This is a genomic window from Streptomyces sp. NPDC028289 (assembly GCF_055565975.1).
Genome location: NZ_JBVHTI010000005.1, coordinates 47,246 through 102,812, shown reverse-complemented (window position 1 = coordinate 102,812; position 55,567 = coordinate 47,246). Strand labels below are relative to the sequence as shown.

At 71.1% G+C, this 55,567-nt stretch carries 51 protein-coding genes, 4 tRNA genes, 1 other RNA gene and 2 pseudogenes; 29 read left to right on the top strand and 29 right to left on the bottom strand.

Translation table 11 applies throughout. The features are described from left to right. Window positions 1–286 precede the first annotated feature (286 nt). On the bottom strand, window positions 287–955 hold the full coding sequence (locus ACZ4UV_RS25210) for a LytR C-terminal domain-containing protein (protein WP_451022065.1): 669 nt from the start codon (window positions 953–955) through the stop codon (window positions 287–289). Window positions 956–1,067: 112 nt separating this feature from the next. Continuing rightward, window positions 1,068–1,364, bottom strand: coding sequence for a type II toxin-antitoxin system VapB family antitoxin (locus ACZ4UV_RS25205; RefSeq protein ID WP_003999914.1), 297 nt, complete (start codon window positions 1,362–1,364; stop codon window positions 1,068–1,070). A gap of 115 nt (window positions 1,365–1,479) precedes the next feature. Here ACZ4UV_RS25205 and ACZ4UV_RS25200 point away from each other — a divergent pair. Next, window positions 1,480–2,553 (top strand): annotated as a pseudogene (locus ACZ4UV_RS25200) (helicase HerA-like domain-containing protein); the annotation flags it as partial. An 8-nt stretch (window positions 2,554–2,561) separates the two neighbouring features. After that, on the top strand, window positions 2,562–4,304 hold the full coding sequence (locus ACZ4UV_RS25195) for a recombinase family protein (protein WP_467840862.1): 1,743 nt from the start codon (window positions 2,562–2,564) through the stop codon (window positions 4,302–4,304). A gap of 80 nt (window positions 4,305–4,384) precedes the next feature. Here ACZ4UV_RS25195 and ACZ4UV_RS25190 read toward each other — a convergent pair whose 3' ends face one another. The 5 genes from ACZ4UV_RS25190 to ACZ4UV_RS25170 all read right to left on the bottom strand — a co-directional run bounded on the left by ACZ4UV_RS25190 (window position 4,385) and on the right by ACZ4UV_RS25170 (window position 9,396). Next, window positions 4,385–5,011, bottom strand: coding sequence for a recombination directionality factor (locus ACZ4UV_RS25190; protein WP_467840859.1), 627 nt, complete (start codon window positions 5,009–5,011; stop codon window positions 4,385–4,387). Next, window positions 5,004–6,491 (bottom strand): replication initiator, encoded by a 1,488-nt coding sequence (locus tag ACZ4UV_RS25185; protein WP_467840856.1) that lies wholly within the window; start codon window positions 6,489–6,491, stop codon window positions 5,004–5,006. Before ACZ4UV_RS25185 ends, ACZ4UV_RS25190 begins: the two co-directional genes overlap by 8 nt. Before the next feature lie 1,169 nt (window positions 6,492–7,660). Continuing rightward, the gene (locus tag ACZ4UV_RS25180) at window positions 7,661–7,897 is read right to left on the bottom strand and encodes a DUF7848 domain-containing protein (RefSeq protein WP_467840853.1); all 237 of its coding nucleotides are present in this window, start codon (window positions 7,895–7,897) and stop codon (window positions 7,661–7,663) included. Continuing rightward, window positions 7,894–8,136, bottom strand: a complete 243-nt coding sequence (locus tag ACZ4UV_RS25175) for a hypothetical protein (RefSeq protein WP_467840850.1) — start codon at window positions 8,134–8,136, stop codon at window positions 7,894–7,896. The genes ACZ4UV_RS25180 and ACZ4UV_RS25175 overlap by 4 nt, the downstream gene beginning before the upstream one ends. 78 nt (window positions 8,137–8,214) lie before the next feature. Continuing rightward, window positions 8,215–9,396, bottom strand: a complete 1,182-nt coding sequence (locus ACZ4UV_RS25170) for a helix-turn-helix domain-containing protein (protein ID WP_467840848.1) — start codon at window positions 9,394–9,396, stop codon at window positions 8,215–8,217. Window positions 9,397–9,536: 140 nt separating this feature from the next. Between ACZ4UV_RS25170 and ACZ4UV_RS25165 the strand changes: the two are divergent. Further along, window positions 9,537–10,085: pseudogene (locus ACZ4UV_RS25165) on the top strand (helicase HerA-like domain-containing protein); the annotation flags it as partial. Between the two features lie 41 nt (window positions 10,086–10,126). On the opposite strand, the gene ACZ4UV_RS25160 reads toward ACZ4UV_RS25165, so the two are convergent. The 4 genes from ACZ4UV_RS25160 to ACZ4UV_RS25145 all read right to left on the bottom strand — a co-directional run bounded on the left by ACZ4UV_RS25160 (window position 10,127) and on the right by ACZ4UV_RS25145 (window position 12,244). Next, window positions 10,127–10,255 (bottom strand): hypothetical protein, encoded by a 129-nt coding sequence (locus ACZ4UV_RS25160; protein ID WP_351485580.1) that lies wholly within the window; start codon window positions 10,253–10,255, stop codon window positions 10,127–10,129. 58 nt (window positions 10,256–10,313) lie between these two features. Beyond that, window positions 10,314–10,658, bottom strand: coding sequence for a hypothetical protein (locus ACZ4UV_RS25155; protein ID WP_451022064.1), 345 nt, complete (start codon window positions 10,656–10,658; stop codon window positions 10,314–10,316). A 232-nt stretch (window positions 10,659–10,890) separates the two neighbouring features. Then, the gene (locus ACZ4UV_RS25150) at window positions 10,891–11,541 is read right to left on the bottom strand and encodes an HdeD family acid-resistance protein (RefSeq protein ID WP_451022063.1); all 651 of its coding nucleotides are present in this window, start codon (window positions 11,539–11,541) and stop codon (window positions 10,891–10,893) included. A 94-nt stretch (window positions 11,542–11,635) separates the two neighbouring features. Then, window positions 11,636–12,244 (bottom strand): HhH-GPD-type base excision DNA repair protein, encoded by a 609-nt coding sequence (locus ACZ4UV_RS25145; protein WP_451022062.1) that lies wholly within the window; start codon window positions 12,242–12,244, stop codon window positions 11,636–11,638. 145 nt (window positions 12,245–12,389) lie between these two features. Here ACZ4UV_RS25145 and ACZ4UV_RS25140 point away from each other — a divergent pair, with 145 nt between their 5' ends. From ACZ4UV_RS25140 to ACZ4UV_RS25120, 5 genes are all read left to right on the top strand, one after another. Further along, window positions 12,390–14,579 carry a penicillin acylase family protein gene (locus ACZ4UV_RS25140; RefSeq protein ID WP_467840842.1) on the top strand — a complete coding sequence of 730 codons (2,190 nt, stop codon included), beginning with the start codon at window positions 12,390–12,392 and terminating at the stop codon, window positions 14,577–14,579. Beyond that, a complete protein-coding gene (locus ACZ4UV_RS25135; protein WP_451022061.1) occupies window positions 14,572–15,210 on the top strand; it encodes a GNAT family N-acetyltransferase in 639 nt (212 codons plus the stop codon). Before ACZ4UV_RS25140 ends, ACZ4UV_RS25135 begins: the two co-directional genes overlap by 8 nt. After that, window positions 15,194–15,670, top strand: a complete 477-nt coding sequence (locus ACZ4UV_RS25130) for a cupin domain-containing protein (protein ID WP_390043650.1) — start codon at window positions 15,194–15,196, stop codon at window positions 15,668–15,670. Before ACZ4UV_RS25135 ends, ACZ4UV_RS25130 begins: the two co-directional genes overlap by 17 nt. Next, entirely contained in the window at window positions 15,667–16,437 is a 771-nt protein-coding gene (locus ACZ4UV_RS25125; protein WP_467840838.1) for an SDR family NAD(P)-dependent oxidoreductase, read from the top strand. Before ACZ4UV_RS25130 ends, ACZ4UV_RS25125 begins: the two co-directional genes overlap by 4 nt. Before the next feature lie 211 nt (window positions 16,438–16,648). Further along, a complete protein-coding gene (locus tag ACZ4UV_RS25120) occupies window positions 16,649–18,499 on the top strand; it encodes a copper resistance CopC/CopD family protein (RefSeq protein ID WP_467841788.1) in 1,851 nt (616 codons plus the stop codon). Between the two features lie 84 nt (window positions 18,500–18,583). On the opposite strand, the gene ACZ4UV_RS25115 is transcribed toward ACZ4UV_RS25120, so the two are convergent. The 3 genes from ACZ4UV_RS25115 to ACZ4UV_RS25105 all read right to left on the bottom strand — a co-directional run bounded on the left by ACZ4UV_RS25115 (window position 18,584) and on the right by ACZ4UV_RS25105 (window position 20,707). After that, window positions 18,584–19,093 (bottom strand): DinB family protein, encoded by a 510-nt coding sequence (locus ACZ4UV_RS25115; protein ID WP_390043646.1) that lies wholly within the window; start codon window positions 19,091–19,093, stop codon window positions 18,584–18,586. A 106-nt stretch (window positions 19,094–19,199) separates the two neighbouring features. Then, the gene (locus ACZ4UV_RS25110; RefSeq protein ID WP_451021590.1) at window positions 19,200–19,985 is read right to left on the bottom strand and encodes a hypothetical protein; all 786 of its coding nucleotides are present in this window, start codon (window positions 19,983–19,985) and stop codon (window positions 19,200–19,202) included. A gap of 89 nt (window positions 19,986–20,074) precedes the next feature. Then, window positions 20,075–20,707, bottom strand: a complete 633-nt coding sequence (locus ACZ4UV_RS25105) for an RNA polymerase sigma factor (protein WP_351485567.1) — start codon at window positions 20,705–20,707, stop codon at window positions 20,075–20,077. Between the two features lie 179 nt (window positions 20,708–20,886). On the opposite strand from ACZ4UV_RS25105, the gene ACZ4UV_RS25100 reads away from it, so the two are divergent. The 4 genes from ACZ4UV_RS25100 (at window position 20,887) to ACZ4UV_RS25085 (ending at window position 25,076) form a co-directional block, all read left to right on the top strand. Beyond that, entirely contained in the window at window positions 20,887–21,366 is a 480-nt protein-coding gene (locus ACZ4UV_RS25100) for a DUF1877 family protein (RefSeq protein WP_451021591.1), read from the top strand. Between the two features lie 122 nt (window positions 21,367–21,488). Next, on the top strand, window positions 21,489–22,199 hold the full coding sequence (locus tag ACZ4UV_RS25095) for a hypothetical protein (protein ID WP_451021592.1): 711 nt from the start codon (window positions 21,489–21,491) through the stop codon (window positions 22,197–22,199). A 14-nt stretch (window positions 22,200–22,213) separates the two neighbouring features. Then, window positions 22,214–24,469 carry a bifunctional polysaccharide deacetylase/glycosyltransferase family 2 protein gene (locus ACZ4UV_RS25090; RefSeq protein ID WP_467840832.1) on the top strand — a complete coding sequence of 752 codons (2,256 nt, stop codon included), beginning with the start codon at window positions 22,214–22,216 and terminating at the stop codon, window positions 24,467–24,469. A 166-nt stretch (window positions 24,470–24,635) separates the two neighbouring features. Continuing rightward, window positions 24,636–25,076 carry a VOC family protein gene (locus ACZ4UV_RS25085; protein WP_390043634.1) on the top strand — a complete coding sequence of 147 codons (441 nt, stop codon included), beginning with the start codon at window positions 24,636–24,638 and terminating at the stop codon, window positions 25,074–25,076. A gap of 107 nt (window positions 25,077–25,183) precedes the next feature. Here ACZ4UV_RS25085 and ACZ4UV_RS25080 read toward each other — a convergent pair. Beyond that, window positions 25,184–25,271, bottom strand: a tRNA-Ser gene (locus tag ACZ4UV_RS25080). Between the two features lie 72 nt (window positions 25,272–25,343). On the opposite strand from ACZ4UV_RS25080, the gene ffs reads away from it, so the two are divergent. From ffs to ACZ4UV_RS25050, 6 genes are all read left to right on the top strand, one after another. Continuing rightward, window positions 25,344–25,442, top strand: an RNA gene (ffs, locus tag ACZ4UV_RS25075) — signal recognition particle sRNA small type. A gap of 45 nt (window positions 25,443–25,487) precedes the next feature. After that, complete coding sequence (locus ACZ4UV_RS25070) at window positions 25,488–27,665, top strand: DNA polymerase III subunit gamma and tau (RefSeq protein ID WP_467840828.1); 2,178 nt, start codon at window positions 25,488–25,490, stop codon at window positions 27,663–27,665. 434 nt (window positions 27,666–28,099) lie between these two features. Next, window positions 28,100–29,353 carry a phosphoribosylamine--glycine ligase gene (gene purD, locus ACZ4UV_RS25065; protein ID WP_451018058.1) on the top strand — a complete coding sequence of 418 codons (1,254 nt, stop codon included), beginning with the start codon at window positions 28,100–28,102 and terminating at the stop codon, window positions 29,351–29,353. Window positions 29,354–29,630: 277 nt separating this feature from the next. Next, window positions 29,631–31,517 carry a M48 family metalloprotease gene (locus ACZ4UV_RS25060; RefSeq protein WP_467840825.1) on the top strand — a complete coding sequence of 629 codons (1,887 nt, stop codon included), beginning with the start codon at window positions 29,631–29,633 and terminating at the stop codon, window positions 31,515–31,517. Window positions 31,518–31,855: 338 nt separating this feature from the next. Further along, entirely contained in the window at window positions 31,856–33,352 is a 1,497-nt protein-coding gene (locus ACZ4UV_RS25055; protein ID WP_451018060.1) for a N,N-dimethylformamidase beta subunit family domain-containing protein, read from the top strand. A gap of 194 nt (window positions 33,353–33,546) precedes the next feature. Further along, a complete protein-coding gene (locus ACZ4UV_RS25050) occupies window positions 33,547–34,446 on the top strand; it encodes a phosphoribosylaminoimidazolesuccinocarboxamide synthase (RefSeq protein WP_467840822.1) in 900 nt (299 codons plus the stop codon). A gap of 122 nt (window positions 34,447–34,568) precedes the next feature. Here the strand turns inward: ACZ4UV_RS25050 and ACZ4UV_RS25045 are convergent. The 8 genes from ACZ4UV_RS25045 to ACZ4UV_RS25010 all read right to left on the bottom strand — a co-directional run bounded on the left by ACZ4UV_RS25045 (window position 34,569) and on the right by ACZ4UV_RS25010 (window position 39,055). Then, window positions 34,569–34,641, bottom strand: a tRNA-Gly gene (locus tag ACZ4UV_RS25045). Between the two features lie 22 nt (window positions 34,642–34,663). Beyond that, window positions 34,664–35,278, bottom strand: a complete 615-nt coding sequence (locus ACZ4UV_RS25040) for a response regulator (RefSeq protein WP_467840819.1) — start codon at window positions 35,276–35,278, stop codon at window positions 34,664–34,666. After that, window positions 35,275–36,522 (bottom strand): sensor histidine kinase, encoded by a 1,248-nt coding sequence (locus ACZ4UV_RS25035; RefSeq protein WP_451018063.1) that lies wholly within the window; start codon window positions 36,520–36,522, stop codon window positions 35,275–35,277. Before ACZ4UV_RS25035 ends, ACZ4UV_RS25040 begins: the two co-directional genes overlap by 4 nt. Window positions 36,523–36,547: 25 nt before the next feature. Next, complete coding sequence (locus ACZ4UV_RS25030; RefSeq protein WP_451018064.1) at window positions 36,548–37,309, bottom strand: ABC transporter permease; 762 nt, start codon at window positions 37,307–37,309, stop codon at window positions 36,548–36,550. Then, a complete protein-coding gene (locus ACZ4UV_RS25025) occupies window positions 37,306–38,229 on the bottom strand; it encodes an ABC transporter ATP-binding protein (RefSeq protein ID WP_467840814.1) in 924 nt (307 codons plus the stop codon). Before ACZ4UV_RS25025 ends, ACZ4UV_RS25030 begins: the two co-directional genes overlap by 4 nt. Before the next feature lie 143 nt (window positions 38,230–38,372). Beyond that, window positions 38,373–38,448: transfer RNA gene (locus ACZ4UV_RS25020), tRNA-Gly, on the bottom strand. An 81-nt stretch (window positions 38,449–38,529) separates the two neighbouring features. Next, window positions 38,530–38,601 (bottom strand) — tRNA-Gly (locus tag ACZ4UV_RS25015). A gap of 136 nt (window positions 38,602–38,737) precedes the next feature. Then, complete coding sequence (locus ACZ4UV_RS25010; RefSeq protein ID WP_351485536.1) at window positions 38,738–39,055, bottom strand: histone-like nucleoid-structuring protein Lsr2; 318 nt, start codon at window positions 39,053–39,055, stop codon at window positions 38,738–38,740. A gap of 342 nt (window positions 39,056–39,397) precedes the next feature. Here ACZ4UV_RS25010 and purS point away from each other — a divergent pair, with 342 nt between their 5' ends. From purS to purL, 3 genes are read left to right on the top strand one after another with little or no spacing between them, the layout of a single operon-like run. Then, entirely contained in the window at window positions 39,398–39,661 is a 264-nt protein-coding gene (purS, locus tag ACZ4UV_RS25005; RefSeq protein ID WP_093501106.1) for a phosphoribosylformylglycinamidine synthase subunit PurS, read from the top strand. Beyond that, window positions 39,658–40,338, top strand: coding sequence for a phosphoribosylformylglycinamidine synthase subunit PurQ (purQ, locus tag ACZ4UV_RS25000; RefSeq protein WP_390043605.1), 681 nt, complete (start codon window positions 39,658–39,660; stop codon window positions 40,336–40,338). The genes purS and purQ overlap by 4 nt, the downstream gene beginning before the upstream one ends. Beyond that, window positions 40,335–42,593, top strand: a complete 2,259-nt coding sequence (gene purL, locus ACZ4UV_RS24995; protein WP_451018066.1) for a phosphoribosylformylglycinamidine synthase subunit PurL — start codon at window positions 40,335–40,337, stop codon at window positions 42,591–42,593. Before purQ ends, purL begins: the two co-directional genes overlap by 4 nt. A gap of 57 nt (window positions 42,594–42,650) precedes the next feature. Here the strand turns inward: purL and ACZ4UV_RS24990 are convergent, their stop codons facing one another. The 3 genes from ACZ4UV_RS24990 to ACZ4UV_RS24980 all read right to left on the bottom strand — a co-directional run bounded on the left by ACZ4UV_RS24990 (window position 42,651) and on the right by ACZ4UV_RS24980 (window position 44,037). Beyond that, window positions 42,651–43,235: a Uma2 family endonuclease gene (locus ACZ4UV_RS24990; protein WP_451018067.1), complete on the bottom strand. Its 585-nt coding sequence runs from the start codon at window positions 43,233–43,235 to the stop codon at window positions 42,651–42,653. Window positions 43,236–43,361: 126 nt separating this feature from the next. Then, window positions 43,362–43,826 (bottom strand): Clp protease N-terminal domain-containing protein, encoded by a 465-nt coding sequence (locus ACZ4UV_RS24985; RefSeq protein WP_451018068.1) that lies wholly within the window; start codon window positions 43,824–43,826, stop codon window positions 43,362–43,364. Window positions 43,827–43,833: 7 nt separating this feature from the next. Beyond that, a complete protein-coding gene (locus ACZ4UV_RS24980) occupies window positions 43,834–44,037 on the bottom strand; it encodes a helix-turn-helix domain-containing protein (RefSeq protein ID WP_351485525.1) in 204 nt (67 codons plus the stop codon). 205 nt (window positions 44,038–44,242) lie between these two features. Between ACZ4UV_RS24980 and ACZ4UV_RS24975 the strand changes: the two genes are divergently transcribed. The 6 genes from ACZ4UV_RS24975 to purM all read left to right on the top strand — a co-directional run bounded on the left by ACZ4UV_RS24975 (window position 44,243) and on the right by purM (window position 50,795). Then, on the top strand, window positions 44,243–44,587 hold the full coding sequence (locus ACZ4UV_RS24975; protein WP_390043597.1) for an effector-associated constant component EACC1: 345 nt from the start codon (window positions 44,243–44,245) through the stop codon (window positions 44,585–44,587). Continuing rightward, window positions 44,584–46,602, top strand: a complete 2,019-nt coding sequence (locus ACZ4UV_RS24970) for a caspase, EACC1-associated type (RefSeq protein WP_467840805.1) — start codon at window positions 44,584–44,586, stop codon at window positions 46,600–46,602. The genes ACZ4UV_RS24975 and ACZ4UV_RS24970 overlap by 4 nt, the downstream gene beginning before the upstream one ends. Before the next feature lie 24 nt (window positions 46,603–46,626). Beyond that, window positions 46,627–47,424, top strand: coding sequence for a maleylpyruvate isomerase family mycothiol-dependent enzyme (locus tag ACZ4UV_RS24965; protein WP_467840802.1), 798 nt, complete (start codon window positions 46,627–46,629; stop codon window positions 47,422–47,424). Window positions 47,425–47,487: 63 nt separating this feature from the next. After that, a complete protein-coding gene (locus ACZ4UV_RS24960) occupies window positions 47,488–47,922 on the top strand; it encodes an META domain-containing protein (RefSeq protein ID WP_390043591.1) in 435 nt (144 codons plus the stop codon). Between the two features lie 232 nt (window positions 47,923–48,154). Then, window positions 48,155–49,684: an amidophosphoribosyltransferase gene (purF, locus tag ACZ4UV_RS24955; RefSeq protein WP_390043589.1), complete on the top strand. Its 1,530-nt coding sequence runs from the start codon at window positions 48,155–48,157 to the stop codon at window positions 49,682–49,684. A 34-nt stretch (window positions 49,685–49,718) separates the two neighbouring features. Then, a complete protein-coding gene (purM, locus tag ACZ4UV_RS24950; RefSeq protein WP_451018071.1) occupies window positions 49,719–50,795 on the top strand; it encodes a phosphoribosylformylglycinamidine cyclo-ligase in 1,077 nt (358 codons plus the stop codon). 117 nt (window positions 50,796–50,912) lie between these two features. Here the strand turns inward: purM and ACZ4UV_RS24945 are convergent, their stop codons facing one another. Beyond that, window positions 50,913–51,176 (bottom strand): DUF3073 domain-containing protein, encoded by a 264-nt coding sequence (locus ACZ4UV_RS24945; RefSeq protein WP_046733692.1) that lies wholly within the window; start codon window positions 51,174–51,176, stop codon window positions 50,913–50,915. A 300-nt stretch (window positions 51,177–51,476) separates the two neighbouring features. Then, window positions 51,477–52,568 carry a Leu/Phe/Val dehydrogenase gene (locus tag ACZ4UV_RS24940; RefSeq protein ID WP_451018072.1) on the bottom strand — a complete coding sequence of 364 codons (1,092 nt, stop codon included), beginning with the start codon at window positions 52,566–52,568 and terminating at the stop codon, window positions 51,477–51,479. 254 nt (window positions 52,569–52,822) lie between these two features. On the opposite strand from ACZ4UV_RS24940, the gene ACZ4UV_RS24935 reads away from it, so the two are divergent. Together ACZ4UV_RS24935 and bldC are read left to right on the top strand one after the other, a co-directional pair. After that, the gene (locus tag ACZ4UV_RS24935; RefSeq protein WP_467840796.1) at window positions 52,823–53,665 is read left to right on the top strand and encodes a DUF8083 family protein; all 843 of its coding nucleotides are present in this window, start codon (window positions 52,823–52,825) and stop codon (window positions 53,663–53,665) included. 619 nt (window positions 53,666–54,284) lie between these two features. Beyond that, window positions 54,285–54,491 carry a developmental transcriptional regulator BldC gene (gene bldC / locus ACZ4UV_RS24930; RefSeq protein ID WP_003949541.1) on the top strand — a complete coding sequence of 69 codons (207 nt, stop codon included), beginning with the start codon at window positions 54,285–54,287 and terminating at the stop codon, window positions 54,489–54,491. Window positions 54,492–54,981: 490 nt separating this feature from the next. Here the strand turns inward: bldC and ACZ4UV_RS24925 are convergent, their stop codons facing one another. Continuing rightward, window positions 54,982–55,173, bottom strand: a complete 192-nt coding sequence (locus ACZ4UV_RS24925; RefSeq protein WP_351485509.1) for a DUF6274 family protein — start codon at window positions 55,171–55,173, stop codon at window positions 54,982–54,984. Window positions 55,174–55,567: the final 394 nt, after the last annotated feature.

The following is a 55,567-nucleotide window of genomic DNA, read 5'->3' as shown; positions in this document are numbered from 1 at the left end:
GCGCTTGCCTGGTCCTGCCTCTTTGAGTGCCGCGAGCCCTGGCGGGGCGTTCGCGTGGGTGCCGCAGGGGTGCGGGTGTGTCGGCGGCTGCGGGTTCGTTGCGGCTGGTCGCGCAGTTCCCCGCGCCCCTTCGGGGCGCTTGCCTGGTCCTGCCTCTTTGAGTGCCGCGAGCCCTGGCGGGGCGTTCGCGTGGGTGCCGCAGGGGTGCGGGTGTGTCGGCGGCTGCGGGTTCGTCGTGGCTGGTCGCGCAGTTCCCCGCGCCCCTTCGGGGCGCTTGCCGCTGGTCTCAGCAGCTCTTCTTTGAAGTCGAGGCTGTCGGGGTGGGGTTCGACAGGGCTGTGATGGCCTTTGCGGCTGTTGTCTGGGGGGTGAGGGTTTTGAAGGCGTTGCCGATGATCAGGTCGACGGCGGTGCCCTTGCGGCCCGCTTCCGTGCGCTGGTCGGCTGCCGTCACCTGCGTGGCGAGGACCGGGAGCGAGGTCTTCAGGGCCGTGGGCGGGCCGAGCAGTATCGCCGTGCCCTTGACCTTCTGGTCGAACTTCGCCGGCGCGTTGCCGACGTCGCCGATCTTGAAGCCGCGCTTCTTCAGTTCGTCCGCGGTGTCCTTGGCCAGGCCGGTGCGGGTCGTGGCGTTGTAGACGTTCACCGTGATCTGGGCCGGCTTCGGCAGCGCCGCGGCCGACGTACCGGCCGACGCGCCGGCCGCGGGGCTGGCGCTGGCGGCGGCCTGCTTGACGCAGTCTCCCGCTGAGCCGGCCGCCGAGGCCGTCCCGCCGCCGCCCGTGAAGACGTCGATGAGCTGCAGGGTGCCCCAGCCGACCAGGCCGAGCGCGGTGACGGAGGCGACCACGGAGAGGACGAGCCGGGCACGCCGTCGGCGCGGGCGCATGCGAGGGTATTTGTCCCCTGTGATCCGGTACTGGCCGCCCATGCCGGGGGGAGTCAGCATGCTCATGTGCGCAGCGTAGTGCGCCACGGGTGCGTTGACTAATAGATGATCATCCGATGGTGCGCGGTCCAACCCGAAAGGGCCAACCGGCGGCAAATGCCCGGTGGCTGGCGGGTGATCAGTCGAGTTCGAGCACGCGTGCGTGCAGCACCTGGCGCTGCTGGAGGGCGGCGCGGACCGCGCGGTGCAGCCCGTCCTCCAGGTACAGGTCGCCCTGCCACTTCACGACGTGCGCGAAGAGGTCGCCGTAGAACGTCGAGTCCTCGGCGAGGAGGGTCTCCAGGTCGAGCTGCCCCTTGGTCGTCACGAGCTGATCGAGGCGGACCGGGCGCGGTGCGACGTCCGCCCACTGCCGGGTGCTCTCCCGGCCGTGGTCGGGGTACGGCCGGCCGTTTCCGATGCGCTTGAAGATCACACGGAAAGCCTACCGGTCCAGACGTTCCGGGCGCAGCCATGGCGACCGAGTGCGACGCTGGAAAAGACACCGTAAAGGTCATCAACTGGGCTAAAAGGGAACAGGGGGTCCGATGATGAGTGCCGGTGCGGCCGACGAAGCCGGTGCCGTGGCCCCGGCCCCGGCCCCAGGCGGCACGGATCCCGCGAGCGTCGGCGATCCCGTGGTCGCCGGGATCGCCGCCGGGTACGCCTTCGCCGGTCAGGCGCTGGATCTCGGCGCCGTTCTCCGGGACGGCCGGTGCTTTCCCGGCGCGCCGGTCCGCATCCCGCTCCCCATGCTCAACCGCCACGGCCTGGTCGCCGGCGCCACCGGCACCGGCAAGACCAAGACGCTCCAGCTGATCGCCGAGCAGCTCTCGGCGCATGGCGTCCCGGTGTTCCTGGCGGACGTCAAGGGCGACCTGTCCGGTGTCGCGCGGCCCGGGCAGGCGAACGACAGGGTCAGGGGCCGGGCGGCCGAGGTCGGACAGCAGTGGACGGCGGCCGGCTTCCCCGCCGAGTTCCTCGCGCTCGGCGCCGAGTTCCTCGCGCTCGGCGGCCTCGGCCACGGCATCCCCGTCCGCGCGACGATCACCAGCTTCGGCCCGCTGCTGCTCGCCAAGGTGCTCCAGCTCAACCGGACCCAGGAACAGTCCCTCGGCCTGATCTTCCACTACGCCGACACCAAGGGCCTGGAGCTGATCGACCTCAAGGACCTCAGGGCGGTGGTCGCCTTCCTCACCTCCGTCGAGGGCAAGGCGGAACTGAAGGACATCGGCGGGCTGTCGACGGCCACGGCCGGGGTGATCCTGCGCTCGCTCACCGCCTTCGAGGCCCAGGGCATGGCGGACTTCTTCGGCGAGCCGGAGTTCGACACGGCCGACCTCCTGCGCACGGCACCGGACGGCCGCGGCGTCGTCTCGGTCCTCGAACTCCCCGCCGTCCAGGACAAGCCCCTTCTCTTCTCCACCTTCCTGATGTGGCTGCTCGCCGACCTGTTCCACGACCTCCCCGAGATCGGCGACGCCGACCGGCCCAGGCTGGTCTTCTTCTTCGACGAGGCACACCTGCTGTTCGACGACGCCTCGAAGGCGTTCCTGGACTCGATCACGCAGACCGTGCGCCTCATTCGCTCGAAAGGGGTCGGCGTCTTCTTTGCTTCCGATACTTTACCCATATGAAAGAGAAGCGGGAGCGGGCCGGGGGGTACATCCGGCAGAGCCAGGAACGGCAGGACAGGTCGGAGGGGTCACCGCGCGCACAGCGTGAGGCGTGTCGGGCGGAGGCGGCCAGGCGTGGCTACGAGTACGTCGGGGACTACGAGGACAAGGACCTGTCCGGTTACAAGGTCGGAGTCGTACGGCCGGAGTTCGAGCGCATGCTCGGCGACGCTCGCGCCGGACGGTTAGACGTGATCGTTGTCCACTACGTCAGCCGGTTCTCACGCCAGCGCCCCGAAGACGCGATTCCCGTCGTGATGGAACTGCACCGGCTCGGAGTCACGATCGTCTCGGTCAACGAGGGTGACTTCCCGCCTGGCGACACGATGAAGCTGATCATGCTCATCATGCGGCTGGATGCCGCCCACACGGAGAGCGCCAACAAGTCCAAGCACATCAAGGGGACCAAGAAGATCCTGCGAGATGCCGGTTCGTGGGTCGGGGGACTTCCGCCGTACGGGTATGCGACGGAGGAGGTTAGGGAAGCCGGGTTGACGCTCCGGAAACTCGTGATCGTGGACGACGAAGCGGAGGTGATCCGCGACATCGTGCGCGTGATCCTGGAGAACACCGGCCGTCCGGCAGAGGCGGGACGCCGGAACCCCGGCTCACTGGCTGGCATCTGCGCCGACCTGAACGAGCGAGGTGTGCCGACGAAGACCGCCCGCCTGAACGGCAAGTGGCGGGGCGCGGTGACCATCAGCACTCCGGGCCGGAGCAAGCCCCCTCAGTGGGAGGTGACCACCCTCAAGCGGATCTTGCAGGACCCGCGCATGATCGGGCATGCGGTCGAGCCGGTCTACGAGCGCAAGGAGACCAAGGACGGAGCGATCCGCGAGCAGATCACGGGGTACCGGACCATCCGCGACCCCAAGACTCAGGAGCCTGTGACCAGCCACGAGGCCATCCTTGAGCCCGCCGACTGGCATGCGGTACAGGAGTGGCTCAAGACCCGGGGGCGGGGACAGGGACTCAACCGGGGAACCTCACTTCTCAGCGGACTCACCATGCTGTTCTGCGAGTGCGGCTTCACGATGTCCAGCAACGGCAACCAGAGCGCCACGGCGTCCTACCGGTGCTCCCGACCCAAGGGGGCCGTCACCGAGGGGCACACGGGCGGCAACAGCATCAAGCGCGAGCACGTCGAGGACCACGTTGCGCGTGCTGTTCTCGCGAAGGTGTCCAGCGCGGACGAGGACGACCCCGAGACGCTCGAACTGATTGAGGAGGCGACCCGTCGCTTCGCGGCCACGATCGCGAGCCCTGAACTGGTCACGGAGCGCGCCGAACTGGTGATGAGGAAGAAGGACCGCGAAGCGGCGCTCAACGAGCTGTACGACGACCTCGACAACGGCGTCTACAGCGGTCCGATCGGGCGGGAGCGCTTCAAGGGGAAGAAGGCCGGACTGGAGCAAGAGATCAAGGCATTGGAGTCCCGTATCTCGGAGTTGTCCAGCGCCGAAATGCCGGTCCTCCCCATTGAGCAGTGGGTCGGCGGGGACGAGCCGGACGGAGACCCGATCGGCCCCGGGTCGTGGTGGCACTCCGCCGGTCACGAGGAGAAGCGCTCTTTCCTGCGGCTCTTCTTGGACCGGATCGTTGTCGCGAAGGCCGAGTCGCGCGGGAACAGGTGGGAGGCGTACGACGCGAGCAAGCGCGTAGCGGTTGAGTGGGCCAAGAAGCCTGCCCCTACCCCGTAACCCCTATCTGAGCGCCGATCAGCCCCGTCCAGGTACCCCAGATGCCTGGACGGGGCTGTTTGCTGCACGCTTTCGGTCGCCTATACGGCCTTAACCACTCCTTCGGCGGAAAGGATCGGCTGTCTATATGTGCCCGTGCGTCCAGCCGCCGTTTCAAATTCGACGACCGTAAGCGAGAGGTCACATACCAACTTGCTCTGCGCCGAGTTCAAGAGGGCGTGGATTGCCGCTACAGATTCGGCGAACTTCCAGGAGATGGAATGAACTCGGAAGTGGCCGAGTCCCGGCGCCTTGTCGATTTGAAAGGTGATCTCAGAATTCGGCTGCGGTCCGAGCCGGCTCCGGGCCCTCGCTTTTCGTTCCATGGTCGATTCCGGACAGCCGCAAGGCTCGCCTTTCAATTGATTTGGAGACAGGAACTGTTGACCGTTGCAGTGATGAACCAGGCCTCTGCCGCCCCACTTTCTCATGTCGTTCGTGATGTAATGTGGGCCGTCGAGGACTATCCGCACTTTTGAAGCGTTCGTCAGTACCTCGAATCGATCGGCGCTGCTTGTCTGCCACTGTTCCGGAATACCGCCGAGGAGACGAGCGACAGCAGCCGCAGCCTCTCGGGTATCGGTTGTGACGCGCCAACTCGAAAGCGCCTGCGGACGGTTCTCCACCAGACGCCCGAATCGGAACCACCCGGCGAACTGGTCAAACACTCGACCACCGCCGCTCGTCCTCCATTGCCTCCCTGGCCAGTTGGAGACTCTGCGCGTGGCTCTCGGCGATGCTGAACGCATAGTCAGCCTCGCCGGAGGTGTAGCCGGATCCGGCGTAGCGCCAGGCCGACTCCGTGACCGTGTCCGGGCCGTCCGCAGGCTTGGCACCTCGACGGTGGTCGGCTCGTTCCTCGCGCAGGGCGCCGTACGTGGTGGAGTAGCAGCGGGATTTGGTGAGGATGTGGCCCCGGTAGCCGACGCTGTGAGCCCAGGCGCGCAGCCGAAGATGCTCCAGCTCGGCGAGGCCGCCCAGGCGCCAGCAGGCGCCCATCAGGCCACGTATGTGGCTGTTGACGACCGCCGCGCGGATGTCCTCCGGGCCGGTGATCCGGTAGTCGAGTCCGGCACCTGTCTCGGCCGCCCCCTTGGTCACGTACTTGGCCACGTACCCGGCGACGGCCGCATCCGACGGATTGTCACCATCGGAGAAGGGGCGGATCGGGTGGGCGTCGAACTGCCCTCCCCAGTAGACCCGTTCGGTCCCGTAGGCGTCGGAGTACGGCACCGTGACGAAGGTGGACGCGGCAGCGTGTTCCACCGCATCCAAGAGCAGTCTCTCTGCCGCCCATGGCGGAGGGGATGAGCCGGCGCCGTCCGGACCGTCCAGGCGCACGACGGCATGGAAGTGGATGGCCGCGCGCCGCTGGAACTCGGCGATCTTGGCGAATGACACCACCAGGTGATCACCGAGTCGCGAACGCGGTATCCCGCCCGCCGAGGCCAGATAGCGCCGCACGGCGGTCGTGAACCGATCCCACAGCTTCCCGGCATGCGCGTGCCACAGCACATGGCCTGTGTGGTCGTAGCAGTCCGGGCACAGCGGCAGGCCGACCAGAGAGTCATCCTCGTGGTGCACCAGGCCGCAGCCGAGTCGCCGTCCATGCTCGCAGCGCGGATCATCCCGGCGGGGACGGCAGCGTCCCCCGTCGAGCACGCGATGCACCGGCCCGAACGACGGGGCGGTCAGGGTGACGAACAGCCGGGGGCGATCCTTCACCGCATCGGGTACACCCTTGCCGCCGGACAGGCCCGAGCGAACGAGCTGGAACGTGTCTCCGGCATGCAGCCGAGAGCACGGCTCACACACCGAGGCACGCCGGTTGCGGCAGCGTACGGCCAGACGCTCACCGGGCTCCCCGGCGGTCGAGTAGGACGAGATCACCTCACCCGTGACGGCATCGCGGGTGACGGTGGAGCCGGACAGATAAATCGGATTGGCACAGCCGCCGATAGCTTTGATCTGCTCCTGCCATCGCGAAAAGAGCGGATCATTGACGAGCCGTATGAGATCACGGTCCGCCTCTGAGAGGGCTTGCAGACGTTGTTCGCGTGCCAGCACGCCGGAACGTTCGGCCGGAGCGGGTAACGCGGCGGACGGGCGGGTTTTGCGTGTGATGCTGTTGCCGGATTCGGCAGACATGGCGCGGCCTCCAGAGCCTCAAATCGGGAAGTAGGTAGCGGGTATTCATGGCTTCTCTCCTTTGCGCTTACAGGGCGCTTATCCTGCATACGCCCTGATCAGGCGCAGTCAACTTTCCTTCGAATTATAGGAGTTGCCGCCGATGGAAGCCTGTGTTTTTCCGTGACACACAGCTCGCCGCATCATCTCGGGCCATGGGAAATCCGTACCGGAATCGGCTGGGATGGGAACCGCATCAGCAGGCGCCTGACCCAGAGTGATGACGAGATGTCAACCGAATTACCGCCGGGGACAGGGCATCTGTGGGCACGTCCGGAGAACGGGAGTCGTGCAGCTCCGGTAGCAGTGGACTGAGCGTGTCTGTCCGGCCGGTTGTGCCACGTGTCATGCGCCCATCGGGAGACGGGAGCGGTCGGCGGTTCGGAGCGTGGCGGAATCTGGCTTTACTTTGTCCAGGCGCGCCTTCGGCGCGCCGCCGGATGCAGCTTGCCGCACCCCGGCCCGGCATGCGGCCTTCGGCCGGTCCGGTCCGGGGCGCCGCCGCCCCGGCGTACACCAGGCGACCTGAGAGCGTGCGCCAGATCCACCACGGCGCACCTGCCCGCCCCGATCCCGAGGGCTCTGGCCCGAGGCTTACAGCCTCCAGCAGCTCAGCCACCCCCCCCAGCGCCGACACCCCTACCGGCCAGCCCAAGAGCCCGCCCCGCCCCGCGTCGGCGGCTCAACGCCCGCCGGAGTGGCTGGAGCCGCGGTTCAACCTTCTTGGGCCGGGGGCCGACGGCCTACGAGGCTTTTAGGCAGCCACCATGGGGCGAGCCTCGAAGAACAGGGGGCCGATCGGGCTATTGCGGGCAGGCTCCAAGAGACTGCCCGATCCGCTGGCGAGCGTATGGCCCCCTGTTCACTCGCCCCATGGCAGCTCCCGCCCAAAAGCCTCTACGGCCGGCGGCGTGCCCCAACCGCGCCACTACCAGGGCAAGGACCCGCCCCCGCCGGGGCTTCTCTGAGTCGGGGGAACCTCGATCAGCTACGACCGGCGGGGACGGGGATCTAGGGAAGCACCGGGGCGGACGCGGCAGCCACACCGATGACGAAGCCGCACGAGCCCGAGACCATGATGATCATCAGCGGACCCGTGAAACGGGCTAACCAGCCGATGGCGCGCCACATCACGCGTGCCGCCAGGTGCGCCACGGGCGAGTGATGAGCTCCCGGAAGGTGTGGTGCGACGGGTTCCGGCCGCAGTGGCCCAACACCCAGCTCTGCCCGTCCGCGAAGTCCTCACTGCCGTCCGAGGACTCCCCGCACACCGCGCACTCCATCGCGTACATGGTCGGTTCCGCATCCGGCTCGCGGTCCGGTGTGAGTGTCCATGTCTCGTGGCGGATCACGGATCGCGCGCTCACAGCCTTCGCCCCGCTTGCTCGTTGGCGACCTTCACGCCCGCGCTCAGCCGCTCCGAATCGGTGGCCGGACGGATCTGCTGCGGGTTCGCCTCCCATTCACGACCGCCACCCACCGGGCGCAACATCGCGTACGGACCAGCCATCGCCTGGAACTCCCCGACCTTGCGCGTTCCGGGGTCGTACATCACCTCTCCGCGCTCAGGGGTTGCCGTCTTTGGTGCTCTGCCTTGAGTCGCCATGTCAATGACGCTACGTAGCGGGGGGAACACACCTCAATGGCACTTTGGCGAGGTGGCAGCGCGAAGTGCCACACCGTGTCACAGCGGTACGCCGATCGCGTCTGCCAGCTCCCGCATCTCCGGCGTGAGGGTACGCCGACGTGTGATCACTCGGTTGAAGATGTCTCGCGCGTAACGTTGGTTGGGCAGCCATTGAGGGGCGTCCGCGCGGATGCCCTGCAAGACCTCGACCGTCCTGGCGTAGTCGTGTGAGCGGGCGTGCGCCTCCGCCACGTCCAGGAGGTGACGGTTGCGGTTGTTGGACGTGGGCCGCATGCCGCCCGTCGGGATGCGCGCCGAGAGCTTGAGCACCAGGTCCGGCTTGTCAACGATCATGGCGTTCTCGGCCCGCTTCAATGCCACGGTGACCGGTCCGAACGCCTGCAAGAAGTCGTCGCGCGGGGCGAACTCCCGCCCCATCGCGACCGCCGCCGAGTTGGCGTAGCGCAAGGCGTCCTCGGCCTCCCCCGGCCGGTTGTCACGGATTGCCGCAGCGGAGGCCCGCAGCAGCAGCCAGCCCCACGCGCTCAGCTCGGCTGGAGTCGCCCGCGAGATGCGAGGCTCCACCTCGTCGGCCCACCGAGTCGCCAGCTCCCGTGCCTCAGCCAGCCGACCGCGCCGCAGCAGGAGCCAGCACTGTGTGTTCACCGTCGCGGCCGCCTGGAGCCGGTCTGAAGACTCCTCCAGGGACCGGGACAGTGCGACGTCCGCTGCCTCGAACTGTCGTGTCTGGGTGAGCAACCAGCCTGTGAGCTGTGAGAGCCGGACGCGTACTGCTCGCCCCTCCGGGCCACTCTCGGCGATGAGATCGGCGTCCCGCAGCAACGGCGGGAGGATCACGCTCAGCTCTGCGAACCGATCGCCGGAGAAGAGGGGGAGGGCCGATTCCACGGCGTCCTGTACGCCGTTCACGGTCGGCTCTTCGGTCACCCCGTCCGCCCGGACAGGAGCCACGAGCGCGCGCCGGACGGCTTCCCACCGGTCATCGGCTCCCGGTGCCGCTTCCGGCTTGTCCTCGTGCTCGGAAAGGAGGTAGGTCGTCGGTACCCGTAGTGCTTGTGCCAGTTGGCGGGCGGTCTCCAGGCGCGTGTCAGCGCGTTCGCCTTGCTCCAGCTTCCTGATCAAGGACAGGGACAGGCCGGACTCGTTCGCAAGCTGACGCTGTGTCATACCGCGTCGCTTGCGTACCTCCTGAAGCCGCTTGCCGATGTCGGCGCTCATGATTCGAGCGTACGGCCACTGTCGACCATCCGGGCGGCCTTGCCGTACCTGCCGACCTTCGGGGGAGCCGTAGGCTTCACTTCAGGGGAAGAGGCCAGGAACCCGCTGGTCGAAAACATAGGGTGGAAGTGACAGAAGCGTTCGTCACGCAGACCCCGAAGGACGTACCGTCCGACGTCCTCGCCCAGCTCGGCAACCGCGTCCAGCACGCGCTCAGGGCCTTCACCCCGGAGGACCAGAAGGCGTTGCGGGCCACCGTGCAGACCTTCCCGAAGTCGTCGTACGACCTCGAGGAACTGCTCACCGGGCTCGGCATCGGCGAGGCCGTGGTGACCGTGCTCGGCGAGACGGGCGCCCCGACACCGGTGGCGGCGACCCGGCTGCGGGCCCCCGAGTCCCTGATGGGTCCGGTGGACGCGGCGGAACTGGACGCGACGGTGCGGGGGTCCGCGCTCCACGGACGTTATGCACAGGCTGTGGACCGGGAGTCGGCGTACGAGAAGCTGCAGCGGGCGCCGGCCGCCGAACCGAGGGCACCGAAAGCCGCGAAGGCCGGCACGGAAGAACCGTCGCTGGTCGAACAGGTCGTCGCCAGCGGGATGTTCAGGTCCCTCGCCCGGTCGGTGGGTACGCAACTCGGCCGCGAGATCACCAGGTCGCTGTTCGGTACGGCCCGCAGACGCAGGTGAGCCGGGCGCCCGCACGGGACACCCGGCTCGGCTCCGCGGGATCAACCGCGTTTCTGCTCCTGCGGCCGCGGCCTCGGCGGTTCGGCCGTCTTCGTCTCGGGCTTCGGCGTGCTGCGCACGGCTTCCGCGCGCAGCAGGGCGCGCAGGACCGCGTACGGGTCTGAGGACATGACTGTGTTCCTTGCGTAGAGCTGACTGACCTGGACGTGTGCGGGAGCGGCCGGTCGGTCAGCAGCGCAGGACCACGGTGCGCAGGAGGGGCGTGGCGTACGGCGGACGCGGTGCCGTCGGGCAGGGACGGTGGCGGTCCGCCGGGCCGGCGGGCGCCGGGTCGGGGAGCGGCGCGGGCCGCTGGGGTACGTCGGCGCGGTGGACGGTGCGGGCGGGTGGCCGCAGCGGGATGTCGAGGACGTCGTGCTCGACGGTCTCCGCCGAGACGGCCGGGGCGGCCGCGGCGAGGGCCTCGGCAGCCGTCGGGACGCCGGCCAGCAGCAGGACGAGCAGCAGCACGAGCGCCCGCGGCCAGGCGGGGCCTGACCGCGGGCGACGTCCGGTCGGGACACCGCTGCTCATGCCGGTCATCTCCCCGCGGAGTGGGCGGTGTTCATCGTGCGGGGCCCGAGATCCGCTCGCTCGGCGTACCTACGGGGCGCGAGGTTGACGAAGAAGACGAAGGGGACAGGGTGATGCCGACGGGGCCTGCGCCTGCCGGGCAGCCGGGGCCCGCGCCCGTGAGGCCCGCGCCCGTGAGGCCCGTGCCCCGTGAGGCCCGCGCCCGTGAGGCCCGCGCCCGCGAGGCCCGCGTTCACAGGGTCTGCGGGATCTGCTTGGCGCGGCCGCGGATGCCGAACGCCGTGACGATCTCGACGATGCCGACGACGACCAGCCAGATACCGGCGACGAGGGTGAGCACCGCGACCGACTTGAACGGCGAGACGATCAGCACGACGCCGGCGACGAACGTGACGATCCCGAGGAAGATCTGCCAGCCCCGCGCCGGCATCCGGGAGTCGGAGACCGCGGCCATGGTCTGGGTGATCCCGCGGATCAGCCAGCCGATGCCGATCCACAGGGCGAGCAGCAGGATCGACTCCAGGGGGCCGCGGAAGCAGAAGAGGCCCAGCACGATCATCAGCGCGCCGCTGATGAAGGCCAGCACGCGCAGTGAGGTGGCCCGGTGCGTGCCGAACGCCGCGATCAGCTGGAAGACACCGGCGATCAGCAGGTAGATGCCGAAGAGCACGCCGGCGGCGAGCAGCGAGGCGCCGGGCCAGACGAGGACCAGGACGCCGAGGACGAGGGAGGCGATCCCGGTGAGCAGGACGATCTGCCAGGCGGCCCGGGAGAGGGCGTGCAGCGGTCCCTCGAAGGGCGGTTCGGGCTCATGCCGAGCGGTGCCGGTGGCGTGCGCCTTCCGGTCGTCGTCGGCGGGGCCGGTGCTGGGGGGCTCGGTCATGGTTCCAGCTGAGACCGAGGGCGGCGGACGTGCCAGCAGGGAGGGGCTGATCGGATGATCCACCGGGAACCACGGCCGCCCTGCTCACCACGTGCTACTTGGCGCCGCCCTTCGCGGCCTTCGCCGCCGCCTTCATCTCCTGCTTGTGGGCCCGCACCTTCGCCAGGGAGTCGGGCCCGGTGATGTCGGCCACCGACCGGTACGCCGCCGCCTCCCCGTACGCCCCGGCCGCCTCCCGCCACCCCGTCGGCGTCACCCCCAGCTGCTTCCCCAGCAGCGCCAGGAAGATCTGCGCCTTCTGCTTCCCGAACCCGGGCAGTTCCTGGAGCCGCCTGAGCAGTTCGGCCCCGCTGTCGACGTCACGCCAGATGCCCTCGGCGTCACCGTCGTAGTGCTCGACGAGGTACTGGCACAGCTGCTGGATCCTCTTCGCCATGGAGCCGGGGTACCGGTGCACGGCCGGCTTCTCGGAGAGCAGCGCGGCGAACGCCTCCGGGTCCTGGGCGGCGATCTCGTGGGCGTCCAGGTCGTCCGCGCCCATGCGCCGTGCGATGGTCGCGGGCCCCTTGAACGCCCACTCCATCGGCACCTGCTGGTCGAGCAGCATGCCGGTGAGCGCGGCGAGCCTGCTGCGGCTGAGGAGTCGGTCGGCCTCGGGGTCCTGGGCCAGATGCAGGGCGGGGGAGTCGGCGTCGGCGTCCATGGCTCGATGATCCCGCGCCCGGACCGGCGCCGCGCGCTCGCCGCGGCCCGCCCGCCCCCGGCCTCCTCGGCTCTCTCACCCTTCACGTACGATTCCCCCGCGATTCAGCTTAGGTAAGGCTAACCTCACGCAAGGAGGTCACGGGGTGACCATCGAGACGTACCGCGATGCCTGGGGCATCCCGCATCTGCGGGCCGCCGACGCCCTCGAACTCGCCCGTGCGCAGGGCCGGGTCACCGCCCGGGACCGGGCCTGGCAGCTGGAGGTGGAGCGGCACCGCACGCAGGGCACGTCGGCGTCCTTCCTCGGCGCACCGGCCCTCGCCTGGGACGTCTTCGCCCGCCGGGCCCGCCTGGCGGACACGGCGAGACGCTGCTTCGAGGCGCTGGAGAGACGGGACCCGGAGACGGCGGAGTGGGTACGGGCGTACGTGGCCGGTGTCAACGAGGGCCTGCCGGCCGGCGCCGCCCGCACGCCCGAGTTCGCCCGCACCGGTCTGACCCCCGGCACCTGGGAGCCCTGGCATCCCCTGGGCGTCTGGCTGGCCACCCACATCCTGTTCGCCGGCTTCCCGGCCAAGCTGTGGCGCGAGGAAGCGGTACGGCACCTGGGCGAGGAGGCGGTCCCGTTGTTCGCCACGGACGGCCCGGGTACCTCCGGCAGCAACGGCTGGCTCCTCGCCGGCTCCCGCACCACCACCGGCCACGCCCTCCTCGCCGGCGATCCCCACCGCTTCATCGAAGCGCCGGGGGTCTACCAGCAGATCCGCCTCTCCTGCCCGGAGTTCGACGTCATCGGCCTGGCGGTCCCGGGCGTCCCCGGCATCGCCCACTTCGCCCACACGGGCACGGTGGCCTGGTCCATCACCAACGCGATGGCCGACTACCAGGACCTCTACCGGGAGCGCCTGCGGCGCACCGCGACCGGCGTGGAGGCCCTGGCGCCCGACGGCACCTGGACCCGAGCCGACCACCACACGGAAACCATCGAGGTCTCCGGCAACCCCCCGGTACAGATCGAGCTGCTCGAAACACCCCGGGGCCCGCTCATCACCGACTGGCCGACAGCGGAGACCGCACCGGCCCCGACGGCCGCCGACGGTGTTCAGCCCCCGCAGGGGCCACCCGCACCCGACGACGAAACGCGCACGGGTGGTTCGGGTGGGAGAACGTCCGTCGAGGGCGAAGCCGAGGCGTTGGCGCTCAGGTACCCGCCACGGGTCACCGGAGACCTCGGCTTCAGCGCGCTCCTCCCTCTCCTCCGCGCCCGCGACGTCGCCGACGTCGACCGTGCCTTCGACGCCTGGGCCGAGCCCGTCAACGTGGTGCACGCCGCGGACACCGAGGGCGGCCTCCTCCACCGCGTCGCCGGCCGCGTCCCCGTCCGCTCCCACACCAACCGCACCCGCCTCGCCCCCGCCTGGCTCCCCGGCCACGACTGGCAGGGCTGGCACGAGATGCCGTACGGCGACCTCACCGACGGCGTCGCCGTGATGGCGAACCAGCGCGGCCCGGCCACCCCCCTCGGCGTCGAGTTCGCCCCGCCCCACCGCGCCGACCGCATCCGCGCCCTCCTCGACGAGCGCCGCACCTGGTCCGCCGCCGGCATGTCCGCGATCCACACCGACACCCACCTCGCCTCCGCCACGCCCCTCCTCGACCACCTGGCCGCCCTCGACGACCTCACCCCCGGGGCCGCAGGGCTCCGTGACCTTCTCCTCGCCTGGGACCGCCGGATGGACGCCGACAGCACCGGCGCCGCCGCCTACGCGGCCGTACGCTCCGCCGTCGTACGGCACCTCGCCGCCCACCCCGCCTTCGCCGCGCTCGCCGAACCCCCGGCCCGGCCCGAGGTCCTGCTCCCCTGGCTGGCGCTCACGCCCCGCATCGCCTTCGCCCTCGAACACCTGCTGGGGGCGGCGGAGTTGTACGGCGTCGACCGGCCCGCCGCCGTCCGTGCGGCCGTGGAGGAAGTCGCGGCCGACCCGCCCACCGGGACCTGGGGCGACACCCACCGCCTCGCCCCCTGGCAGGCACTGCCCGAGCCGTCGTACGACGGACCGGCCCTGTCCGGCGACCACGACTGCGTGCTGTGCACCTCCGCCGTCCCCGGCCTCACCGACCGCTCATCGCGCGGCCCGGCCGCCCGCTACGTCTGGGACCTGGCCAACCGCGACGACAGCCTCTGGGCGGTCCCGCTCGGCGCGGACGGCGTCCCCGGCGCACCCCACCACAGCGACCAACTCCCCTTGTGGCTCAAGGGAGAACTGGCCCCGGTCGTGACCGACTGGGCCCGCCTGGAACGCACAGACCTCCCGGAGGACACCGATGGCTGAGCTCCACCCCGTCTTCGAGCACCCCCTCGTCGGCTTCGGCACCGTCCGGCTCCGCCCCCTCGACCCCGAACGCGACGCGGCCGTCGTCCACACCTGGGTCGACGCGGAACGCGCCGCCTTCTGGGGCATGACCGGCCTCACCCGCTCCCAGGTCGCCGAGATCTACGCCCACATGGCGACCCTCGACACCCACCACGCCTACCTCGCCGAGAAGGACGGCACCCCGGTCGGGCTCCTCCAGACCTACGAGCCGGAGGCCGACCGGGTCGGCGAGTGCTACGACGTCCGCCCCGGCGACATCGGCGTCCACGTCCTGCTCGCCCCCGCCGGACCCGAAGGCCCCCGTCACGGCTGGACGGAGGCCCTGCTGACCGCCTTCACGGCGTACGTCCTGCGCGCTCCCGACCGCCACCGCATCGTCGTGGACCCGGACGTCCGCAACGAGAAGGCGATCGCCCGCTTCCGGCGTCAGGGTTTCGAGCTCGGCCCGGCCGTCGTCCTCCCCGAGGTCGACGTCCCCGACGTCCACCTGCCCGAAAAGCACGCTCAACTGGCTTTTCTCACCAGGCCGGTAGCCTTCCCGAATGTCCTCCCCGATGCCGAACCCGAGCCCGATGCCGACCCCCGATGAGCTCATCGCCCACTACGGCCTGGAGCCGATCCCCCGTGAGGGCGGCCTGTTCCGGGAGACCTGGGCCGGTCCCGCACGCGCCGACGGCCGCCCCGAGGGAACCGCGATCGTGGTCCTCCTCACCGCCGACGACTACTCGGCCCTGCACCGCCTCCCCACCGACGAGATCTGGCACTTCTACCTGGGCGACCCGCTGGAGCTTCTGCTCCTCGCCCCCGACGGCACCACCCGCGCCCCCGTCCTCGGCCCCGGCCTCCGGGACGGCCAGCACATCCAGCTGACCGTCCCGGCCGGCACCTGGATGGGCGCCCGGGTGGCGGCCCCGGGCGCCTGGACCCTCTTCGGCTGCACCATGGCCCCCGGATTCACCTTCGAGGGTTACGAGCACGGGAACGCGGCCCACCTCACGGCGCGTTACCCGTCCGAAGCCGCCCGCATCACGGAACTCTGCCGTCCATGACGAACCACCTCTTGGAAGGACAGACCGCCCTGGTCACGGGCGCGAGCGGCGGTATCGGCCGGGTCATCGCCCGGCGCCTGGCGGAGGAGGGCGCGGCGGTGGCCGTGCACTGCCGTACGGCGGTAGGGGGCGCGCGGGAGGCGGCCTCGGACATCGTGGCCCTCGGCGGTAGGGCGACGGTCGTACGGGGAGACCTGAGCGACGAGGAGACCTGCCACCGTGTCGTCCGGGAGGCCGCGGAGTGGGGCGGCGGACGGCTGACGGCCCTGGTCAACAACGCGGCCGTACAGCCCGTACAGCCCTTGCCCGGCATGACCGCGGCCGACTGGCGAGCGGTCGTCGACACCGACCTCACCAGCGTTTTCGCCTGCACCCAGGCCGCCGCCGAGATCATGCGCGACCAGCCCGGCGGCGGCACCGTCACCCACATCGCCTCCATCGAGGCGTCCCACCCGGCCGTCGGCCACGCCCACTACAGCACCGCGAAGGCGGGGGTGGTCATGCACGCGAGGGCGGCGGCCCTGGAGTACGGCCGCTCCGGCATCCGCGTCAACTCCGTCTCCCCGGGCCTGATCGACCGGGAAGGACTGGCGGAGGCCTGGCCGGAGGGGGTGCGGAGATGGCAGGAGGCCGTGCCCACGGGCCGGTTGGGGAACGCGGAGGACGTGGCGAACGCCGTGGTCTTCCTGACCTCACCGCTCGCGTCCTGGATCACCGGCCACGACCTGGTGGTGGACGGCGGGGTGTCGGCGCGTCCGACGTGGTAGCGCCCCGAAGGGGCGCTGGGGGTACCCCCAGCCGAAGGCTGGGGGAGGAACTGCGCGACCAGCCCCCACTGACTCGCAGACAAATTGAGCGCTACAGGCTTCCCAGCCGTATGACCCAAGAACGCGTGTTTCCGAACTCGGAGCGGGTGACGTGAGCGAAGGGCACGAAAGGCGGCAGGCGCCGAACGGCAACCAGAGGAACCACAGGACCCTGCGCGCCCTCGCGCTCCTCGGCACCCTCCTCGCCGCCCTCCTCCTCGCGTCGGCCGCCCCCGCCTCCGCGCACGCCGCCCTGCGCGCCAGCGATCCCGCGGACGGCGCCGTACTCAAGTCGTCGCCGAGAGCCGTCACCCTCACCTTCACCGAGGCCGTCGGCCTGCTCGACGACTCGTTCCGGGTGTACGACCCCACCAACCACCGGGTGGACACCAGCGAAGCCGAACACGGCCCGGCCGGCTCGGACACCGCCCGGATCACCTTCCCGAAGAAGCTGGGCACCGGTACCTTCACCGTGGCGTGGCGGATCGTCTCGGCGGACAGCCACCCCGTCTCCGGCGCCCTCACCTTCTCCGTGGGCAAGCCGTCGGCGACCACGGCGAGCGTCTCCACGGGCCCCGTCGAGAACCCGGTCACCGGCAGCCTCTACAACATCGGCCGCTACGTCGCGTACCTCGCCATGGCCCTGCTGACAGGCACCGTCACCTTCATCGCAGTCTGCCGTCCGCCGGACCCCGCCGCCCTCCGCACACCGATCCGCACGGCGTGGTGGGCACTCCTCGCCGCCACCCTCTTCCTCTTCGTCCTGCGCGCCCCGTACGAGGAGGGCACCTCCCCGGCAACGGCCTTCGACCTCTCGGCCCTTGCCAAGTCCGCGACCGGCCGCCCGGGGCTGGCCCTGCTGGCCAGGGTGGCCCTGCTGGCGCTCACCGCAGCCCTCCACCACCTCCTTCTCCGCAAGCGCGTGAGCCGGGACCGCCCGTCCCGCCCCCTGCTCGCCACCGCCGCCGCCCTCGCCGTCGCCCTGGCCCTGACCTGGGCGGCGGCGGAACACGCCTCGGCCGGCATCCAGGTCCCGCTGGCGATGACGTCGTCGGTCCTGCACCTCCTGTCGATGGCGCTCTGGCTGGGCGGCCTCACGGCGCTCCTGATCACCCTCCAGCGCTCCGCCACGCCGTTGCCCGCCGCCGTCGTCACCCGCTTCTCCCGCGTGGCCTTCGCCTCGGTGACGGTCCTCGTCGTCACCGGCGTCTACCAGTCCTGGCGCGGCCTCGGCTCCTGGCAGGCCCTCACCGACACGTCGTACGGTCGGCTCCTCCTCGTCAAACTCGCCGCGGTGACCCTGCTGCTGGCGGCCGCCTCGCAGTCCCGCCGCTGGACGGCGAAACTGGCGCCCGCCCCGGCCGTGACGGCCCCCGCCCGCGTCCCGCTGCCGGTCGGCGCCCCGGCGGACCTGCCGGCCGCACCGGACGCGCCGACCGCGGATGAGCCGCCGGCTTCCGACAAGCCATCGCCCTCCGACGAACCACCGGCCTCCGGCGAACCGCCCGCCGCCGCCTCCGCCGGCCGCCACCAGGCCGCCCTGCGCCGTTCGGTCCTCGCCGAAGTGGCCGTCGGCGTCGCCGTCCTGGGCATCACCACGATCCTCACCGGCACCCTGCCCGGCCGGGCCGCGGCCGAGGCGGCCGAGTCGGGGACGGCGTCGGCAGCGGCCGGTATCCCCGCGGCCTCCGTGGCCCTGGTCCCCTTCGACGTCGGCACCCCGAACGGCCACGGCAAGGTGCAGATCACCCTCGACCCGGGCCGGGTCGGCGCGAACTCCGTGCAGGCGGTCGTCTTCGGTCCCGACGGCGGCATCTCCACCGTCCCCGAACTCCGTCTCTCCTTCACCCTCGCCGCCCAGAAGATCGGCCCGCTCCCCGCCAACGTGACCGACCGCGGCGGCTATTGGGCCGCCGACTCCGTCAACCTCCCCATCGCGGGCGAGTGGACGATGACAGTGACGGTACGGGTGTCCGACCTGGACCAGGTGACGGTGACGAAGAAGCTGCGGATCGCCGCCTAGCCGCGGCCGTGTCCGCCGTGCCGGTCCGCCTCGTCCCTGACCAGCAGGGTGAGCAGGACCTCCGGTCCGGCTGTGCGGGCGCGTTCAGGCGCCCACGGTCCCGTCGACGCCCTCGCGCAGGAAGTCGGCGTGCCCGTTGTGGCGGCCGTACTCCAGCAGCACGTGCAGCATCACCATCCGCAGCGACACCTCCTCCTCCCACCTCGGCTGGTATCCGGCCTGGTCGAGGGAGCCGGCCGCGCGCTCGATACGGCGCGAGGTCTCCACCTCCGCCTCCCAGGCGGCGAACGCCTCTGCCCTGGTCGACTCGCTCGCGTCGTACGCCGCCTGGAAGTCGATCTCGTCGGACCACACCATGGGCGCGTCCTTGTCCTCGAACACCCGGCGGAACCAGGCGCGTTCCACCTCCGCCAGGTGCCGCACCAGACCGAGCAGCGACAACGTGGACGGCGGCATGGACCGCTGCCGCAACTCCTCGTCGGTGAGCCCTTCGCACTTCATGGCGAGGGTCGCCCGGTGGTAGTCGAGGAACGCCCGCAGCATGTCGCGTTCACTGCCGAAGTTGGGCGGTCCCGTGCGGTCGTCGCTGGTCACTGGCCGTACTCCTCATCCGTCCTGCTCACGCCGTGCGCCGTGCACCGGGCAGTTCCCGGGACCGTACGCGACCTTGAGCCCGCGGACCAGCTGCTCGCGTCGGTGGCTACTTGTCCTTGCCGTTGCCCTGGCCGCCGTTCGCCTGGCCGTTGCCGGGGGTGCTCTTGGCGGAGGCGCCGGTGTTGCCCTGCGAGCCGTTGGCGGAGTTCGCGGCGCCCTTGGCGGACTTGCCGGTGCCGGCCGAGCTGCTCGGTGCGGCCGTCGCCCCGGCCAGCTGCTCGGAGCAGTAGGCGGCGACCTTGTCCTCGCCCCCGGCGGCCGCGATGAGCCGCTGCCAGGCCGTCGAGCCGAGCGCCTTGCCGTGGCCCTGCACCTGTTCGTAGGCGCGGCAGTGGGCCTCGGTGTCCTGGGCGGTGACGGGCCGGTCTTTGGGCCGCCCGCCGCCGGAGGAGGAGGCCCGTGACGAGGCCGCGTCGCCCGGCCGGTCCGGGGCGACGGCCGACGGGTGCGCGGTGTTCCCGCCGGTACCGGTGCCGTCGGCGGGGGAGCCGACGGAACCGACGGCCGCGACCGCCACACCGCCCAGGGCGAGCCCTGCGAACACCACGCCGAACGTCAGCTTCACCGGACGGCGGGACCGCCGCTTCTCCACCGGCCGCCAGTCGTCCCGGCGTCGGGTGCGTGCCCGGTGCGCGCCCGCGGAGTGGGCGGCCCGGAAGGCGGCCACGGCCCGCTGCTCGGCGTCGGGGGCGAGACCGTCGGCGCGGATGGCGGTCGCGAGGACCTTCTCCAGTACCTCGGCGTCGCCCGCGTCCGCAGGCCCGGACAGGGCGTCGCCGGTCTGCGCATGCCGACGGTCGGGTGCTCCGCCGCCGATCAGCCGCTCGCTCATGTCCGTTTCCGTTCCCTGTCCGACCGTTCCGTTTTCGTTGGGTGTGCTGAGTCCGGTGCCTTCCCGTCGACCACTGTCACCAACGTTGCTCATATCGACTCCCCAAGCGTGCGGGGAGCCCCATCCGTCACACCCTGCTCCGCTTCACCGCCGATGCCCAGCTGTCGTGCGAGGCGTTTCAGGCCCCGGTGGGTCGCCGTGCGCACCGCTCCCGGGCGCTTGCCCAGCACCCGCGCGGCGGCGGGACCGTCCAGGCCGACGACGACCCGCAGCAGCACGGCCTCGGCCTGGTCCCGCGGGAGTCCGCGGACCAGTTCCAGGGCCCGCTCGGTGGAGATGGACTCCAGGGCCTGCTCGGGTGTGTTGTGCGGGCCGGCCAGGTCCAGCACCTCCAGTTCGGTCCCGGCCGCCTGGGGCCGCACGCGCCGGCGCCGCAGATGGTCCAGCGCCCGGTGCCTGGCGATGGTCGCGGTCCAGCCGCGGAAACCGGCCCCGTCGCCCTTGAAGCGCCCGATGTCGCGGGCTATCTCCAGCCAGGCGTCGGACGCCACGTCTTCGGCGTCGTCTCCGACGATCCCGCGGAGGTAGCCGAGCAGGTTCGGCTGCACGATCCGGTAGGCGACCGCGAAGGCGGCCTCGTCGCCCTCCTGGGCCCGCGCGACCGCAGCGCCCAGATCCCCGTCGTACTCCTGTACGCGCCGGGGTTGCCGTACCTGACCCAAGATTGCCCTCGTTCGCACCGATCACAGCCGAGTCCACGCCGTCCGTCGCGCTCCGGTCGCATCGACGGCCCCATGGTGACCAGCGTGCGGACTCACAGAAGTGTCACAACGTCCCAGGAGCCTCCCTGGACGCGGCCCTGCCGTGTGATGCTTCCGCTCCCCCGTGCGCTCCTCCTTGCATGAGCGAGTACCTCCGTCTGCGAGCGGTTCCGGCCCCGGCACTGCGCAACAGCCCGATCTGGCTCGAACGACTGTTCACAAGCACCGCCGGGACCGCCCTGCCCCAGGCAGGGCGGCACTGCGAGGACGCGCTGGACAAGTGCCGCCCGGACCAGGAGTGCGTCTACGCCGGCGCGTCCCCGCACGGCCCGGACGTGGTGCTCGGCGGGCGCCCCGTGTTCCGCGCCGACCGGCACGCACCGCCGTTGCTGGTGCTGACGGCCGCCCGGACCCGCGGGGTGGCCGGGTTCCTGACGACCGCCGACTTCGACGAACTCTGGGACACCGCCCGCGAGACCCTGCTGCCCCGCTACGGAGGCGAGAGCGCGGAGACCGAGGCGCGGCGGGTGTTCGCCGAGGCGCACCGGGAGCTGACGGCGTTCTACGCCCACACGGCCGAGCACGGGGACGCGGTGGTGAAGTGGCCCGCCGAGGCGTGAAGGGCGGGAGGGGATCTGGTGGCTGTCCGAGGCGGGAGGTGTAACGGTTTCGGCCGCTCGCGCTCTGTCCGTTCGGACGACCATGCCGGTCGTCGGCCAGGACAGGGGCGGAACGCGTGCAGGTGACGGACGAAAGCGACAGAGCGTACGGCGAGGAGTGGTACGGCGGTCCCGGGTACGGGTACGCCCACGGCCACGGGGGCGGCACCGCCACCGCGACCGCCCCGGACCCGACCGCGCTGGTGGGCACGGCGGACTCTGCCCACGGTGACGTCATCACCGTGCCGCCCCCGGACCGGGACGTTCCGGAGAACGATCCCGTGCGCCCCGTCTTCGTGGACGCCTCGGGCCGCCGCCAGCGCCGTGTGCGCCGCGCCGCACTGCTGCTGGTGATCCCGGCCGCCTGCTACGTCGCGCTGCTCGTCAGCACGGTCCTGGGCGGTCCCACCATCAGCGCCCCGTTCGTCCCGCTGCCGGAGACCGCGCACCCGGCCGGCCCGCACACGACCGCCCCCGACGCGCCGTCCGGCGCCGGCCAGGCGGCGGGAAGCGCGACTTCCGGTGCGGCGTACGGCAGCTCCCGTGCCGGTGCGCGCCGGACGGGCTCGACCACCGCCGTGACCACGTCGGAGTCCGCCGCGACGCGGTCCGGCACCACGACGCCGACCGGCACCGCCTCGCCGTCCGGCACCGCCACCCCGACCGCCACCACCTCCGCGGCGCCCGGCGCCACCCCCGCCGCCACCCCCAGCACCACCCCCGCCGCCACCCCCACCACCGCGCACTCCGCCAAGGGGCGCGCCATCGGGTCGTCCCACAAGCCCGTGAAGTGATCCAAGGCCCTGACGTGACCGATCGCCGAAGCCGTACCGCTCCGCGCCGCCCGAGCGGCCGTACCCGCCGGATCACCCCCCGCACCCACTGGCTGCTGCTGTGCGTGCTCGTGGTGACCCTGTCGGCCGCCCTGCTGCTGCAGGGCTACACCCACCACATGTTCGGGATCACCTCGGACGACGTGACCGGCCCCCGGGGCCGGGCCGACACGGTGCCCGGCCGGGTGGCCGACGGCGGCCCGGTGATCGCGGACGCCGCCGGCGCCCCGCACACCGCCCGCCCGAAGGCCCGCACCATCGCCCTCACCTTCGACGACGGCCCCGACCCCGTCTGGACGCCGCGCATCCTCGACGTACTGCGCCGCAACCACGTGCAGGCGACCTTCTTCGTCGTCGGCACCGAGGTCGTGAACCATCCGGAACTGGTCCGCCGGATCGTCGCCGACGGCCACCAGATCGGCATCCACACCTTCACCCACCCCGACCTGTCCCGCCTCGCCCCGTGGCAGCGCTCGCTGGAGCTGCGCGAGACCCAGCTCGCGGTGGCCGGTGCGGCCGGGGTCACCACCGCGCTGCTGAGGCCGCCGTACTCCTCGGAGAACGACGCGCTGAACGACGCCGACTGGTCGGTCCTCGAGCAGGCGGGTGCGGCCGGGTACGTCACGGTGCTCACCACCCAGGACGCCCAGGACTGGCAGCGCCCCGGTACGGACCGCATCGTCGCGAACGCGACCCCGCACGGCACCGCCGGGCAGATCCTGCTGATGCACGACGGCGGCGGCGACCGCTCCCAGACCGTCGCCGCGCTGAACACCCTGATCCCCCGGCTCAAGGCACAGGGCTTCCGGTTCGCGACCGTCGGCGCCGCGGTCGGCATGGCCGGCCCGGTCCAGCGCGCCGGACCGGGCGACCACCTCCAGGGGATGGCCCTCATCGGCCTGCTGCGGGCCGGCGACTGGGTGGTACGCCTGCTGGGCTTCCTGATGTTCGCGGCCGGCGCGGTCAGCGTCCTGCGCGCAGCGGTCGTGCTGTTCACGGCCCGCCGCCACCGGCGACTGCGCAAGGGGCACCGGGCCGAGCCCTGGGGAGCACCGGTGACCGAACGGGTCAGCGTCATCGTCCCCGCGTACAACGAGAGCGCCGGTATCGAGGCGGCCGTACGCTCCCTGCTCGCCTCGGACCATCCGGTCGAGATCATCGTGGTGGACGACGGCTCCACCGACGGCACCGCCGACCTGGTGGAGTCCCTCGGCCTGCCGGGGGTGCGGGTGATCCGGCAGGAGAACGCGGGCAAGCCCGCCGCGCTCAACACCGGGCTCGCCGCGGCCGGCTGCGACCTGGTGGTGATGGTCGACGGCGACACGGTCTTCGAACCCGGCACCGTCCGCACCCTCGTGCAGCCCTTCGCCGACCCGCGCGTCGGTGCCGTCTCGGGCAACGCCAAGGTCGTCAACCGCGGCGGTCTGCTGGGCCGCTGGCAGCACATCGAGTACGTGGTCGGCTTCAACCTCGACCGCCGCCTGTTCGACCTCGCCGAGTGCATGCCGACCGTGCCCGGCGCGGTCGGCGCCTTCCGCCGCCGCGCGCTGCTCGCCCTCGGCGGTGTCAGCGACGTCACCCTCGCCGAGGACACCGACCTCACCATGGCACTGTGCCGGGCAGGCTGGCGGGTGGTGTACGAGGAGCGGGCGGTGGCCTGGACCGAGGCGCCGGCCTCCCTGAACGCCCTGTGGCGGCAGCGGTACCGGTGGTGCTACGGCACCCTGCAGGCGATGTGGAAACACCGCGGCGCCCTGCTGCAACGCGGTCCCGCCGGCAAGCTCGGCCGCCGCGGCCTGGTCTACCTCCTCCTCTTCCAGGTCCTGCTGCCGCTGCTCGCCCCCGTCGTCGACGTCTTCGCCGTCTACGGCCTGATCTTCCTCGACCCGCTCCGGATCACCGCCCTGTGGCTCGCCTTCCTGCTGCTGCAACTGCTGATGGGCCTGTACGCGTTCCGCCTGGACGGCGAGCGCCCGGGCCCGCTGTGGAGCCTGCCGCTGCAGCAGTTCGTCTACCGCCAGCTGATGTACCTGGTGGTCATCCAGTCCGTTTTCACCGCAATCTCGGGCTCACGACTCCGCTGGCAACGCATGGAGCGCTACGGCAGCCTGCAGGCGACGGCGACGGCGACGGCGACGGCGACGGCGACGGCGACGGCTCCGGCCTCGGTCCCGGCCGCGGCCTCGGTCCCGGCCGCGGCTCGGACGTCCGGCGAGCAGCCGGTGCCGTAGCCCGAGGCGCGAACGCCGCCTGACACCGGCCCCTCCGGCGGCTGCGCTCAGAGTCCACCCTCCGGCTCAGGGCGGGCACAACCGCCTCCCCGTCGGTGGCATCCTCGCCCAGCGAGTGCAGCAGAGCGGCCCCCACCGGCCGCACGAGGAGGCAGGAGAGACCACCATGGCGATTCAGCGGATGGACAACGTCGGCATCGTCGTCGAGGACATGGATGCCGCCATCGCGTTCTTCGTGGAACTCGGTATGGAACTGGAGGGCAGGGGGGAGGTCGAGGGCCTCTTCGCCGACCAGTGCACCGGACTCGACGGCGTCCGCTGTGACATCGCGATGGTCCGGACCCCGGACGGCCACGGCCGGCTCGAACTGGCGAAGTACCGCAACCCCGCGGTGATCAGCACCGGGCCCCGCAACCGGCCGCACAACACCCTGGGCACGCACCGCGTGATGTTCGCCGTCGACGACATCGAGGACACCGTCGCCCGCCTGCGCCCGCACGGCGCCGAACTCGTCGGAGAGATCGCCCGCTTCGAGGACAGCTATCTGCTCTGCTACCTCCGCGGCCCCGAGGGCATCATCGTCGGACTGGCGGAGCAACTGCGCTGAGCAGGAGGAACCGGATGAGGCCGACTTCGTGATGCTCGGCACACTCTCCAAGAGGGACGGACGAACGCCAGAGGGCCGGGCCACTTTCGTGGTCCGGCCCTCTGAGCTGGCGGAGGATACGAGATTCGAACTCGTGAGGGGTTGCCCCCAACACGCTTTCCAAGCGTGCGCCCTAGGCCTCTAGGCGAATCCTCCGCTGGGAACATTACATGACCGAGAGGAGTGCTCGCGAACTCGTTCTTACCTGCTGACGTCGGGTACTCTGTGCGGAGCCCCTCACGCGGCGCTATCTGACTGAACTCCCCCAGGGCCGGAAGGCAGCAAGGGTAGGTTGGCTCTGGCGGGTGCGTGGGGGGCGCTTGCGTTTGTGGGCGGGGCTGGTTGTCAGTGGGCGCCTATAACCTCGTATGCGTGTCGTCTCTCGCGCTGTACCGCCGCTATCGCCCGGAGTCGTTCGCCGAGGTCATCGGGCAGGAGCATGTCACCGACCCGCTGCAGCAGGCGCTGCGGAACAACCGGGTCAATCACGCGTACCTGTTCAGCGGCCCGCGTGGATGTGGCAAGACGACCAGCGCGCGGATCCTCGCCCGGTGCCTGAACTGCGAGCAGGGGCCCACGCCGACCCCGTGCGGGGAGTGCCAGTCCTGCCAGGACCTGGCGCGCAACGGCCCGGGGTCCATCGACGTCATCGAGATCGACGCGGCCTCTCACGGTGGTGTGGACGACGCCCGTGAGCTGCGGGAGAAGGCGTTCTTCGGGCCCGCCTCCAGCCGCTACAAGATCTACATCATCGACGAGGCCCACATGGTCACGTCGGCCGGTTTCAACGCGCTGCTCAAGGTCGTCGAGGAGCCGCCGGAGCATCTCAAGTTCATCTTCGCCACGACCGAGCCCGAGAAGGTCATCGGGACCATCCGGTCGCGGACCCATCACTATCCGTTCCGGCTGGTGCCGCCGGGCACGCTGCGGGACTACCTCGGCGAGGTGTGCGGCAAGGAGCAGATCCCCGTCGAGGAGGGCGTGCTCCCGCTCGTCGTGCGCGCCGGTGCCGGGTCCGTGCGTGACTCCATGTCCGTCATGGACCAGCTGCTCGCCGGGGCCACCGAGGAGGGCGTGACGTATGCCATGGCCACCTCGCTGCTGGGCTACACCGACGGTTCGCTGCTCGACTCCGTGGTCGAGGCCTTCGCGACCGGGGACGGCGCCGCCGCCTTCGAGGTCGTCGACCGGATCATCGAGGGGGGCAACGACCCGCGCCGCTTCGTCGCCGACCTGCTGGAGCGGCTGCGGGACCTGGTGATCCTCGCCGCCGTGCCGGACGCCGTGGAGAAGGGGCTGTTCGACGCCCCCGCCGACGTTCTCGAACGGATGCAGGCGCAGGCCGGCACCTTCGGCGCCGCCGAGCTCAGCCGCGCCGCCGACCTCGTCAACGAGGGCCTGACCGAGATGCGCGGCGCCACCTCCCCGCGCCTCCAGCTGGAGCTGATCTGCGCCCGCGTGCTGCTGCCGGCCGCGTACGGCGACGAGCGGTCCGTGATGGCCCGCCTCGACCGCCTGGAGCGGGGCGTCAACTTCTCGGGCGGGGGCGGCGCGCCCGCCATGGGGTACGTCCCCGGGCCCGAGGCCCACGTGCAGCCTCCGGCACCTGTGCAGCAGGGGGGCGGTCCGGCGGCGGCCCGGGCGGCCGTACGAGGGGGAGCGGCGCCGAGCCCGACCCCGGCGCCGACCCCTGCGCCGACCCCTGCGCCGACCCCTGCGCCTGCACCGGCTCCGGCGCCTGCGCCTGCGCAGACTCCAGAACCTCCGGCTCCGGCCGCACCGCCCGCTGCCGCGCCGGGTGCCTGGCCGACTGCAGCCCCCGCAGGGGGCGGTGGCACCCGCCGCCCCGGCGGCTGGCCCACAGCCACGGGCGGCGGCGCTCCGGCGGCCCAACAGGCCCCGCCGCACTCGGCGGCCCCGGCCGCCTCCCCCTCCGCCGCTCCCGCCCCGGCACCGGCCGCCGCCCCCGCCGGCGGCCTCGACCCCCGCGTGCTCTGGCCGAACATCCTGGAAGCGGTGAAGAACCGTCGCCGCTTCACCTGGATCCTGCTCAGCCAGAACGCCCAGGTCGCCAATTTCGACGGCACCACCCTCCAGATCGGCTTCGTCAACGCCGGCGCCCGCGACAACTTCGCGAGCAGTGGCAGCGAGGACGTGCTGCGGCAGGCACTGGGCGAGCAGTTCGGCGTGCAGTGGCGGATCGAGGCGGTCGTCGACCCGACGGGCGGCGGTGGCGCGGCTCCGCCCAGCACCGGGTACGGCGGCGGGCCGCCCGGCGGCTACGCCGGCGCGGCACCCGCGGCCCCGGCCCGCCCCGCGCCCGTCCAGCAGGCCCCGGTGGCAGCCCCGGCCCAGAGCCCACCGCCGCCCACTCCGAGGGCAGCGGCCCCGGCCCCTGCGCCCACCGCCCCGGAACCGCCGCCGGTCTCCCCCGAGGACGACATCCCCGAGGAGGACGACCCCGACCTCGACGAGTCGGCCCTCTCCGGCCATGAGCTGATCGTGAAGGAACTCGGGGCGACGGTCGTGGAGGAGATCCAGAACGAGTGACGAGGCGCAGACACCGACGACTCGGAACCGGACACGGCTGGTCGGGCGGCTGCGGGTCGGTGGGGGTTGTTCGCGCAGTTCCCCGCGCCCCTGGGTTTGTCGGCGCATCCGTGTCAGGAGAGCGAACGCGTCTTCGGCCTACCGACCTGCGCGGCGTTTGAGGCGGTAACCACCCCCCAGCCCGTCCGCTGTCTGAGGCAGTAACCACACCCAGCCCGTTGGACGTTTGTGGCGGTAACCACCCCCAGCCCGTCCGCAGTCTGAGGCAGCAACCACCATCAGCCCGTCCGGCGTTTGAGGACGAGGCCGTTCAGGCCGGAGCGGGGGTTTGGGGGCGGCAGCCCCCAAGAGGGCCCGCCTCAGCAGGCGGCCATCGCTCGGCCGAGGACCCTTGGAGGAACCTCCAGTCGGCTCGCCCAGCTACGCTGGCCCCCGTGAAGGTCCTCGTCATCGGCAGCGGCGCCCGCGAACACGCCCTGTGCCGCTCCCTGTCCCTCGATCCCGACGTCACCGCGCTGCACTGCGCCCCCGGCAACGCCGGCATCGCCGAGGTGGCCGAGCTGCACCAGGTCGATGCCCTGGACGGCGGGGCCGTGGCCTCGCTGGCCCTGGAACTCGGCGCCGAGCTGGTGGTCGTCGGCCCGGAGGCCCCCCTCGTCGCCGGGGTCGCCGACGCTGTGCGCGAGGCGGGTGTCCCGGTCTTCGGCCCCTCCGGGGAGGCCGCGCGGATCGAAGGGTCCAAGGCGTTCGCCAAGGACGTGATGGCGGGGGCCGGAGTGCCCACCGCCCGTTCGTACGTCTGCACAAACGCCGAGGAGGTCGCCGAGGCTCTCGACGCCTTCGGGGCGCCGTACGTCGTCAAGGACGACGGGCTCGCCGCAGGCAAGGGTGTCGTCGTCACCGACGACCTGGAGGCCGCCAAGGCGCACGCGGCCGCCTGCGAGCGGGTCGTCATCGAGGAGTTCCTCGACGGCCCCGAGGTCTCCCTCTTCGCGATCACCGACGGCGAGACGGTCCTCCCGCTCCAGCCCGCGCAGGACTTCAAGCGCGCACTGGACGGCGACGAGGGGCCGAACACGGGCGGCATGGGGGCCTACTCCCCGCTGCCCTGGGCCGACCCCAAGCTCGTCGACGAGGTCCTGGAGACCGTCCTCCAGCCGACCGTCGACGAGATGCGGCGCCGCGGCACCCCGTTCTCCGGTCTCCTCTACGCCGGCCTCGCGATCACCTCGCGCGGCGTGCGGGTCATCGAGTTCAACGCCCGCTTCGGCGACCCGGAGACCCAGGTGGTCCTCGCCCGCCTGAAGACCCCGCTGGCCGGCGTCCTGCTCGCCGCCGCGAACGGCACCCTCGCCGACCTTCCGCCGCTGCGCTGGCGCGACGACGCGGCCGTCACCGTCGTCGTCGCCTCGTACAACTACCCGGACACCCCGCGCACCGGCGACCCCATCACCGGCCTCGACGCGATCGCCGCCGAGGACGCGCCGCACGCCTACGTCCTGCACGCGGGGACGAAGCGCGCCGGTGACGACGTCGTCAGCGCCGGCGGCCGGGTCCTCTCCGTCACGGCGACCGGTGAGGACCTGACCCAGGCCCGCGAGCGGGCCTACGCGGCGGTGGCGCGGATCGGCCTCGACGGCTCCCAGCACCGTACGGACATCGCCGCGAAGGCGGCGGCGGAGGCCTGACCCCGCCGTCCCCGCAGACCCGTCCCTGATCAGGCCCCGGACCCGAAATCCGGGGCCTGATCATTGCTGTCTGTCGATCACCTCTGACCAAAGCCATTCCATCGAGTGACCGATGCCGTATCCGGCTGACGGGGGCCGAGGCCCCAACTAGGGTGCGGCGCAGGCGTTCCGGCACTTGGCCCACCGGCATTGCGATGTCGGTGGCGGGTGCCACAGTGGGGGAGTGAGCAACAGCCAGGACAGGCCGAGGACAGCAGGGAGGGGGTGAGGTCCGGACGTGACCAGTACCGGTATCGGCGCGGAGGCGGGAGCGCAGGCGGCGCGTACCCGGGCCCTCGCCGTGCTGCGCATCCGCGGCCGCGCCCTGGCCGTGGCGCTGCTGCCCGCCGCGGCCACGGTGATCCTGCTGGCCGGCGGTTCCACCGGCCACTTCGTCGGCCGCGGCTGGGACTCCGCCCGCTGGATCGTCGGCGCCCTCGCGGTACTCGTGCTGCTGGCCGCCGTCGGCATCGCCCTGGTCGTGGCCCGCGCCCGCCCGGCGGTGAGCCCCACGGTCCCGATCCCGGAGGACTCCGCCCCCGACCTGTACCGGATGGTGCGCGACCTGGCCGAACGCCTCGACGTGCCGGCGCCCTCCGCCATAGCGCTCACCCCGGACTGCGACAGCTGGCTGGAGGACCGCACCCACCCGGCCCACGGCCCGCCCGCGCCCAAGGGCGGCGACGAGCTCGGCACCCCCGGCCTGCACCGCCGCACCCCGGCCGCCCCCGTCCTCGTCATCGGCTCCCCGTTCCTGTGGTGGATGCGCGTCGGCGAGCTCCGCGCGGTCCTCGCCCCGGTCGTCGCCGGTACGGGACCCTCGGCGCAGCCGGACATAGCGGCAGCCCGCCGGTTCGTCAGGGGCCTGGACGCGGCGGTGGCGGTCTCCGCGGCGCCCGCCCGATGTTCCGCCACCCGCCTGGTGTGCGCGGGCGTCGCCTGGGTGGCCCGGCTGCTGCTCCGGGGCTGCCGGGAGCACGCGACGCTGATGGAGCGCGGGGTCGCCGCCGCGGCCGCCGAGCGGGCCCAGGCCGTCGACTACGGACTGCGGATCGTCGCCCAGGAGCAGGTCGGCCTGGCCTACGCCGGCTGGGACCGGCTGCTCACCCGGGTCGCACTGCCCGCCTGGCGGATGGGCCGCTGGCCCTCCCGGCTGGACGCGGGCGTGGTCGCGGCCCTCACCGAGCTGTCCCGGCGCGACCGGCTGGCCGAGGGCTTCGCCTCCCGGCTGGGCGAGCGGCCCGCCTGCGACCTGCTGGAGGAGCCGGGGCTGGTGGACGAGGCCGCCTCGCTGCTCGCCGCCCGCCTCTTCCACGGCGGCCCCGCCGAGCCCGGCCCGGCCTGGTCGCCGGTGGCCTGGCAGGAGTACCCGGACGAGGTCGTCGACCGCACCTGGCGCACCGAGGCGGCCCGCCTGCACCGCGTCCTGGACGCCCTCGGCGTCCGTGCCACCCTTGACCCCAGCGCCCCGGACCCCGGCGGTCCCACCCTGGCCCGGGTCCTGGACCACCTGACCGACCCGACCGCCGCCCCCGACAGGCGCCGGAGCCTCCCGGCCTACGACGACTCCCGCACCCCCGGCTACGACGAAGGCCCCCGCACCGCCGGCTACGACGAAGGCCCCCGCACCGCCGGCTACGGCGAAGGCAATCGCACCCCCGGCTACGACGAGGAGGCGGACGAGCCCACCGGTACCGAGCGCAGCGCCGCCCTCGCCGCCGGCCTCACCGCGGCCCTCGCCCGCGAGGAGCACGAGGGAGCGCACGCGAGCACGGCCGACACCGCGCGCCCCGGCTGCCCCGCGGCCGCCGGCCAGGGCGGCCCCGGCAGTCCCCTCTGGGACGACGGCGCACTGCCCCTCTTCCCGCTCCAGCCCCCGCGCACCGCCCGCGAACTCCTCGCCGACCACGTCAAGGCGATGGTGTGCTGCGCGGCCGTGGACACCGCTGGAGCCACCCCCGGCCTGGACTGGCTCGACGGCCCGGCCCTGCTGGTCGACGGCGAGCGGGCCGCCGACCTGACGCCCAGAGTCCTCAGCCTCATCGAGGAGGGAGACCCGGCCCCGCTGCGGGCCTGGCTGGTCGAATCCGGAATACGTCCCGAGAAGCCGGTCCGACTGGTCTGACCTCGGCGTTTCGGCGCTTTAGCGGAGCAAACTGTTCCACTTCAGGCAAATTCGCAACGAACCGTGACCGGACGCGTGCGTTATGTGATGTGCTGGGACCGTTGCCGGATGTGGCAAGCGCATCCGACATAAGACAGACGCCTCAGTCACGGCACGGCACGACACGAACCGGCGCGGCAGACCGGATCAGAACCGGGCGCAACCAGGCACCACGGCGCAGGCACACCAGCACGGGCACGACAGCAAAAGACGCACGCAGGCATCGCACAGCACCCATCACACATCGCACACGGCTCGTATCAGCACGCTTCACGGGGGCACGAGGGAGGGGAGCCACCATGGCATCGGACCAGATCCGCCGCTGGGAGTCGGGAGCACTCGCGCACGCCGTCACGGACCCCTTCGGTCAGGGGCCCGTCCCCTGGCTGCGCGGCAGCGAGACCTATTTCGACGACACCGGTCATGTCGTCCCCTGGTACGTGGACCCCAGCCGGCCACAGCCCACCGGCGAGAACCCCCGGGTCCCGGCACCGCGCACCGCCATCGGCGGCCCGCGCTCGGCAGACGACGTGCACCGCCAGATCAAAGGATTCACCTCGACCGGCTCGGTCACCCCGGGCGAGGCCGTCGACTTCCACATCACCGTCGACCCGCCGCAGGAATTCAGCGTCGACATCTACCGCATCGGCCACTACGGCGGTGACGGCGCATCGAAGATCACCACCAGCCCCCGGCTGTCCGGCATCGTCCAGCCCCCGCCGCTGGCCGCCGACCGCACGGTCTCCTGCCACCACTGGTGGCTGTCCTGGCGGCTGCAGGTCCCGTCGTACTGGAGCATCGGCGCCTACGTCGCCGTGCTCACCACGGCCGACGGCTACCGCTCCCACGTGCCCTTCACGATCCGCGACAACCACCCGGCCGACCTGCTGCTCCTGCTGCCGGACATCACCTGGCAGGCGTACAACCTCTACCCCGAGGACGGCCGCACCGGTGCCAGCCTCTACCACGCCTGGGACGAGCGGGGCCGGCTGCTCGGCGAGGCCGACGCGGCGACCACCGTCTCCTTCGACCGGCCGTACGCGGGCGCCGGCCTGCCCCTGCACGTCGGCCACGCCTACGACTTCATCCGCTGGGCCGAGCGCTACGGCTACGACCTCGCCTACGCCGACGCCCGCGATCTGCACGCCGGCCGCGTCGACCCCACCCGCTACCGGGGCCTGGTCTTCCCGGGACACGACGAGTACTGGTCGCCGCAGATGCGCCGCACGGTCGAGCTGGCCCGGGACAGCGGCACGAGCCTCGTCTTCCTCTCCGCCAACACCATGTACTGGCAGGTGGAGCTGGGCCCCTCCCCGTCCGGGGTCGCGGACCGCCTGCTGACCTGCCGAAAACGCAGGGGCCCGGGGAAGCCCGTGCTCTGGCGCGAGATCGACCGGCCCGAACAGCAGACGGTCGGCATCCAGTACGCGGGCCGGGTGCCCGAGCCGTACCCCCTGATCGTGCGCAACGCGGGGCACTGGCTCTGGGAAGCCACCGGCGCGCACGAGGGCGACGAGCTCCCGGGCCTGGTGGCCGGCGAGGCCGACCGCTACTTCCCGCGCACCGCGCTGCCGGAGCACGAGGAGCGCATCCTGCTCGCCCACTCCCCCTACGCCGACAACGACGGCATCCTGCGTCACCAGGAGACCTCCCTGTACCGCGCCCCCTCCGGCGCCCTGGTCTTCGCTGCCGGCACCTTCGCCTGGTCCCCGGCCCTGGACCGCCCCGGCCACATCGACCCGCGCGTCCAGCGCGCCACCGCCAACCTCCTGGACCGCATCTGCAAGCACGACTGATGCTGGCCACGCATGCAGGTCACGCACGCAGGCAACACATGCAGGCCACGAAGGGCAGCACGACGCATGCATGCGTCATGCATGCGTCATACACGCGACCGGCCCGCACAGACGTCCGCGCGGCCCCGCTGTCCGTGCGCAACCCGGCATACGGGAGAATCGAGGGCACCTGTACAGAACCACGGGGAGGAACCGTGTCCGGATTCGTCGAAAAGCCCGAGCCCGTGGAGGTGCCGGGCCTGGTGCATCTGCACACCGGCAAGGTGCGCGAGCTGTACCAGAACGCGGCCGGAGACCTCGTGATGGTCGCCAGCGACCGCCTGTCCGCCTACGACTGGGTACTGCCGACCGAGATCCCCGACAAGGGGCGGGTCCTCACCCAGCTCTCCCTGTGGTGGTTCGACAAGCTCGCCGACCTGGCCCCCAACCACGTCATCAGCACCGAGCTGCCCGAGGGCGCCCCCGCCGACTGGGCGGGCCGTACCCTCATCTGCAAGTCCCTGAAGATGCTCCCGGTCGAGTGCGTGGCCCGCGGCTACCTCACCGGCTCGGGGCTGGCCGAGTACCAGGAGTCCCGCACGGTCTGCGGGCTCGCCCTCCCCGAGGGCCTGGTCGACGGCTCCGAGCTGCCCGCCCCGATCTTCACCCCGGCCACCAAGGCCGAGGTCGGCGAGCACGACGAGAACGTGTCGTACGAGGAGGTCGCCCGCCAGGTCGGCGCCGAGACCGCCGCCCAGCTGCGCCAGGCCACCCTCGCGGTGTACGGGCGGGCGCGGGACATCGCCCGGGACCGGGGGATCATCCTGGCCGACACGAAGTTCGAGTTCGGCTTCGAGAACGACACCCTCGTCCTCGCCGACGAGGTCCTCACCCCGGACTCGTCCCGCTTCTGGCCGGCCGACGAGTGGCAGCCGGGCCGCGCCCAGCCGTCTTTCGACAAGCAGTACGTGCGCGACTGGCTGACCTCGGCCGAGTCCGGCTGGGACCGCAGGAGCGAGCAGCCCCCGCCGCCGCTGCCGGAACAGGTGGTCGAGGCGACCCGCGCGAAGTACATCGAGGCGTACGAGCGGCTGACGGGTAACACCTGGTCCTGACGGCGGCGTCTCCCGGGCCCCCGGGCCCGGGGCCACCGAAGGCTCCGGGCACCGAAGGCTCCGGACATCGGAAGCACCGAACGCGGAAGGCCCCCGGCACAAGCCGGGGGCCTTCTTTTCTGAGCGGACGACGAGGCTCGAACTCGCGACCTCAACCTTGGCAAGGTTGCGCTCTACCAACTGAGCTACGTCCGCATGCGCCGTGGCGCGAGAGCAACTATACCCAACCTCGCTCCCGCGCGAGACGCACTGCCGCATGACGGTTCTCCGCACCGAGTTTGGTGACGGCCGAGGAGAGGTAGTTCCGCACGGTCCCCGGCGACAGCGCGGCCCGCTCGGCGATCTCCGCGACCGGCGCCCCGTCGGCCGCCAGCTCCAGCACCTCCGCCTCCCGCGCGGTCAGCGGCGAGTCACCGGCGGAGATCGCGTCGGCGGCCAACTCCGGGTCGACGTAGCGGTTTCCCGCGTGCACGGTCCGGATGATCTCGGCGAGCCGCTGTGCGCTCACCGTCTTCGGGACGAACCCGCGCACACCGGCGGCCAGCGCCCGCTTCAGGTGCCCGGGCCGTCCGTGACCGGTGACGATCAGCACCTGGCAGCCGGGCAGTTCGGCACCGAGCGATGTGGCGACCCTCACACCGTCGGCGCCGGGCATCTGCAGATCCAGCACCGCCACATCGGGCCGGTGGGCCTGCGCCATGGCCAGCGCCTCGGGCCCGCTCGCCGCCTCCGCGACGACGAGCAGATCGTCCTCAAGGCCGAGCAGCGCGGCCAGCGCACCCCGGATCAGATGTTCGTCGTCCGCGAGCAACAGCCGTACCGGAGACGTCATGAAGTGACTCCACTCACACTCGTATCGGCCGTCGTACGACCGGACAGCGGGACCGACGCCACCACCCGGAAGCCGTCCGCCCCGACCGGCCCCGCCTCCAGCGTCCCGTCGACCACCGCGAGCCGCTCCCGCAGCCCGGCCAGTCCGGACCCACCACCCCCACCGCTCCCGCGCACCACAACCCCGTCGTTCTCCACCGTCAGCACCACAGATCCCTCCCGCACCCGCAGTCCCACCGCACACCGCCCCGCATCCCCGTGCCGCAGCACGTTGGTGGTCGCCTCCCGCACCACCCACCCGAGTGCCGACTGCACCTCAGCGGGCAGCCCGGTGGCGTCGCCGGTCACCTCGCAGGTGAATCCCGCGGCGGTCAGCACACCTTGCGCACCGGCGAGTTCGGCCCCCAGGTCGGCGTCCCGGTAGCCCCGTACGACATCCCGTACCTCCCGCTGCGACTCCTGCGCGATCCGCTGCACCTCGATCATCTGCTCGACAGCCGCGGGCCGTTCCCGCCGGGCCAGCTGGACGGCCAGTTCGCTCTTGAGGGCGATGACGGCGAGGTTCCGGCCGAGGACGTCGTGCAGATCGCGCCCGAACCGCAGCCGTTCCTCGGCGACGGCGAGCCGGGTCCGGGTCTCGCGGGCCTCGTCGAGTTCGTAGACGGCGTTCAGCAGCCAGACGGAGAAGATCGAGGTGGCGGCGAGGAAGCTGCCCGAGAGGAACACCACGAACGCCGTGACCACTGCTTCAGGCCCAGGAACGCCCAACGGCAAGGACACCACGGCCGCCCCGAACGCGAAGCCCGTGGTCTGCGCCACCACGCGCCGCCGGCTCCGTACGCCCAGCGCCGTGGTGCCGGCCCCGAAAGCCAAGACCATGGCGAAGACGGTCGCCGTCGCGTTCTCCGTGTCTTCGCTTGCGCCGCCGTGCTTGCGCAGGACCAGAGCCGCGACAGCGAAGACGCAGGTCGCCGCCCCCAGCACCCACAGCAGCCGCACCGGCTGCTCCCGCCGACCCCGCGTCCAGTCCAGCGCCCGGGAGGCGGTCAGCGCGCAGAGCAGCGCGTGACCGACGACCATCGCCATCAGCCAGCCCGCCACCCCAGGCCCGGCCTGCGAGAACACCGGCAGTCCGATCGCCGCGACCTCGATCACCGCGAAGAAGTGGAACGACCACCGCGTGTACGTCTCGACCTTGGCGGGCGTGGTCTTCCCCCGCCACCAGCCGCCTGCTGTTCCGCTCATGCCGGTCCCGTGTCCCTCGTTCCGCTCAGCGCCGAGGTTCCCAGCGGAACCACCGCCGTACAGCAAACACGGCGACCACCGTCCAGGCCAGAGCGGTGAGGACCGCGCCCAGGGCCTGGCCCGCGCTCAGCTCTCCGGTCCAGCCGGCCCGGACCAGACGGACGGCCGGGGAGAGCGGGAGGAGTTCGCAGACCGCGGCGACCCGGTGCGGCAGGACGTCCGCGGGGACGGCGATGCCCGAACCCATCATGGACACGAGGACCAGGGGCGCCGCGGTGATCTGGGCGCTCTCGGTGGTCCGGGTGAAGGCCGCGGTGAGCGCGGCGAGCACGGCACTGAGCAGTAGGCCGAGGACTAGTCCGAGCAGGGTGAGGTACGGCGCCCTGGGCGTGCCCGCGTCGAGCAGTACCGTGCAGCCGATGGCCAGCAGCAGCGCCTGGGCCAGGCCGAGGCAGAGGGCGGGCAGGGCGGTGCCGGTCAGGATCTCCGCGTCGGACAGCTCGCCGGTGCGCAGCCGCTTGAGGACGAGTTCCTCGCGGCGGGCGACGAACGCGCCGACCAGTGAGCTGTAGACGGCGAACAGGAAGGAGAAGCCGATCGCGGCGGTCAGCGTCAGGGTGCCGAGGCGGATCCCCTTGAGGCCCGCCTGGCCGATCGCGGGCTGCACGGTGACCGGCAGCACGAGCGGCATGAGCAGCGCGGTGAGCACCGCACTGCGATTGCGGCCGAAGAGCAGCAGCTCGGCGCGGGAGAGGGCGCGCAGCCGCGCCGTGACCACGGTGTTCATGCGGCCGCCTCCTTCGCGATCCCCAGGAACGCCTCCTCCAGGGAGGCGGACCGCACCTCCAGCCGGTTGAGTTCGATTCCGGTCCGTTCGGCCCACCCCAGCACCCCGGCGGCGGTCCGCTGCACCTCGCGGGTCCGCAGCCGTACGAGCCTGCCGTCGAGTTCGTGTCCGCACACGCCCATCGCGGCGAGCGGCGGCAGGTCTCCGACGAAGTAGCCCGTGGGCAGTTCGAAGGACATTCGCGCGGGCCGGCCCGCGGTCACCTCGCCCGGCGTCCCGGCGGCCGCGATGCGCCCCTCGTGCAGGATCGCGAGCCGGTCGGCGAGGGACTCGGCCTCCTCCAGGTAGTGCGTGGTGAGCAGGACGGCCGTCCCGTCGTCGCGCAGCGCGCGTACCAACTCCCAGGTGTCCCGGCGGCCTTCGGCGTCGAGTCCGGTGGTCGGCTCGTCCAGGAACAGCACCTCGGGCCGGCCGAGCAGTGCGAGTGCCAGGTCGAGGCGGCGCCGCTCGCCGCCGGAGAGCTGCTTGACCCGGACGTCCGCCCTGCCGCCGAGCCCGACCAGGCCGAGCGCCTCGGCCGTGGGCCGGGCTCCCGTCGTGCAGCCGGCCCACATCCGTACCGTCTCGCCGACGGTCAGCTCGGAGGGGAAGCCGCCTTCCTGGAGCATCACGCCGGTGCGCGGGCGTACGACGGTCCGCTCCCGGTGCGGGTCGTGGCCCAGCACCCGTACCCGGCCCCCGTCCGGCGGCGCGAGTCCTTCGAGCAGTTCGACGGTCGATGTCTTTCCGGCGCCGTTGGTGCCGAGCAGCCCGAAGATCTCCCCGTGGGCCACGGAGAAGGTGATTCCGCGGACCGCCTCGAACCCGCCCCCGTAGACACGCCGGAGATCTGTGACCTCAATCACGTGTTCGTAGTCCATGACTCCAGCGTCCCCGCGGCCGGGTCGCGGGAGCAGTGCGCGGTGTCATCACTCGTCATGACAAATGTCAGGGGGCTCTCCGGCGGATGCACGCGGGCGCACGAAAAAACCCCAGTCATATGACTGGGGTTTCCTCTATGAGCTGGAGCGGACGACGAGGCTCGAACTCGCGACCTCAACCTTGGCAAGGTTGCGCTCTACCAACTGAGCTACGTCCGCACTGCTCCCGACCGGCTCCCACCGATCGGTGCGAGCACCAGCCTACCTGATCCACAAGCATGCTCAGGACCGGCGGTGCAGAGCGGGTGACAGGAATTGCACACTGCGCCTTCCCCCTGGAAGGGGGATGTTCTACTACTGAACTACACCCGCATGTACTCCGTGGGCTTCGGCTTTTCGGCCGTACCCGTCGGCGTGCTCCAGACATTAGCTGATCAGCAGGGGGGTAGCGCAAGTCGGCTGCCCCCAGGGGCGTCTGATGCACCCTGAGAGCAGCCGGCCGCCCTTGTCACTGGGCGGCGCTGAACGCCTCGTACACCTTCTTCGGGATGCGGCCGCGGGCCGGGACATCCATCTTGTTCGCCTGCGCCCAGGCGCGGACGGCCGCCGGGTCGGGGGCGACCTCCGTCTGCTTGTACGCCTTGCCCGACTTCGACCGCTTGCGGCCGGCCTCCACGTAAGGCTCCAGGGCCTTGCGCAGTTTCTTGGCGTTGGCTTGATTCAGATCGATCTCGTACGACTTGCCGTCGAGTCCGAAGGCGATCGTTTCCGCCGCTTCCGAGCCGTCGATGTCGTCAAAGAGAGTGACCACGACCTTCTGCGCCACGAATATTCGGTCCCTTCGTGTGGCACGTCTATACAGCTCATCGACAGCTCATCGGCGATGACCGCGACGGCGGAAGATGACGTGCCGAGTATCGGCTATTGCCAATTCATTTGTACAGTGCCTGGCAATACAAAGTGAAGCCCGACTAAATCCGTCCGCGTGTCCCAGCGCAATAGATGTCGTGGACGAACCCGGGGAACTTTCCCAGAACTTTTCGTGAGGATCCGCCGCCGTCACCCGATCGTGATGCGGCTCACGTAGTTTCCTACAACTCTACCCGCGTAGAAATTTCGTGCGGGTAGTCTGAAGGAACCAGCTCAGCACCACACACCGGGAGTGCCAGTGGCACGCGTCGTAGTCGACGTCATGCTCAAGCCGGAGATCCTCGACCCCCAGGGCCAGGCGGTCCAGCGTGCGCTGCCGCGCCTGGGTTTCGAAGGCATCTCCGATGTACGTCAGGGAAAGCGATTCGAACTGGAAGTTGACGGACCGGTCGACGAGGCCGCGCTCGCCCGCATCCACGATCTTGCGGAATCCTTCCTCGCCAACACCGTGATCGAGGACTTCACGGTTCGTGTCGACGAAGTCGCGGAGGCGGCGAAGTGACCGCTCGTATTGGCGTCGTCACTTTCCCGGGAAGCCTCGACGACCGTGACACCCAGCGCGCGATCCGTCTCGCGGGCGCGGAACCGGTCGCCCTCTGGCACAAGGACAAGGACCTCCACCAGGTCGACGCGGTCGTCCTTCCCGGTGGTTTCTCCTACGGCGACTATCTGCGGGCCGGCGCCATCTCCCGCTTCTCGCCGGTGATGGAGACGGTCATCGAGCAGGCGAAGGCCGGGCTGCCGGTCCTCGGTATCTGCAACGGCTTCCAGATCCTCACCGAGGCGCACCTGCTCCCGGGCGGAATGCTGGGCAACGACCACCTCCACTTCATCTGCCGCGACCAGAAGCTGCGGGTGGAGAACGCGGGCACGGCCTGGACCAGCGACTACCGCGAGGGCCAGGAGATCCACATCCCGCTGAAGAACATGGACGGCCGGTACGTCGCCGACGAGTACACGCTCGACCAGCTGGAGGCGGAGGGCCGGGTCGTGTTCCGTTACCTGGACTTCAATCCGAACGGTTCGCTGCGCGACATCGCCGGCATCACCAACGAGGCCGGCAACGTCGTGGGCCTCATGCCGCACCCCGAACACGCGGTCGAGCCCCTCATCGGTTCCGGCCGCACCGACGGCCTCCCCTTCTTCACCTCGATCCTCAAGAAGCTGGTCAACGCATGAGCCGGACGCCTCTGGACACGGTCGAGCACGCGGCCGCGACCCCCGACGTCGAGCTGCCCTGGGCCGAACTCGGCCTGAAGAAGGACGAGTACGAGCGGGTGGTGGAGATCCTCGGCCGCCGCCCGACCGGCGCCGAGCTCGCCATGTACTCGGTCATGTGGTCCGAGCACTGCTCGTACAAGTCCTCCAAGGTCCACCTCCGCCAGTTCGGCGAGAAGGCGCCCCAGTCGGACGCCCTGCTCGTCGGCATCGGCGAGAACGCGGGCGTGGTCGACGTCGGCCAGGGCTACGCCGTGACCTTCAAGGTCGAGTCCCACAACCACCCCTCCTACGTCGAGCCCTACCAGGGCGCGGCGACGGGCGTCGGCGGCATCGTCCGCGACATCATCGCGATGGGCGCGCGTCCGGTGGCCGTGGTCGACCCGCTGCGCTTCGGCGCCGCCGACCACCCCGACACCAAGCGCGTCCTGCCCGGCGTCGTCGCCGGCATCGGTGGCTACGGCAACTGCCTGGGCCTGCCCAACATCGGCGGCGAGGTCGTCTTCGACGCCTGCTACCAGGGCAACCCGCTGGTCAACGCCGGTGCCATCGGCGTCATGCGGCACGAGGACATCCACCTCGCCAAGGCCTCCGGCGCGGGCAACCAGGTCATCCTGTACGGCGCCCGGACCGGCGGCGACGGCATCGGCGGCGCGTCGATCCTGGCCTCGGAGACCTTCGACGACGCGAAGCCCTCCAAGCGCCCCGCGGTCCAGGTCGGCGACCCCTTCCAGGAGAAGCTCCTCATCGAGTGCACCCTGGAGGCCTTCCGGGAGAAGCTGGTCGTCGGCATCCAGGATCTCGGTGCGGCCGGCCTGTCCTGCGCCACCTCCGAGCTCGCCTCGAACGGCTCCGGCGGCATGACCGTCACCCTGGACGACGTCCCGCTGCGCGACTCCACCCTCTCGCCCGAGGAAATCCTCATGAGCGAGTCGCAGGAACGCATGTGCGCGGTGGTCGAGCCGGCCAAGGTCGCCCGCTTCCTGGAGATCTGCGAGAAGTGGGACGTCATCGCCACCGTCATCGGCGAGGTGACCGACGGCGACCGCCTGGAGATCTTCTGGCACGGCGAGAAGATCGTCGACGTCGACCCGCGCACCGTCGCCCACGACGGCCCGGTCTACGAGCGCCCGTACGCCCGCCCGTCCTGGCAGGACGCCCTCCAGGCGGACGACGCGAACGAGCTGCCGCGCCCCGCGACGGCGGAGGAGCTGAAGCAGCAGGTCCTGAAGCTGGTCGGCTCCCCGAACCAGGCCTCCAAGAAGTGGATCACCTCCCAGTACGACCACTTCGTGCAGGGCAACACGGTGCTGGCCCAGCCCGAGGACTCGGGCATGATCCGCATCGACGAGGCCACCGGCCTCGGCGTCGCCATCGCCACCGACGGCAACGGACGGTACGCCAAGCTCGACCCGTACGCGGGCGCCCAGCTGGCGCTCTCGGAGGCCTACCGGAACGTGGCGACCACCGGCGCCAAGCCGCTGGCCGTCTCCGACTGCCTGAACTTCGGCTCGCCCGAGGACCCGGCGGTGATGTGGCAGTTCGCGGAGGCCATCCGCGGTCTCGCCGACGCCTGCCAGCAGCTCGGCACCCCGGTGACCGGCGGCAACGTATCCCTCTACAACCAGACGGGCGAGGCGGCCATCCACCCGACCCCGGTGGTCGCCGTCCTCGGCGTGATCGACGACGTGGCCCGCCGCACGCCGGTCGCGTTCCAGGAGGAGGGCCAGCTGCTCTACCTCCTCGGCGACACGCGTGCGGAGTTCGGCGGCTCGGCCTGGTCCCAGGTCGTCCACGACCACCTGGGCGGGCTGCCCCCGAAGGTGGACCTGGAGCGCGAGCGCCTGCTGGCCGAGATCCTGATCTCCGCCTCCCGCGACGGCATGATCGACTCCGCGCACGACCTGTCCGACGGCGGCCTCGTCCAAGCCGTGGTCGAGTCGGCGCTGCTCGGCGGCAAGGGCGCACGCCTGGTCGTCCCCGACGGCCTCGACGCCTTCACCTTCCTCCTCTCCGAGTCGGCCGGCCGCGCCGTCGTGGCCGTCCCGCGCTCGGAGGAGGTCCGCTTCAACGACATGTGCGGCGCCCGGGGCCTCCCGGCGACCCGCATCGGCGTCGTGGACGGCGACGCGGTGGAGATCCAGGGCGAGTTCAGCCTCACCCTGTCCGAACTGCGCGAGGCGCACGAGGGCACGATCGAGGCACTCCTGGCCTGACCGGCCGCACGACGACGAAGGCCCCGCCCGGATGCTTCCGGGCGGGGCCTTCTGGGCTCAGCGGACGTAGTTCTTGAGGATCTCCGTGTCCAGCTCGATGTTCATGGGACCTGGCACAGACACCTTCTCGCCGAACTTCGAGGTCTGGACGGTGCGGTAGCCGCCGACCTGCCGGTCCGGGCCGCTGTGCACCGTGACCGTGCAGGAGTCCCGGTCGATCAGGAGGTACAGGGGGATCCCGGCCTGACCGTACGCGGTCGGCTTCTCATGCCGGTCCCGTCGGTCCGTGTCCGAGTCGTACGAGGTGATCTCGACGACCATGAGCGCGCCGTCCGGGTCGGCCCATTCGCCGTATCCCGCGAAGTGGGCCTCCGGCGCGAGTACTGCATCCGGCCTCGCCCTGCCTTCTCGGTAGGCCTCCACCCGGAGCCCTCGGCCGTAGTACAGGTCTAGGTCGGGCCTAGTCTGCATACAGCGCCGGGCCAGCCAGGACACGATGGTGTCGTGGTCCCCGTCCGTCACCTTCTTGACTCCGATCCGTCCGTCGATGAACTCCAACGTGACGGTCTCGGGGGCGGCGGAGGCGATCGTTTCGAACTCCTCCACCGACATCTGAGACGTGCGCTCGGCCATAACCGTCATGCTGCACCCCCTTCCAGGCGAAGACCAGTGTTGCCAGGCTCCGGCGGTGCGGGGCTGGTTCGGCAGCTGATCACACTCACGGGTGATCACCCCGGCTTCCGACCCCGCCCCCTGACCACCCCGGTCTCAGCGCCCCGGCTGCCTCAGGCGGGCGCGGACCGCGGTGCGGTCGATGCCGAGTTCGGTCAGGAGTTCTGCCGCGGGGTCCGGTCGCTTGCAGTCGAGGAGGGCCAGCAGCAGGTGGTCCGGGGTGATGCGGCGGCTGTGGGCCTTCTTCGTCTCGGCCAGGGCGCGGGGGAGGACGGCGCGGGCGCCCGATGTGAAGGGCGTGCGCTTGCGTGACGCGGGGATCGGGGCCCGATCGATCCCCCGGACGTCGATGCCGACCACGGCCAGCGCGGACCGGTCGAGGGCGTCGAGGGCGGCGCGGGCGGTCTCCAGGTCGGTGCCGAGGGCGCGGACCGCGCCGGGATCGTGGAGCACTCCCAGCAGGAGGTGCTCGGTGCCGATGCGGCGGTCGCCGCGCAGCGTTGTCTCCTCGAGCGCCGACGCGACGGTCGCCCGGGCCTCTGCCGCGAACTGTTCGAACATGGTCGTCTCACTTCCCGTACTTGGCGTGGACGGACTGCCGGGACACGCCCAGGGCGTCCCCGATCTGCTCCCAGGACCATCCCTGTTCCCGTGCGCGCACCACGGCCGCCGCCTCGACCTGCTCGGCCAGTCGGTGCAGGGCACCCACGGCCCGTAGTCCCACCGCGGGGTCGTGCGACCTGAGACGTTCTGAGAGATCTCCTGCGTTCATGTGTGTCAGTCTGGATTGACGTGGCGCCGCGTGTCAACCCAGACTGACGGATGGCCCGCGGGGATATGCGGTGAAGGAGTGGAGACGCCTCTTCGGGCGCGGGCTCCCCACCGCTTCCCTCCGGAAAAGTGACTTGCCAACTGCCGATGCACATGGGGTAGTTGGAGGGGTGGCACATCCGTGAGCGAGCTGGGGGAGCAGCCGGATGGAGATCAGGTTCGAAGCGTCGGGATCCGCCCGCGAGGACGAACTGCTTTCCCTGTACGACTGGTTGGCGGCCGACCGCGCCCTGCGCGGCCAGGTCCGGGTGACCCGGGTCGCGGAAGCCGGTGCGGGCGCCGGCCGGATGGGCCCCGGCCTGGACGCCGTCCTCGCGGTGCTGTCCACCGTGAGCAGCGTGGGCCAGCTCCACCTGTCGTATCTGGCCTGGCGGCGCAGCCACCGGCCGCGCAGCCGGGTCAGCGTCGAGATCACCGGCGATCCCGACCAGGTGGCGGACCTCATGCGCAGGTTCGCGGAGGCCGACGACGCGGACGGAGAGCCGCAGTGACGGACACCACGTCCGTCGAGAGTTTCGGCCGGATCGACCCGGAGCGCTCCGCCTGCGTCCTGATCGGCGTGGACGACTACACCCACCTGGACCCGTTGCGCAGCGTCAAGCTCAACCTCAAGGAGCTGCGCGCCGCGCTCACCGACCCGGACATCTGGGGCATCCCCGACGACGAACGGAAGCGGATCCGTACGGTCGCCAACCCGGCCTCCCCGGCCGAGCTGGTCGGCCCGATCCGCGAGGCCGCCGCGCTCGCCGAGGACACGCTGATCGTCTACTACGCCGGTCACGGGCTCATCGACCGCCACGAACGGCAGCTGCTGCTCACCCTGCCGGACTCGGTCGAGGACCAGCCGGACACCTGTGTCCGCTCCGGCGACGTCCGCCGCGCCATCCGCGACACGGGTTCCGCGCTGCGCCGGGTCCTGATCCTCGACTGCTGCTTCAGCGGCCATGTGCTGACGGAGATGACGGACGGCCACGGCCAGGACGTCCAGGTGGCCGTGTCGACGCTGCGGGACGTCGAGGGGGCGTACGTCATGACCTCCGCCCCGCGCGACCGTCCCTCCCACGCCCCCGACCCCAAGCGCTGCACCCTGTTCACCGGTGCCCTCGTCGACGTCATGCGCCAGGGCCTGCCGGACGGCCCGGAGATGCTCGGCCTGCGCGACCTCTTCCTGGAGGCCAGGAGACGTATCCACACCCTCAAGCCCGAGGTCCCGCAGGAACCGCAGGACGAGGACCACAACGGCGTCGGCGGCCTCGACTTCGTCCGCAACGTCGCCAAAGGGCCCCGGTGGCCCCTCCAGGTCCCCCTGCCGCCTCCCACCCGCTGGCAGCGCATCCGCACTCCCGTTCTCTCCGCGACCGCCGCCGCCCTCGGTCTCGCCCTCGGACTGGGCGCCCCGCCTCTGGTCCACTGGTGGCACGACACCCACCCGGCCGCCGCAGCCGGCCCCTGCGCGGCCCCCTCGCCGCACGATCCGGCGGCGCCCCGCGCCGTACTGCTCGACCACTCCGACGCGCTGAACAAGAAGAGCGTCGACTACGAGGACATCTACGGCCTGTCCGCCCTGGCCCTCGTCTCGCAGGGCAAGGACGTCAAGGCGCTCGCGCTCGCCGACAACGCGCCCGGCCGGGTCTGGCCCGTCATCCTCGGGTCCCCGTTCGAGCTCAGCCCCAGCGCCGGCACGGCCGTGCCGCTGCGCCGCGCGGACGGCACGAAGTTCCCGATCGACGGCGACTGGTACGACGGCGAGGGCATGGTCATCGAGCAGGGCGGCAAGACCATGCTGGTCTCCTCCGAGACCGGCCCGGCCATCCGCCGCTTCGACGTCGCCACCGGCCGGCAGGTCGGCAAGGACTTCCCCATCCCGAAGAAGCTGCGCTACGCGCCCGACGGTTCCGCGCAGACCGGCCGCAGCATCGAGTCCCTCGCCGTCTCCCCGGACGGCCGCCACCTCTATGCCGGCTGGGAGGGACCGCTGGCCGACGACGGCGACACCCGCGGCCGGGGCATCATCCGCATCCAGCGCTACACCGGAACACCCGGCGGCGACTACACCCCGGACGGGCAGTACGCGTTCCTCGTCGACGACGGCATGTACCTGTCCGAGCTGACCGCCATCGACGACAACGGCGACCTCCTCGCGCTGGAACGCCAGTACGTCGCCGGTCTCGGCTCGGAGATCCGGATCGTCCAGCTCTCCCTCGCCCACGCCCAGGACGTCACGAAGCTGAACTCCCTGTGGCACCAGTCCGCCAACATCTACGCCGCCGACGAACTGGTCGTCGACATGGCGACCTGCCCGGCGGGCGGCCCCGGCGCGGTCGCCGTCCCGGCCTCGAACCCGCAGCACCCCCTCCTCGACAACGTGGAGGGCATGGCCCTCGGCGCCCCCTGGACATCCGGCAGGTACAAGGGCTGGCACCCGCTCTACCTGGTCTCCGACGACAACGACAGCGAAACCCAGATCACGCGCTTCTACTCGCTGGCCGTGAAGCTGCGCCGCTGAACGCCGATGAATAGGCTCACCGCCATGCCCCAGGCCAAGAAGCGCGCCCGCAGTTACGACGCGGCCAGGACCCGTACGGCGGTTCTCGCCCAGCTCTCGAACGTGCGGGACGCCGTCCGCACCCTCACCCCCGAGCAGCTCGCGCTCCCCACCCGGCTGGAGGGGTGGACCGTACGGGACCTCGTCGCCCACATCGGCATGGCGGTCACCGCCGTCCACCGGGCCCTGGACCAGCCCGAGCCGGCGAAGGCCGACGCGGTGCTGCTCGACTGGCCGTTCGGGACCTCCGGCAACTCCGCCGCCATCGCCGACTTCACCCGGTGCCTCGCGGCCGACCACCCCGACCTCGACGCCTACCTCGCCGACGTCGACGCCAGCCTCCGCACCCTGCTCGACGCGCACCCCGGCACCCGGCTGCTCGCCACCAGCGCCGGCGCGCTCTCCCTCGACGACTACCTCGTCACCCGGACCGTCGAGCTGGTCGTCCACACCGACGACCTCGCCGCGGCGGTCCCGGGGCTCGACATCCCCTACGACCGGCAGGCCCTGGCCGCCTGCACCCGGCTGCTCGCCGACACGCTCGCGGTCAAGGCGCCCGGCGGGTCGACCGAGGTGCGGGTGCCGCCGTACGCCGTGGTGCAGTGCGTCGAAGGGCCCCGGCACACCCGGGGGACCCCGCCGAACGTCGTCGAGACCGACCCGCTGACCTGGATCCGGCTGGCCACGGGGCGGCTGGCGTGGAAGGCGGCCGTGGCGGACGCCAGGGTCAGCGCCAGCGGGGAGCGGGCGGACCTCGGGGCGTACCTGCCCGTCATGGGATGAGGGAACCGATCACCCGGTGCGTGCCGTCGAAACGGTATGTACGGGTACGGGTTGAAACAGCGCATGCGCCGTATGACCCCGGCGAGGGCGGTGGCCGCCGGCCTGATCGCTCTGCTCGCGGTGGCCTGCGGCAGTGAGAGAGGCGGAACCGTGGGGACTGGGCCGTCCGTGACCGGGATCGACTGGACCGTCGACAGCGTGACCGCCGACGGCACCACCCACCGCGCCCCGGCGCCCGCCCACGTGAGGATCGAGGACGGCCGGGCGGCCGGCAGCCTCGGGTGCAACCGGTTCAGCGGCACGGCGCAGATCACCGGCGACCAGATCCGGCTGAGCCACGTCCGCACCACGCGGATGGCCTGCGACGACGCGCGGATGACCTTCGAGCGCACCCTCTCCCGCACGCTCACCTCCGGACCGCTGACCATGACGGGTGAGGGCGGGAAACTCACCCTCACCGCAAGCGGCGGCGACCGCGTCCAGCTGTCCAGGACGTGACCGCGACCCGGGCCGTGGCCCCCCGAATGATGTGCGACACCTCACTCAGAGATACGGTGTGAGGGGGTTGCGCGGGCACCGGTCAGCCCGAACCGGAGCCGTCTGGAGAAACCTCCTACCTCGCTGACCTGCGGAAATGGAGAAAGCCACAACGGCGTCCGCGATCGTAGATCCATTACGGCCGTGTATCCCCAATTCGGACCAGTGGTCGATCTCGCCTACACTCGGTGCCGTGCCACGTGGTGACGGTCTCCTCAATCACGATCTGCTCCCCGGTGAGAAGGGCCCCCAGGACGCTTGCGGCGTCTTCGGTGTCTGGGCTCCCGGTGAAGAGGTCGCCAAGCTCACGTACTTCGGGCTGTACGCCCTCCAGCATCGGGGCCAGGAGTCCGCGGGTATCGCGGTCAGCAACGGCTCCCAGATCCTCGTCTTCAAGGACATGGGCCTCGTCTCCCAGGTCTTCGACGAGACCTCGCTCGGTTCGCTCCAGGGTCATATCGCGGTCGGTCACGCCCGCTACTCGACCACCGGTGCGTCCGTGTGGGAGAACGCCCAGCCGACGTTCCGCGCCACCGCGCACGGTTCGATCGCGCTCGGCCACAACGGCAACCTCGTCAACACGGCGCAGCTCGCCGAGATGGTCGCCGAACTCCCCAAGGACCACAACGGACGGTCCACCCGGGTCGCGGCCACCAACGACACCGACCTGCTCACCGCCCTCCTCGCGGCCCAGACCGACGAGGACGGCAAGCCGCTGACCATCGAGGAGGCCGCGCACGCGGTCCTGCCGAAGGTCCGGGGCGCCTTCTCCCTCGTCTTCATGGACGAGCACACCCTCTACGCCGCCCGCGACCCGCAGGGCATCCGCCCGCTCGTCCTCGGCCGCCTGGAGCGCGGCTGGGTCGTCGCCTCGGAGTCCGCCGCGCTCGACATCTGCGGCGCCAGCTTCGTCCGCGAGATCGAGCCGGGCGAGTTCGTCGCCATCGACGAGAACGGCCTGCGCACCTCGCGATTCGCGGACGCGAAGCCCAAGGGCTGCGTCTTCGAGTACGTGTACCTGGCCCGCCCCGACACCGACATCGCCGGGCGGAACGTCTACCTCTCCCGCGTGGAGATGGGGCGGAAGCTCGCCGCGGAAGCCCCGGTCGACGCCGACATGGTCATAGCGACCCCGGAGTCCGGCACCCCGGCCGCCATCGGCTACGCGGAGGCCTCCGGCATCCCCTTCGGCAACGGTCTGGTCAAGAACGCCTACGTCGGCCGGACCTTCATCCAGCCCTCGCAGACCATCCGGCAGCTCGGCATCCGCCTGAAGCTGAACCCGCTCAAGGAAGTCATCAAGGGCAAGCGCCTGGTCGTCGTCGACGACTCCATCGTCCGCGGCAACACCCAGCGCGCGCTGGTGCGGATGCTGCGGGAGGCGGGTGCGGCCGAGGTCCACATCCGGATCTCCTCGCCGCCGGTGAAGTGGCCGTGCTTCTTCGGCATCGACTTCGCCACCCGCGCCGAGCTCATCGCCAACGGCATGACCATCGAGGAGATCGGCACCTCGCTCGGCGCCGACTCCCTGGCGTACATCTCCATCGACGGCATGATCGAGGCGACCACCATCGCCAAGCCGAACCTGTGCCGCGCCTGCTTCGACGGCGAGTACCCGATGGAGCTCCCGGACCCCGAGCTGCTCGGCAAGCAGCTCCTGGAGACCGAACTGGCGGCCGGTCCGGCAGCCACGGCCGCGGCCGACGCGATCCGTCGCCCGTAAGCCTCGTAGAAACCAACCCGAAAGATCCCAGGCAATGTCTGAGAGTCAGTCCTCCGGTGCTTCCTACGCGGCTGCCGGCGTCGACATCGAAGCGGGCGACCGCGCCGTGGAGCTGATGAAGGAGTGGGTGAAGAAGACGCAGCGCCCCGAGGTCCTCGGCGGCCTCGGCGGCTTCGCCGGCCTCTTCGACGCCTCCGCCCTGAAGAACTACGAGCGCCCGCTGCTGGCCTCCGCGACGGACGGCGTGGGCACCAAGGTCGACATCGCGCGGCAGCTGGGCGTGTACGACACCATCGGCCACGACCTGGTCGCCATGGTCATGGACGACATCGTGGTGTGCGGTGCCGAGCCGCTGTTCATGACCGACTACATCTGCGTCGGCAAGGTCCACCCGGAGCGGGTCGCCGCGATCGTCAAGGGCATCGCCGAGGGCTGTGTGCTGGCCGGCTGCGCCCTGGTGGGCGGCGAGACGGCCGAGCACCCGGGCCTGCTCGGCGCGGACGACTTCGACGTCGCCGGCGCCGGTACGGGCGTGGTGGAGGCCGACCGGCTGCTCGGCGCGGATCGTATCCGTACGGGTGACGCGGTGATCGCCATGGCGTCCTCCGGGCTTCACTCGAACGGGTACTCCCTGGTCCGGCACGTGCTGCTGAACCAGGCGGGCCTCGCCCTCGGCGCGCACATCGAGGACCTGGGCCGCACCCTCGGCGAGGAACTCCTGGAGCCGACCAAGATCTACTCGCTGGACTGCCTGGCCCTGATGCGTACGGCGGAGGTCCACGCCTTCAGCCACATCACCGGCGGCGGCCTCGCCGCGAACCTGGCCCGGGTGATCCCGGACCACCTGCATGCGATCGTCGACCGCACCACCTGGACCCCCGGTCCGATCTTCGACCTGGTCGGCCGCACCGGCAACGTCGAGCGGCTCGAACTGGAGAAGACGCTCAACATGGGCGTCGGCATGATGGCGATCGTCCCGCAGGAATCGGTGGACGTGGCGCTGACCGCACTGGCCGACCGCGGGGTCGACGCCTGGGTCGCAGGCGAGATCACCGAGCGCGGTGAACACACCACCGGTGCGGAACTGGTGGGCGACTACGCGCCGAACTAGCCCCTCCGGCGTTCTGAGGAGCGGGGTCCGGGGCGGAGCCCGTGAGGCCAGCACAAAACCCGGTCCGGCGATGAAATCCCGGACCGGGTCAGTGAAGCGGCTCAGCAGCCGCCGGCGTCAAGCACCGCGACGATGCTGGGAGTGCGGACCGGACTGATCGTCCTCGTCCTCGTCCTCATCGTCGTCGTTGTAGAGATCCGCGTACTGGGCGTACGGGTCGTCATCCTCGTCGTCGTCCTCGAACGGCTCGCCATTCGGCGGCTGGCTCGAAGTCGATGCGCCCAGCTCGCTGGCCAGACGTGACAGGTCAGTCCCACCGCTGTTGTACTTCAGCTGGCGGGCGACCTTCGTCTGCTTGGCCTTGGCCCGGCCGCGCCCCATGGCTCGACCCCCTCGGTGACGGGGCTCGACGGCCCCAGAGTCTGACACGCGTTCATGGTCCGGAACGGGCTCTCCTCGGAGAGACCGGTCCGTAGGGCTTCCACGGTACCTGAGCCCGCGCCCATACGGTACGTCGCCCGCACCACGCGCCTGGCTGCACGACCCGCGAGGCGCCCCGTCCCCGCTGGTCAACCACGATTTTAACCACTTCCTGGCGGACGACCCGCCGACGAACGTGAGAGTTCTCTCCAAGTGCCCGCCGACGGGTACCGGAAATCCGTCCGGAAACCCGGCGTTCGATCAGTGGCCGCCCACCGTTGCCCCTTCGTGCATCCGCTGTTCGGCGATCCGGTCGGCCGCCGCGGCGGGCGGAATCCCGTCCTCCTTCGCACGTGCGAAGATGGCCAGCGTGGTGTCGAAGATCTTCGCCGCCTTCGCCTTGCACCGGTCGAAGTCGAACCCGTGCAACTCGTCGGCGACCTGGATGACCCCGCCGGCGTTCACCACGTAGTCCGGCGCGTAGAGGATCCCGCGGTCGGCGAGGTCCTTCTCGACGCCCGGGTGGGCGAGCTGGTTGTTGGCCGCGCCGCACACCACCCGGGCCGTCAGTACCGGCACGGACGCGTCGCTCAGGGCGCCGCCGAGCGCGCAGGGGGCGTAGATGTCGAGGCCCTCGACGCGGATCAGGGCATCGGTGTCGGCGGCCACCTGGACCTGCGGGTGGCGGTCTGAGATCCGGCCGACGGCCTCCCGGCGCACGTCCGTGACGACCACCCGGGCGCCCTCCTCCAGGAGGTGCTCGACCAGGTGGTGGCCGACCTTGCCGACGCCCGCGATGCCGACGGTGCGGCCGCGCAGCGAGGGGTCGCCCCACAGGTGCTGGGCGCTGGCGCGCATGCCCTGGTAGACGCCGAACGCGGTGAGGACGGAGGAGTCGCCCGCGCCGCCGTTCTCGGGGGAGCGGCCGGTGGTCCAGCGGCACTCGCGGGCCACCACGTCCATGTCGGCGACGTACGTGCCGACGTCGCAGGCGGTGACGTACCGGCCGCCGAGCGAGGCCACGAACCGCCCGTAGGCGAGCAGCAGCTCCTCGGTCTTGTCGCGGTCCGGGTCTCCGATGATCACGGCCTTGCCGCCGCCGTGGTCGAGCCCGGCCATGGCGTTCTTGTACGACATCCCGCGCGCGAGGTTGAGGGCGTCGGCGACGGCCTCCTCCTCGTTGGCGTACGGGTAGAAGCGGGTGCCGCCGAGGGCGGGGCCCAGCGCGGTGGAGTGGATGGCGATGACGGCCTTGAGGCCGCTCTTGCGGTCCTGACAGAGCACGACCTGCTCGTGACCGCCCTGGTCCGAGTGGAACAGGGTGTGCAGGACGCCGGTGGAAACGTCGGTCACTGTGGTGACTCCCGGTTGTGTCGCGTGTGTCGCGGCGGGTGGAAGCGGGGGCTCCCGTAAGGGTGGCGGGGGCCTGGCATGAGCGTAGAGCCATTGCCCGTACACCATCCGCGCAGTGTTCAGGATCACTCTCCCGTGCCGTCTGTGCACGTATGAGCGTGGGACGATTTGCCGTGGTTTCCGCGGCCGGCCCCGGTCGGCTCCGTTGTGGGTCCCGCTGGTTTCGAGCCCGGTCCGATGGGGAGGGAGCAGGCGTGCCCAAGGTGTCCTCGGTGGTCGTCCCCTACGCGACGTACCTGCGTGTGTACGAGCCGCTGGCAGCCTTCCCGGCCCGGGAGCGCGACCACTGGACGCGCTACGCCCGCCGTCCGGAGCGCCCCTCCTACCAGGACGAACTCCGGCGCTCCCTGGCCGACTTGCTGCCCACCCCGCCGATCGCGGTGCCGGTGCAGGAGAGCGTCGAGGCGTTCGTCCTGGAGGTCGACGGCGTCGTCTGCGTCTGCCCCTGGCGGACCCGGCTGCGAGGCTGGCAGGCCCTGCAGGAACTCTCCGACGAACTGCCGAAGTCGGTCCTGGACGCGATGCTGCCGCCGGTCGTGCGCCGGCAGGCCACGATGGACTACGAGCGCTGGCTGGTCCGGAACCCCGACTGCCGGCCCTGGATCCGCACCGCGACCTGGCAGGTGCCGCTGAACTGGTTCGTGCTGGTCTCCGACGAGGAGCGCCGGTACGAGAAGGGCACCGCGGAGATCCCGCCGATGCTGCGCTACCGCACGCCCATGGTGCAGGCCCGGCGCCGGGTGGCCCGGGCGCTGCGCACGCTCAAGGACACCGTGGAGGAAGGGCCGCTGATCGACGGCCTGGTGGACGTCGGCCGGTGGCTGGAGGAGTTCCATCCGCGGTCGGTGGTCGAGCTGGACTACGGCGGTCTCGTGCACACCCTGCCGGCCGGGGACCTGGAGGGCGACCATTCGGCGGCCGACGTGGCGGCCGGCATCGAGGCGCTGCGCCAGGGCGACGGGGCGGCGGCCGGGGAGGCGTACGGGCGGCTGGTGGAGCGCTGGCGGACCGTACGGGACCGCCGTTCGGCGAACTGAGGGCCGAACTGAGTGCCGGTGCCCACTGCTCCGTACTAGGTGACGGGGCGTCTGGTGCCGTTTACAACCGGATGACACCTGCGTGACGTGTGTGCGGTGAGTGACGTACGTCACGGCCCAGATGCCATGAAACAACGTACGTTGACGGCACTTCAGTGAACGCACGGGACGTTGGATCCCGATCCGGGCTTTTGCGTCAAGGGTGACGGATAGCACTTACACGGCTCTTGCGCCTCTTGCCACTCCTCGTGCCAAAATAGGACAAGGAGTCCGGGGAGGGCTCCATCCGTCCAAGTGTGGTGCACTGTGGGCGGATTCTCAGCATTACGTGCTTTGGGGGGTCTGGTGACTCCTGATCGTCCTGTGACTGATCGTCACAGTGGCGTGACTGTCCGCTATGGCATGGTCCATCGGCTTCCGCGGCTGATGCCTACCTGGGAGGGCAATTCCATCGGTTTGGCCGACGCGGCTGGACAGATGGTGTAGTTGTAGTGCCGAGGACAAGCCGTTCGTCCTATAACCGACTCGACTCGCGTCCGCCATTTCGGGCAACGCGGGTCAAGGTGCAGAATTTAGAGGAAAGAACCGAGAAGGTTCGGTTCTCCCGAGGAGGCCGCTCATGACCGCTCGCACCCCTGATGCCGAGCCGCTGCTGACCCCGGCTGAGGTCGCCACGATGTTCCGCGTCGACCCCAAGACGGTCACGCGGTGGGCGAAGGCCGGCAAGCTCACGTCGATCCGTACGCTCGGCGGACACCGCCGCTACCGCGAGGCTGAGGTGCGCGCCCTGCTGGCGGGCATCCCGCAGCAGCGCAGCGAAGCCTGATCCAACTGAATAGCGGGCAAACCGACCGGTCCCCCAACTGGCCGAGACGCCCGAAACCCTAGCTCCAAGCGACGCGGGACCTGCCCCAACAGGGCCCACGCCCAGGCCGACAAGAACTTCTCAGGCAAGCGACACAGGGTGCGTCGTAGATCGCGCTGGACTCCGCCGGGTCCAGCGCGATCTTTTTTGTGCGTCCATGGGGCCTTGAGCGACCCTAACCAGCGCCTCTGTGAGCAGCCTTGTCGGAGTCTGGGGATCACTGTCGGATCCGCTGTGCGGGCACCGGACGGGGCCCTGGGCGGGGTCCACAGGGTGGTGCAATTGCACATATTAAATTGACCAGTTGTAGGAAGGGGGTAAGTACCGCCGTTTCGGAAACTCATGCGGTGACACCCGTCACATACCGCACGGGTTGTTTGTACTGCCCCGGGTGCGCTAGAGAAGCCTCGCGCTCCACCGGCCCCTGGGGGAACGGCGGTTGGGCCCACCGTCACGGGCCGACGGGGCCTTGGTCCTCCGTGGCGTCCTCGGGGGGCTCCGCGGCGTGCGGGGCGGAGTCCATGGCCAGCCGCAGCAACTGGTGGCAGACCGCACAGTGGCGGGTCAGATGCCGGTACGACGTGGCGGCCGCCAGGTGGGCCCTCAGCAACGCCCGCGTCTCGTGCCGCACCGAAGCCGCCATACGTCACCTCCAGAAGGGGGCCGGCACCAACCGGGCCCTCCCTCCTGGGTAGCCAGCGAATGTGACGCCGTCAAGGGCGCCGACCGCTACTCGCGGCGTGCCCGCCGCCGACCGCATGCGACCGGTCTGGCTCTTTCCTGGCCCACTTGTCTCCGAAAAGGACCTCCTCCGGCTCGCTTACTTCCGGGCCGCTTCTTACGGTCGCGGCCCTCGCCGCCCCCTCCGGCCTGTGGCGCCCCCTCTTGTCCGCCGCCGTGGCGGGAAAAACGGGCGGCGAAGAGGGGCTGGGCATGCGAAAGGCCCGCAACCCCTTGATGGGGATGCGGGCCTCGGCCTCGTGCGGTCCTGACGGGATTTGCTGAATCGGATTGCGGCTGCGCCGCGGGCGCGGCCT

Bases quoted from the DNA above. Each gene is read 5' to 3' on its own strand.
- ACZ4UV_RS25170 (WP_467840848.1), bottom strand. From the start codon at position 9,396: ATGAGCGCCGACATCGGCAAGCGGCTTCAGGAGGTACGCAAGCGACGC.
- ACZ4UV_RS25035 (WP_451018063.1), bottom strand. From the start codon at position 36,522: ATGAGCGGAACAGCAGGCGGCTGGTGGCGGGGGAAGACCACGCCCGCC.
- ACZ4UV_RS25055 (WP_451018060.1), top strand. From the start codon at position 31,856: ATGGCATCGGACCAGATCCGCCGCTGGGAGTCGGGAGCACTCGCGCAC.
- ACZ4UV_RS24925 (WP_351485509.1), bottom strand. From the start codon at position 55,173: ATGGCGGCTTCGGTGCGGCACGAGACGCGGGCGTTGCTGAGGGCCCAC.
- ACZ4UV_RS25185 (WP_467840856.1), bottom strand. From the start codon at position 6,491: ATGTCTGCCGAATCCGGCAACAGCATCACACGCAAAACCCGCCCGTCC.
- ACZ4UV_RS24945 (WP_046733692.1), bottom strand. From the start codon at position 51,176: ATGGGGCGCGGCCGGGCCAAGGCCAAGCAGACGAAGGTCGCCCGCCAG.
- ACZ4UV_RS25030 (WP_451018064.1), bottom strand. From the start codon at position 37,309: ATGAACACCGTGGTCACGGCGCGGCTGCGCGCCCTCTCCCGCGCCGAG.
- ACZ4UV_RS25135 (WP_451022061.1), top strand. From the start codon at position 14,572: ATGGCTGAGCTCCACCCCGTCTTCGAGCACCCCCTCGTCGGCTTCGGC.
- ACZ4UV_RS25125 (WP_467840838.1), top strand. From the start codon at position 15,667: ATGACGAACCACCTCTTGGAAGGACAGACCGCCCTGGTCACGGGCGCG.
- ACZ4UV_RS25040 (WP_467840819.1), bottom strand. From the start codon at position 35,278: ATGACGTCTCCGGTACGGCTGTTGCTCGCGGACGACGAACATCTGATC.
- ACZ4UV_RS24990 (WP_451018067.1), bottom strand. From the start codon at position 43,235: ATGACGGTTATGGCCGAGCGCACGTCTCAGATGTCGGTGGAGGAGTTC.
- ACZ4UV_RS25155 (WP_451022064.1), bottom strand. From the start codon at position 10,658: ATGAGCAGCGGTGTCCCGACCGGACGTCGCCCGCGGTCAGGCCCCGCC.
- purL (WP_451018066.1), top strand. From the start codon at position 40,335: ATGAGCCGGACGCCTCTGGACACGGTCGAGCACGCGGCCGCGACCCCC.
- ACZ4UV_RS25210 (WP_451022065.1), bottom strand. From the start codon at position 955: ATGAGCATGCTGACTCCCCCCGGCATGGGCGGCCAGTACCGGATCACA.
- ACZ4UV_RS25130 (WP_390043650.1), top strand. From the start codon at position 15,194: ATGCCGACCCCCGATGAGCTCATCGCCCACTACGGCCTGGAGCCGATC.
- ACZ4UV_RS24975 (WP_390043597.1), top strand. From the start codon at position 44,243: ATGGAGATCAGGTTCGAAGCGTCGGGATCCGCCCGCGAGGACGAACTG.
- ACZ4UV_RS25025 (WP_467840814.1), bottom strand. From the start codon at position 38,229: ATGGACTACGAACACGTGATTGAGGTCACAGATCTCCGGCGTGTCTAC.
- ACZ4UV_RS25160 (WP_351485580.1), bottom strand. From the start codon at position 10,255: ATGTCCTCAGACCCGTACGCGGTCCTGCGCGCCCTGCTGCGCGCGGAA.
- ACZ4UV_RS24985 (WP_451018068.1), bottom strand. From the start codon at position 43,826: ATGTTCGAACAGTTCGCGGCAGAGGCCCGGGCGACCGTCGCGTCGGCG.
- ACZ4UV_RS25100 (WP_451021591.1), top strand. From the start codon at position 20,887: ATGAGCGAGTACCTCCGTCTGCGAGCGGTTCCGGCCCCGGCACTGCGC.
- ACZ4UV_RS25085 (WP_390043634.1), top strand. From the start codon at position 24,636: ATGGCGATTCAGCGGATGGACAACGTCGGCATCGTCGTCGAGGACATG.
- ACZ4UV_RS24960 (WP_390043591.1), top strand. From the start codon at position 47,488: ATGCGCCGTATGACCCCGGCGAGGGCGGTGGCCGCCGGCCTGATCGCT.
- purM (WP_451018071.1), top strand. From the start codon at position 49,719: ATGTCTGAGAGTCAGTCCTCCGGTGCTTCCTACGCGGCTGCCGGCGTC.
- ACZ4UV_RS25150 (WP_451022063.1), bottom strand. From the start codon at position 11,541: ATGACCGAGCCCCCCAGCACCGGCCCCGCCGACGACGACCGGAAGGCG.
- ACZ4UV_RS24980 (WP_351485525.1), bottom strand. From the start codon at position 44,037: ATGAACGCAGGAGATCTCTCAGAACGTCTCAGGTCGCACGACCCCGCG.
- ACZ4UV_RS25145 (WP_451022062.1), bottom strand. From the start codon at position 12,244: ATGGACGCCGACGCCGACTCCCCCGCCCTGCATCTGGCCCAGGACCCC.
- ACZ4UV_RS25195 (WP_467840862.1), top strand. From the start codon at position 2,562: ATGAAAGAGAAGCGGGAGCGGGCCGGGGGGTACATCCGGCAGAGCCAG.
- ACZ4UV_RS25175 (WP_467840850.1), bottom strand. From the start codon at position 8,136: ATGGCGACTCAAGGCAGAGCACCAAAGACGGCAACCCCTGAGCGCGGA.
- ACZ4UV_RS24965 (WP_467840802.1), top strand. From the start codon at position 46,627: ATGCCCCAGGCCAAGAAGCGCGCCCGCAGTTACGACGCGGCCAGGACC.
- ACZ4UV_RS25110 (WP_451021590.1), bottom strand. From the start codon at position 19,985: ATGAGCGAGCGGCTGATCGGCGGCGGAGCACCCGACCGTCGGCATGCG.
- bldC (WP_003949541.1), top strand. From the start codon at position 54,285: ATGACCGCTCGCACCCCTGATGCCGAGCCGCTGCTGACCCCGGCTGAG.